Raw genomic sequence first — 57,671 nt, forward strand, 5'->3', positions numbered from 1 at the left:
ACAGCGTGGCCCGCCTGGAGCGCCCCGCCGACGTCGTCGCGGCCACCGCCCCGTACGTCGTGAACATCCACGTCAAGGACTTCGCCTTCACCCGCCGCGACGGCTGGGTCGGCTTCACCTACGCGGGCTGCCCGCTCGGCACAGGGCTGCTCGACTACCCGGCCATGGTCGCCGCGGTCCGCCCGGACGAGCGCGGCCTGAACCAGATCGTGGAGCACTGGCTCCCGTGGCAGGACGAGGGCTTCGACGCCACCGCCCGGCTCGAACACCAGTGGACGCACCACAGCATCACCACCCTCGTGAGCAACACCCTTCTGAACACCCCTCTGAGGAGCGAATGACCATGGCCACCGAGAACAAGACAGTCGCCGTCATCGGGGCCGCCGGCAAGATGGGCCAGCGTGTCTCCAACAACCTGGTCGAGAGCGACTTCCGGGTCCTCTTCAGCGAGGCGTCCCCGAAGGGTCAGGAGCTGATCCGCTCCCTCGGCCGCGACCTCACCGACTCCGACGCCGCCGCCAAGGAGGCCGACGTCGTGATCCTGGCGGTGCCGGACATCGTCCTCGGCACCGTCTCCGAGCAGCTGGTCCCGCTGATGAAGCCGGGCGCCGTCGTCCTCACGCTCGACCCGGCCGCCGCCTACGCGGGCCTGCTCTTCGCCCGCGACGACGTGCACTACGCGTGCGCGCACCCCTGCCACCCCTCCGTCTTCCTGGAGCGCACCACCAAGGAGGAGTGGCAGGACACCTTCGGCGGCATCGCCGCGCCGCAGGAGGTCGTGGCCGCGTACGAGGGCGGCGACGCCGACAAGCAGGCTCTCGCCGACGCCGTCATCCGCGTCATGTACGCCCCGGTCGTCGACGTCCACTGGGTCACCGTCAAGCAGCTCGCCGTCCTGGAGCCGACGCTCGTCGAGACCATCGCCTGCATGGTCGGCGCGCTGCTCACCGAGGCGCTGCACGAGACCGTGCACACCGTCGGCGTCCCCGAGAAGGCCGCCCGCGCGATGCTGCTCGGCCACACCCAGGTCGCCCTCGCCAACACGCTGAAGGGCTCCAACCCGTTCTCCGACGCCTGCCTCATCGCGATGGACTACGGCCGTGAGTCGATCGTCCGCGACGACTGGAAGAAGGTCTTCGACGACGCGGAGCTCGACAAGGTCATCACGCGCATGCTCAAGATCAAGGAGATCAAGCGCTGACCCGTCCCGGTCGCGCCCGGGCGGACGCGGCCGCGTAACCCCTGGTCACCGCCGCGCCCGGCGGTGACCGGGGAGTCGCCGTGCGGGCCGTCTCTCAGTCGCTGTCCGGCGCGGGCGGGGGCCGGCGCACCCAGACGTACAGCACCACCGAGCACACCGCGGCGCAGGCGCACCAGGTCGAGATGAACTCCCAGCGCCACAGTGCCGTGCACCCGGCCGCGGCGACCGCGACCAGGCCGCCGAGCAGTACCAGGTACGCCTCGCCGGACAGGAGCAGCGAGCCGATCGTCGCCAAAAGGTACCCGGCGATCAGCCATCCGGCGTGCGGCAGGCCGATCTCGTAGGCCATGGTGTGTCCACGGACCGAAGCCGTGAGGGTCCTCGTCGCCAGCACGTACGCGAGGGCGGCGGACGTCACGACGCCGCACACGAGCGGGAGCGCCAGACGCCGGCGGGCCCGGGCCGGCGCCACGCACAGCACGCCCGCCGGGACCCAGAGCGGGAGCAGCGGCAGTGCGATCACCGCCCAGGCGACGACGGCGGGCCCGCGGCCGCCGGAGTCGTTCCAGATCACCGCCTCGATGATCTGATGGGCCCCGAGCAGCAGCGGAAGCGCCGCCAGGGGCAGGGCGCGCGGCCGGGTGCGGGCCGCCCGCGTCACGCAGGCGGCCCCCACAGCGGCGATCGCAGTTCCTGCTACGAGGTCGGCCGTCGCGCTCCAGCACATGCGGTCACGCTACGTTCCGCGGGCCCGCCCGGCGCGTCGACGCCCGCCGCGTCCGGTCAGGGCCTGGCCTCGTAACGGGAGGCCGGGTCGGGTTCGATGTTCTGGTTGTGCCGGAAGACGTTCTCCGGGTCCAGGGCCGCCTTGATGCGGGCGAGGCGCGCGTAGTTGCCGCGGTAGCTCGCCCGGACGCGCTCCTGTCCCTCGTCCATCATCATGTTCACGTAGGCGCCGCCCGCCGAGAACGGGTGCAGGGCCTCGAAGTAGTCGACCGTCCAGCGCTTGATCAGCTCGGCGTTGGCGGGGTCCGGGTCCACGCCCGCGTAGACGCTCGCCCACTGGCAGTCCCGGTAGTTGAAGGCGGTGTCGGTCGCGCGGTGGTCGTGGACGGCGCCGTCGATCGGGTACAGGTGCATCGTCGACTGCGCCGTCGGCGCCTCGGGTCCGAACTTGGCGTGCAGCGCCACGGCCTCGTCCGGGATGTCCCGCACGAAGTCGGCCCGCCAGTACCACTGGTCGCCGGGCGGATAGGACCCGTCGAACATCGACTGCAGGACCGGGTGCGGCATCGGCGCCACGGCGTGCAGCAGCGGCTCCGGCAGCCCGTCGAGGAGCGGGGCCATCGCCCGCCCGGCCACCTCGGGGTCGTCGTTCGTGTGGCACCACACGACGGCGCACACCTTGCGCAGGTGCAGCTCCTCGGGGAACGGCGGCGCCGGCGGGACGGTCGCGTACATGAAGAAGCCGTTGACGTCGCGGGGCGCCGCGGGAATGAACTCCCGGTAGGCGGTGAGGACTTCGGCGCCCTGTTCGGCCGGCCAGAAGGTGGGCCCCGCCACGACCGTGTCCACCTCGTGCAGACGGAACGTGAACGCGGTGACGACGCCGAAGTTGCCGCCGCCGCCCCGCAGTCCCCAGTACAGGTCCGGGTTCTCGTCGGCGTCCGCGCGCACGCGCGTGCCGTCGGCCAGGACGACCTCCGCGGCCAGGATGTTGTCGACCGTCAGTCCGCAGCGCCGGGTGAGGTGGCCGAGCCCGCCGCCGAGCGCGAGGCCGCCGACGCCGGTGGTGGAGACGATGCCGCTGGGGGTGGCCAGGCCGTGTTCGTGGGTGGCGGCGTCGACCAGGCCCCAGGTGGCGCCGCCGCCGACGCGTACGGTGCGGGCGGCGGCGTCGACCTCGACGGAGTTCATCGGCGCCAGGTCCGCGACGACACCGCCGTCGCACGTGCCGAGTCCCGCCCCGTGGTGACCGCCGCCGCGCACCGCGAGCGGCAGTCCGTGGCGGCGCGCGAAGCCGATGACGTGCGCGACGTCGTCGGCGTCGGCGCAGCGCGCCACGAGCGCGGGGCGCCGGTCGATCATGGCGTTGTAGACGGCGCGTGCCTCGTCGTACGCCGGATCCTGCGGTCCGGTCAACTCGCCGCGAAATGACGTGAGTTCGCTGCGTGCCGCCTGTGCGGGCGTGCTGGTCATGAGGTCCCCCGGAAGCCATCGGTGTGGTCCGCCCGTTCTACGGCCACCCGGCGCACGCGGCATGGGTGCCGACCACCTACCTCTGGCCGGTCGGCTACCTACGTTTCGCCCAGGGCCTGTCTGACAAGTCCCGTCGTCGCCCGGATCGCGGGGCAGACGGGAGTTGTCGGACACGCCCTAGCCGAGCAGCCCGAGCTCCGCGGCCCGCGCGGCGGCCAGGCGCCGGGTGGGCGCGTCGAGCTTCTCCAGGACGGCGCGGACGTGGTTGTCGACCGTGCGGACGGAGACGACGAGCCGGCTCGCGATCTCGGCGTTGGTCAGCCCCTGCACCAGGAGCCGCAGGACCTGGAGTTGACGGCTCGTCAGCCCTGCCGGGTTGCGTCGCGTCGCCGCGTGGGGGCCGCGGGGGACGTGCCGCACCCCGAGGGCGCGCAGCTCGCCGCGGACCAGGCGGGCCAGCGGCAGCGCGCCCATCGCGTCCAGGGTCAGCAGCGCGCTCAGTTTGTCCGCCGGATCCGGGCTCTCGGCGAGGGCCGCCGCGTGTTCGTACGGGCAGCCCGCCTCCTGCCACAGCCGGGCCGCCTTGTCCCACTGGCCCGCCGCCTGCAACGCGTACGGATGACCCGAACCGTCCAGTGGTACGGCCCTGCCCGCCTTGCCGAGCCAGTAGCCCAGCTCGGGCAGGTGCGGAGGGGCGGAAAGCCGTCTGGCCTGCGCGTGCACCGGCTCGGCTGCCGCGAGGACGCCCGCCGGGTCGCCGCGCAACCAGGCCGCCTCCGCGCGCGCCGCCGCCACCGGTGCCAGGCGCTGGAGTTCCCGGGTGTCGAGGGCGATCCGCCAGGCGCGGTCGAGGAGTTCGCCGCCGCCCCCGGTGCCGCGCCGGATCCGGACCCGGGCGAGGACGGTGAGCGCCGGGCAGCGGGCGGGCGGGAAGACGTCCGTGCCGAGCAGCGCGAACCGCTCGGCCGCCGCCCAGTCACCCGCGGCGAACCGGTGCAGCGCCCGCTCCACCTGGAGGTAGGTGAGGAAACCGAGGTGTTCGGCGCGGTCGGCGAGGTCCATGGCGGGCGTGAGGAACCGGTCGGCGTCGGCGAGACGCAGATCGTCGAGGAGGAACCAGACGATGTTGGCGTACGCGCGGCAGGCGTGCTCCACCTCACCTGCGGCAAGGGCCACCCGCAGGCTCTCCTCCAACTGCCGCTGCCCCGCCGGGTCCCCGGAGCGCCAGCGGGCGCTGCCGACGTTGTTGAGGGCGTGCGCGAGGATCGCCGTGTCGTCCACCGAGCGGGCAAGCGCCATCGCCCGCTCGCCGTAGTCGACGGCCTGCGCGTACTCGTCGGACAGCATGCGCAACTGCGCCGTGTTGCTCAGGGCGAGGGCCAACAGGCCCTCGTCACCGGCCTGTTCGAGCACGGTGAGCGCCTCGCGCGCGGCCGCCTGCGCCGCGTCCGCGTCCCCGGCCCACCAGTGGATGCGCGACAGCCAGCGCAGATCCGCCCCGAGGGCCCGCAGATCGCCCAGCTCCCGACGGAGTGCCACGGCGTCGCCCTGGGCGGCGACGGCGGCCCCCGCGTCCCCGATGGTGTAGCTCTCGACCGCGAACCGCTCCAGCAGATCGGCCCGTTCGGCGGGCCCGAACCGGTCGCGGTGGCGCAGCACGAGCCGCAGATGCGCGGCGGCCTCCCGGTGCGAACCCGCGCGGGTGGCGTCCCGCGCGGCCCCCGGCCCGTACCGGGTCACGGCCTGGGCGTCCCCGGCCGCCGCCGCGTGGTGCACGATCCGCGACCGGTCGGCGTCCGGGGCGGCCGTCAGCGCGGACAGCACGGCGCGGTCGAGCGTGATGCGCCGTGCCGTGGGCAGCGAGTCGACCACCGCGCGGCGGATGATCTCGTGCCGGAACGCCACCCGGTCCACGGCCACGACCAGCAGTCCGCCCTGCTCCGCCGCCGTGAGCGCGTCGTCCGCGTCCCCCAGCAGGGCGTCGACGAGGGGGCGCTCCACCGCCGAGGGCACCACGGCCAGCTGTTCGAGGGCGTCCCTCGTCGTGTCGGTGAGCCCGCGCAGCCGGGCCAGTACGGCGTCGACCACGGTCGGCGGCACCTCGCCGGTGTCACCCGCCGTGATCACCTCGGCGACGAAGAACGGATTGCCCGACGTCACGGTGTAGACCTGCGCCGGATCGAGATCGGCCGCCGCACTGAGGGCGCGCACCGCCTCGGGCGACAGCGGGGCGAGCGGCAGCCGGTGCACCCGGGGCGCCCCCGACACCACGCCGAGCAGCTGCCGCAGCGGATGGCCGCGGCCCAGCTGGTCGTCCCGGTAGGTGAGGACGAGGACGGCCGGCCAGCCGTGGACCCGGCGCACCAGATACCGCAGCGCGTCCAGGGAGGCCTCGTCGGCCCAGTGCACGTCCTCCACGACCAGCACCGCGGGGTGCGGGGCGCCGGCCAGCTCGGCGTGCAGCGCCTCGTGGACCCGGTGCCGGTCGCCCGCGTCGCGCAGCGCCCGCGCCAGCTCGGCGCCCACGCTCCCGACGAGGTCCCGCAGTGGTCCGAGGGGCCGGCCGGTGGCCAGGTCGTCGCACTGTCCGACGAGGAGTCGTGCCCCGGGAGGCAGTATCCCCGGCAGGGCTCTGACCAGGGATGATTTACCGATCCCGGCCTCACCCAGGACGAGCGCGACGGAGCCGGCGCCGCCCGTGGCGTCCCGCACGGCGGCTGCCAGCCGCTCCAGTTCGAGATCCCGTTCGAGGATCCCCCCGTCCACGTCCGGATTCTCCCACCGCGGTGGCCTGGAGGGGAGAGGGGCCGGGCTCCGGGTCGGGCGTTCGTATCCACCCGGGTCGAGTGTTTGTATGTGGCATGTATATAATTTCCATATGCATCTATCCTCGGGGTCCGTCGGAACCGTCGAGGCTCTACGGATCGAAGGCGCCGCCCGCGGCCTCCTGCGGGGGATCGGACAGCTGACCCAGGCCCTCTTCAAGGCCGGAGACTTCGGGCTCACGCGCAGCCAGGTCGCCCTCCTCGACGCACTCGAACCGGGACCGCGCCGGGTGACCGGACTCGCCGCCGCGACCGGTATGGCGCAGCCGCGGGTCACCGTGATCCTGCAGAAGCTCGAAGAGGCCGGACTCGTCCAGCGGGAGCGCTGCGCGGCCGACCGGCGCGCGGTGCAGACGTCCCTGACGCCTGCCGGACGCGACCTGCTCGAACGCGGCCGTCAGCGGATGGCCGAAGCCCTGCTCGCCGCACTCGACGGCGGCATCGACGACTCGGAACGCGCGGTCAAAGCCGCCCGGAACGCCATCACCGCACTCGTGACCGCCATGGAATCGGAGACCAGTTGACCACCCCGGACACCCTGCCGGACACCGCCACCACGCACGCGGTCGCCGCCCCGGACCTCGCCCCCCACCGGGTCGCGGGCCCGCGCAGACGGTGGGACTGGGTCCTCGCGGCCGACCCGGGACTCGGCCAGCTCCAAGCGGGCTGGCGGACGCTGGTCGCCATGGTCACCTCGCTCGCCGTCGGCTACGGGATGGCCGAGGCGCTGAAGATCCCGCCCATGATCGGCATGATGGTCGCCGGGATGATGGGCCTGATGAGCGCCTTCGCGGTCGCCGAGAACACCTGGGACCGGCTGGCCCGCGCCATCCTGTGGATGCCGTTCCCGTACACCGCTGTCCTGTGGCTCTGCGCGAGCCTGAACGGGCAGCGCACCGCTCAGATGGTCCTGATGATCAGCGCGCTCGCGCTGACGTTCTTCCTTGCCAGGTTCGGGCCGATGGCTCTGATCACCGGCATGATGATGTTCAACGGCCTGATGGTCGGCATGCTCGCGGGCATCCCCGCCGCGCTCGTCGGCAAGGCCTTCGCGGTCGCCCTCGTCTCCGCCGCCGCCGTCCTCGCGACCCGGCTGCTGCTCTGCTGGCCGATGCCCCGCGAGGACCTGCTGCGCACCCAGCGGGCCTTCGTCGTGGAGGCCCGGCGGGTCGCCGACGCCGCCGTGGACGCGTTCGACGCGGACGCCGACCCCGAGCGGGCGGTGCGCCGCATGGAGCGCGCCCTGCGCCGCCTGAACATCACCACCGTCACCATCGACGGCCGCCTCGCCCAGCCCGAGGTCGCCGCCGACCCGGCCGCCGCCGAACTCCTGCACCGGCACCTGTTCGACGCCGAACTCGCCCTGCGCGGCATCGGCCAGGCCACCACGGAACTGACCCGCAGGCCCGTCCCCGGACCGCTGCGCGAAGCCCTCGCGGTCGGCCTCGTGCTGGCCCGAGACACCCCCCTCGACCGGGCGGAGGGGATCCGCCCGGTCGCGGCCCGCGTCCAGGAACGGGCCGAGACGATCCTGCGCGACGCCACCGCACCGGCCGACGACGTCGAGGCCGCCGTGCTCGCCCGCCGCATCGGACACCTCCTGGACTCGCTCGCCGGGTCCCTGCACAACTGGCTCGCCCTCGGCCGCACCACCGCGGCCAGCCCGTCGGACGTTCCCTTCCAGCCCACCGTCGCCCTGGAGAACAACCGGCTGCCCGGATCGGCCGGCCCCGCCCGGCGCGTCCTCGCCGCGGGCTCGGAGTCCGGCTGGCGCCGCGTCATCCCCTTCGTCCGCGTCCCCGTGCACGCCGCCGTGGCCGCCGCCATCGTCTGCCCGATCGCCGACGCCATCGACCCGCGCCGCTTCTACTGGGGCCTGGTCGGCGTCATGATCACGCTGTTCGGCACCAACACCACCCACGAACGCCTGCGCAAGTTCGGCCACCGCATGGTCGGCACCGCCATCGGCGCCGTGCTCGGCATCGTCATCCTGCACCTCATCGGCCGCGACCACGTCTACGCGACGCTCGCCGTCATCGTCGCGGGCCTCACCCTCGGCGCCTGGGGCATGCAGCGCGCCTACGCCTGCTGGGTGGTCGGCCTCGTCGTCGCCCTCGTCCAGCTCTACGCCCTGACCACCCCCGACAGCGGCATGAACCACCTGCTGGGGGAGCGGCTCCTCGACAACGGCATCGGCGTCCTCGTCGCCACCGCCTGCGCCGCGCTGATCTTCCCGCTCTCCCGCCGCACCGTCGTCAAGGAGGCCGAGCGCGGCTACGTAGACGCCCTCGCCCAGGTCGTCATGCAGGTCGAACAGCGCTGGTCCCGGCCGGACGAACCGGTACGGCTGCGCGGCGCGGCCCGCGCCGTGGACGCCGCGCTGAGCCAGGTGCAGAGCGTCGTACGCCCCCTGGTGCGGATGCCCGTCGGCGTGCGCGGACCCGCCGCCGAGCACCGGGCCGCGCTCCTCGCCACCGCGACCGGACACGCCAGGGCACTGGCCGTGGCCGCCGACATCGACGTGGACCTCGCCCCGCGCCTGGCCGACCGCGCCCGGCTCATCACCACGACCCTCACCGCGTCCCTCAAGGAACTCGACCGGTTCTTCGCGAGCGGCGAGCCGGAGGGCACCGGCGCCTGGCGGCGGATCAGCCCACTCGTACGGGAACTGGAGGCCGAGCTCGCCCCGGCCCCGCCCGGCCCCCGGGCCCGGCGCCTGGGCACCGCGCTGCGCGAACTCGACGCCCTCGACGAAACCCTCGCCGCCTACGCGGAACAGGCCGGTCTCCCGGTCGCCGCCGAAGGCCGCACCGCACCGGCACCCACCTCGCCCATGCAGCGGCGCACCCGCTCCCTGATGGCCGCCTGGAACGAGCCCTCCCACCGCGAACCGGCGCCCACCGGGACGGCCCGCGTCGAAGGCGGCGTGTACTGTGCCGCACACCCCGAGGGCTGCCCCGCGTGGGTCACGGTGATCAGCGCCCGCGGCAAACGCCTCGCCAAGTCACCGGTGACAGAGGGCGGTTACCACGTGGACGCGCTGCCCCCGGGCACGCACACCCTGGTCATCTCCGCCGCTCAGCACGCACCGCGCGCCGAACTCGTCACCGTGGAGAGCCCGACGGGGACCGTCCGGCACGACGTCGAACTGCGCTGCTAGCGGGCGCCCGGCCCAGAGGTCTGCCGAGCCGGCGCGGGCGGCCCCTGGGCGGACGGGCCCACCGTGAAGGACGGGCTGGAGCCGTGCTCGCCGCCGTCGCGGGCGACGATCTCGATGGCGTAGTCCGCGCCCTGTGCCACATCGGGCAGGACGGCCGCCTTCTCGCCGGAGGGGGCGGCGCTGACCTTCGCGGCGAGCTGGGCGACGCGGACCGAATCACCGTGCACCAGCCACATGTCCACCTCCCGCCCGGTGCTGTTGTGCCAGGTCACCAGGACACTGCCGCCCGACCGGTGCACGGAGCCCGCGGTCGGTGCGGTCACCTCGACGGCCGGGCCGGACGCCGCCGGGGCGAAGCCGAACAGCAGCGGGACGACGGCGAAAACAAGGAATCCGGTACGGCGCATGCGACGACCTCGTTCCGACAGGGGGACACGGCGGTTGAGCCGACACGGTCACCCTCCCACCCGCACAAGATCACGTAAGGCCTCGGCGGCCGACGCCACCCCAAGAGGTACGCCTCTGTCCCCGAAGCGGACCTCTCGACTGGACAGCGCGCCCGGCGCCGCCCATCCTCGGCCCGCCCCGTAACGAATTGACGGGGGCGCCGGGTCTCATCCGAGGCCCGGCACCACGAACGCGAGCCAGACCACGGCGGGAGCGACGACCACGACCCCGGCCCCGTAGACCATCAACTGCCGGAAGAACCGGTCCCGGTCGATGTCCTCCGCGTTCGCGAGGACCAGCGCCCCGTTGGTGGAGAACGGGCTGACGTCGACCACGGTCGCCGAGACGGCGAGCGCCGCGACCATGCCCACCGCGCCGACCTCACCGGCCGCGAGGAACGGTACGGCCAGCGGGATCAGCGCGCCGATGATGCCGACGGACGACGCGAACGCCGAGACGATCGCCCCGATGTAGCAGAGCAGCAGGGCCGCGAGCAGGGGCACCCCGATGTCACCGACGGCCTCCCCGGCCCACTTGATGGTGCCCATCTCGTCCAGTACGCCGACGTACGTGAGCACACCGCAGATCAGGAACACCGTCGACCAGGAGATGTCGGCGACCGCCGTCTTGCTCGTCGCGGGCCACACGACACTGAGGACGACCGCGATCGTGATCGCGGTGAGGCCGACGTCGAGGTCGAACACGAGCGCGCCGACGACCAGGGCCACGAGCCCCGTGAGGGTGGCGATGCGCGGTCCGTCCAGGCGCGGAACGTCGGGCGCGGGAACCGGTGAGGTCCCCTCCTGCGGCCGCTCCGACGCCGGTTCCCGCGGCTCGCCCGGCTCTCCCGCGGAGCCGCCGCCGACCGCCACCGCGGCAGGCTCCGGTACGCGGACGGGGACGCCGCCGCGTCGCATCAGCACGGCGTAGACGATGCCCGCGATGACCGTGTTCACGACGAGGCTCGCGAGGAAGAGAGCGCCCTCGTTGCCCGGCAGGTGCTCACGGTCGACGATGCTGTTCACCGTCGAGCCGTAGACGCTGGTCGGCGAGAACCCGCCGGCCTGGGCGCCGTGGACCACCATGATCCCCATCAGCAGGGGGCTGATCCCGTACTGCGCGGCGAACCCGAGCGCCAGCGGCGCCACGATCGCCACCGCGCCCGGGGAGACCGCGCCGATCGCGGTGAGCGCGGCGGTGACGGCGAACATCACCCAGGGGATCAGTGCCACCCGGCCGCCCACGAGCCGGACCGAGGCATGCACCAGCCACTCGGTCGTGCCGTTGGCGCGGGCGATGGCGAACAGATAAGTGACTCCGGCGAGGACTACGAACAGATCCCCGGGGAAGCCCGCGAAGACGGCGTCGGCGTCGAGATCGGCGGCGAGTCCGCCGACCGCGAAGGCCGCCGCGAAGGCGAGGGCCCCCATGTTGACGGAGCGGGTGGTGGCGATCACGAAGATGACCGCCAGGACGAGGATGGAGAGCAACTCTGGGGACACGGCGACTCCAAGTGGATGAGTGGCTCAGCCAATTTCCCGGCCCTGCATGGGCCTGTCAATGAGGTGCGCGGGAAAAGATCGCGCGATCGCGATCGGACACCCGCGTCACGACCCCTTCGGAGCCGCCCGCCGCGCACCTCTTTCGCGCGCCCGTGATTGCCCGCCGCGGGAACGGATAAGGAGCCGACATGCGTGACCTGCCGCAGGCTGGTTACGTGACGGGGACGGGGGTTGTACCGGGACGGGGGAGAAGGAGACGAGGTGACGCGGGATGACCGACGGCAACGACGAGACGCTCATGGGCGACGAGGTCTACCAGCCGAGCGAACCGGAGGCGCGTGACGACGAGGGTGTCCTGGAGGCCGAGGACACCCTGAGCGACCGCGGAGTCGACCCGCACGATGAAGGATGGTCGCCCCCCGAACGGCCCCTCGGCGTCGAGCACACCGGCACCACCGCGGCGGAGCAGCGGGACGGCGAGAGCCTCGACGAGCGGCTGGCCGAGGAGCGGGCGGACCCCGTCGTGGACGAGTACGAGGCGCTGGAGTCGGGCGAGGAGGACGGCGACGGGGTCGGCGACCTGCGCGACGGTGAGGGCGAACCGCTCGACGACGAGGTCGGCGACGACCGCTCGGGCCGGCTCCTGGCACCGGACGAAGGCGCCCACGAGGACGCCGAGAAGGACATGCTGGCCGAGGACGTCGGCATCGACGGAGGCGCGGCGTCCGCCGAGGAGGCCGCCGTGCACGTGGTCGACGAGGACGACGACCTCCGCTGACGGGCGCCGGCGCCCGTCGGCGGCCGGTGTCAGTGGCCGTAGGCGGTGGCCGTCAGCATCAGCGCGACCGAGGTGAAGGCCGTCAGGAGGGCGAGCACCGGCGGGCCGAGCGTCACGTCGTCGGTCGTGCAGCGGCGGGCGGTGACGCCGATGCAGACCACGCTGAGTGCTCCCAGGGCCATCGCGACGAAGATGAGCAAGACGTCGACCTCCTCATATCGGGTTTCGCCCCCAGCCGGTCCACATCCTCGCGTGGCGCGCGGTGCGGCGCACGCGGACGCCGGTCGGACGCGTGACACCGTCAGCAACCCTGCCGAGACCCCACGAGAACGGACACGGAACATGCGGATCGATCTGAAGGGCCGTACGGCGCTCGTCACCGGCTCCACCCAGGGCATCGGAGCGGCCATCGCCACGGGCCTGGCCCGGGCCGGGGCCCGCGTCGGAGTCAACGGACGTTCGGCCGAACGCGTGGAGGAGAGCATCGCGCGGCTGGCCGCGGAGACCCCCGGGGCCGACCTGGTGCCGGTCGTCGCGGACGTCGCCACCGAGGAGGGCGCGCGGAGCGTGGCCGAGACGCTTCCCGAGACTGACATCCTGGTCAACAACCTCGGAATCTTCGGCTCCGCCGAACCGCTGGAGATCAGCGACGACGAGTGGCGGCGCTACTTCGAGGTCAACGTCCTCGCGGGCGTCCGGCTCACCCGGATGTTCCTGCCGGGCATGATGGAACGGGGCTGGGGCCGGGTGCAGTTCATCGCCAGCGACTCCGCCGTCGTGGTCCCCGCGGAGATGATCCACTACGGCATGTCCAAGACGGCCCTGCTCTCCGTGAGCCGCGGCTTCGCCAAGCGGGCCGCGGGCACGGGCGTCACCGTCAACTCGGTGCTCGCCGGCCCCACCCACACGGGCGGTGTCGAGGACTTCGTGTACGAACTCGTGGACCGGGACCTGCCGTGGGACGAGGCGCAGCGCGCCTTCATGCGCGAGCACCGGCCGCAGTCGCTGCTCCAGCGCCTGATCGAGCCGGAGGAGATCGCGAACATGGTCGTCTATCTCGGCTCCGACCAGGCTTCGGCGACCACGGGAGGTGCACTGCGGGTCGACGGCGGGTACGTGGACTCCATCCTGCCGTGAGAGCCGGGCTCTGAGGGCGGGTGACCGGACCGGGAACGGACAGGGGTGGACGACTGATGGATGGGCAGACATGGTTCGTCCTGGCGACGGTGGCGGCCGTCGTCATGCTGGTGGCCGCCGTGTACCTCCTCGTGCGGGTCTTCCAGGCGCGCAAACTGCTCGCCGACGCGGGCATCCCGCTGCGGAGCAAGGCGCTGTTCTGGGTCGCCGTGGTCTACACGATCTCGCCGGTCGACCTGCTCCCCGACCCGATCTACCTGGACGACATCGGGATCCTCCTCGTCGCGCTGAAGTCGCTGCACTCCGCGGCGCGAGCCGTCACACCGGCGCGGAAGGGGCCGGGGTCCGAGCACGGATCGACCTTGTCGGCACCCTCGGCGAAGGCGAGCCCGGACCGGCGGGGCGGCCCCGGGCGGCTCTGAGCGCCGCCCACGCGAGCCGGGCCCCGGATCACGCGATGTACCGCAGCGCGAACCACAGCTCCATGCGCACGTCCGGGTCGTCGAGATCGGCGTCCAGGAGAGCCGCGCACTTGGTGATGCGCTGGCGCACGGTGTTGCGGTGCACACCGAGCGCCGCGGCCGTACGGTCCCAACTGCCGTGCAGAGAGAGCCAGATGCGCAACGTCTCCAGCAGCGGCGCGCTGTCGAGCAGCGGGGTGAGCGCGAGGTCCGGGGCGGCGGCCCGGTGGTGGACGAGCGGGGTGCGGGTGGCGCGGGCGCGGGACAGCGCGCGGGACGCCTGGGCATCGGCCACCTGGAGGTCCCGGGGCCCGGCCGGTGCGCTGACACCGGCCGCCCACCCCGGCCGGCCGGTGATCTCCCGGTCCGCGGGCAGCAGCGCCCGCACCCGATCACCGTCGACGTCGAGCAGGGAGGTGGGCAGAGCGGGGGGAGCCGGAGCGCCGCCCGCGGCTCCCGTCCACCGCAGATGCGCGACCCGCCACTCGCCGCCGCCCAGCAGGTCCGTCACCTCCTCCGGCCGCGCCCCCAGCAGGAGCCGTACCAGCGCCGCCGACCGGTCGGTGTCCTGCGACGCCGTCGTGCCCGGATGCCCGCTGGTCAGCAGGGACAGCAGTACGACGGCGGCACCGGCGACGGTGTGCTCCCCGCTGCCCCGGGACGGACCGGCCAGGCCCAGCGCGTGACCGCCCGCACCGCTCAGCGCGTACGCGGACAGCCGCGTGTCGCCGACGGTGTCGGACGCGGACGCCGGGCGCGCTCCGGCCGACGGCCCGCGCACGACCCCGGTCAGGGCGGTCAGCGCCCGCGCCACGTCCCGGGCCGGTTCCCGCCCGGCGCTGCGGATCACCGCACCGTCCGCGTCGACAAGGACGGCGAACCCGTCGGCGAACCGGGCGAGTTGACCCAGCACCGCCGGTACCGGATCGGGGCGTGCGGCAGCCGCCGCGAGGCCCTGCTGCGCCTGCGTCACCCGGCGCAGTTCCGCATGCCGCACCTGCTCCATCAGCGACCACACGGCCCGTGCGATCCCGCTGAACGTCGTGCGCGGCGGCACTTCGAGAAGCGGTAGCCCGCGCCGCTCACAGGCCTCCACCAGCGCGCGCGGCACCGCGTCGTGCACCGGCGCGAGCCCGAAGCCGAGCGCCGCGCCGCCCGCCGCCACGATCCGCGCCACATAGTCGTCGAAGTACGGGCCCGTGCCCGCGGCCTCGGTGGTGTGCGCGCCCGCGCTCAGCAGCAGCTCCCCGCCCAGCAGATACGGATACGGGTCCGGCATCTCGGACGTGTGCACCCAGTGGACCGCCACGTCGTCCACCGGACCGCCCGCGAGCAGCCGCAGCCCCAGATCCTCCCGGGCAAGGAGCGTGGCCAGCGGGACCGGGGGACTCGGAGGGGTCCGTGGGACGGCGGCCGCGTCGGGCATGGTGGACGTTTCCTCTGCTTCAGGGCCTGCAGGTGGAGGAAACGTACACTTCAGCGCCGTTCCCCGGCCATCTAGGGTCTGCTCCACACCCCCCGCCGGACCCCCTGCCGAACCCCCCGCCGTCGTGCGTGAAGGAGGGCTGCCCCATGGCCGTCGACTACACAGTGATCGTCGTCTACCTCGCCGGGATGCTGGCCATGGGCTGGTGGGGCATGCGCCGCGCCCGGTCCAAGTCCGAGTTCCTCGTCGCAGGCCGCCGCCTCGGCCCCGGCATGTACGCGGGCACCATGGCCGCGATCGTCCTCGGTGGCGCCTCCACCATCGGCGGCGTCGGCCTCGGCTACCGCTACGGCCTGTCCGGCGCCTGGATGGTTCTCACCATCGGCCTGGGCCTGCTCGCCCTCTCGGTGTTCTTCTCGGCCCGGATCTCCCGCCTGAACGTCTACACCGTCTCCGAGATGCTCGACCTGCGCTACGGCGGCCGCGCCGGAATGATCTCCGGCATCGTCATGTGGGCGTACACGCTGATGCTGGCCGTCACCTCCACCATCGCCTACGCCACCATCTTCGACGTCATCTTCGACATGAACCGCACCCTGGCGATCATCCTCGGCGGCTCCATCGTCGTCGCGTACTCGACGCTCGGCGGCATGTGGTCCATCACCCTCACCGACATGGTCCAGTTCGTCGTGAAGACCATCGGCGTGCTGCTCCTGCTGCTACCCATCGCCGTCGTCAAGGCCGGCGGGTTCGGCGAGATGAGGGCGAAGCTGCCCACCTCGTACTTCGACCCGCTGGGCATCGGCGGCGAGACCATCTTCACGTACGTCCTGATCTACACGTTCGGCATGCTCATCGGTCAGGACATCTGGCAGCGCGTGTTCACCGCGCGCAGCGACAAGGTCGCCCGCCACGGCGGCACCGTCGCGGGAACCTACTGTCTCGTCTACGCCGTCGCGGGCGCGGTCATCGGGACGGCGGCCAAGGTGATGTACCCGAAGCTGCCGTCCGCCGACTCGGCGTTCGCGACCATCGTCAAGGACGAACTGCCCGTCGGTGTAAGGGGGTTGGTGCTCGCGGCGGCGCTCGCCGCGGTGATGTCGACGTCGTCCGGGGCGCTCATCGCGTGCGCCACCGTCGCCAACAACGACATCTGGTCGCGGCTGCGCGGCGCCGTTCGAGGCGCGAAGGAAGAGGGCGACGAGGTCTCCGGACACAGAGCGTTCATCCTCGTCATGGGCCTCGCCGTCATCGGCATCGCGATCGCCCTCAACGACGTGGTCGAGGCGCTGACCGTGGCCTACAACCTCCTCGTCGGCGGGCTCCTCGTGCCGATCCTCGGCGGGCTGCTGTGGAAGCGCGGCACCGCGGCCGGCGCGCTGGCCGCCGTCGCGGTCGGCGGCACGGCCGTCATCGGCCTGATGGCCGGCTACGGCGTCCTCGCCAATGAGCCCGTCTACTACGGGCTGCTGTCCTCCCTCGTCGCCTACGTCGCCGTCTCCCTGGCGACCAGGCCCACCGACCCCGCGGTGCTCGCCCACTGGCGGGAGCGGCTCGCCGGGCGCGCGGAGACACCGGCCCCGGCGGCGTCAACCGCGGCCCGGCCGTGAGCGACGCCCGACCCACGAAGCGAACCGGCACAGGAAAGAAGGCACTTGCGCATGACCACCAGCACGGACATCCCGGCCGCCCCGCAGGCCCCCGCGGCCGGACGGATCGGCGGCGACCTGGTGATCGAGACCCTCTCCGGCCTCGGCGCCACCACGGTGTTCGGCGTGCCGGGCCAGCACGCGCTGGGCCTGTTCGACGCGCTGCGCCGCTCCGCCCTGCGCTATGTGGGGCTGCGCGTGGAGAACAACGCCGGGTTCGCGGCGGACGCGTACGGCCGGCTGACACGTACGGCCGCCCCGCTGTTCCTGTCGACCGGGCCCGGCGCGCTGATGTCGCTGGCCGCACTCCAGGAAGCTGCGGCGGCCAGCGCGCCGGTGCTCGCGATCTCCAGCCAGGTCCCGTCCGCCGGTGTGGGCGGTGGCCGGCACGGCTATCTCCACGAACTCCGCGATCAGGAAGCCGTGTTCAGGGGCGTCGTGAAGTCCGTGCACCCCGTGCGGACCGCCTCCCAGATCCCGTCGGCGCTCGCGGCGGCCTGGGAGTCGGCGCTCACCGCGCCGCACGGCCCGGTGTACGTGGAGATCCCGCAGGACGTACTGCTCGCGCCCGCGTCGCTGCCCGCCGTGACGGCGATCGACGCGAGGCCGCGTGCGCTGTCACCGCGCCCCGAACTGACGTACACCGCAGCCGAGTTGCTCACGCGTGCCGAGCGGCCGGTGATCGTCGCGGGCGGCGGTGTCGTCCGGGCGGACGCGGCGGACGAACTGCTCGCGCTGGCGGAGAAGGTGAACGCGCCGGTGGTGTGCACGTTCGGCGGCAAGGGCGCCTTCCCCTGGGAGCACCCGCTCTCGCTGCAATCATGGCTGGAGGACCGGCACACGACCGTGTTCCTGGAGAACGCCGACGTGCTGCTGGTGGTCGGCTCCGGGCTCGGCGAACTCTCCTCGAACTACCACACCTTCGCGCCACGCGGCCGGGTCGTCCAAGTCGAGGCGGACGCGGGCAAGCTGGAGTCCAACCATCCCGCCCTCGGCATCCACGCCGACGCCCGGCTCGCCCTGGAGGCGCTCGCCGTGGCGGTCGACAAGCGGGTCGACGACACGGCGGCCGTTCGTGTCGCCGGGGTCCTGGCCGCCGTACGGGAACGGATCGGCGGACAGGAACTCGCCCTGGAACGACAGGTGTTGAAGGCCGTGCGCGATGCGCTGCCGGTCGATGCCCCGTCGTTCTGGGACATGACCATCCTGGCGTACTGGGCCTGGTCGGCCTGGCCCGGGCCGATGCACTCGGCGCAGGGCGCGGGCGGCCTCGGCTACGGCTTCCCGGCCGCGCTCGGCGCCGCTGCCGCCGCCCCGGACACCCCGGTGCTCGCGGTCTCCGGCGACGGCGGCGCCCTGTACTCGATCGCCGAACTCGCCACGGCGAGGCAGGAGTCGCTGAACGTGACCTGGCTGATCGTCGACGACGGGGGCTACGGCATCCTGCGCGAGTACATGGCCGACACCTTCGGCGCGACCGAGGGCACCGAACTGACCCGGCCGGACTTCGTCGCCCTGGCCGAGTCGTTCGGAGTACCCGCGGTCTCCACGTCGCCGGAGGCGCTGCGGGACGACCTCGCCGCGGCCCTGCGGACACCCGGGCCGAACGTGGTCGTCCTCCCGGCGCTGCTGCGGATGTTCGCGCCGACCCATCTGGACTGAGACCGTTCAGGACCGGGGTACGGGCACACCCTCGATCAGCGCGGTCAGTTCGGTGAGTTCGGCCGGGGTCAGGTCCGTCAGCGGCGGGCGGACCGGGCCCGCGCCGTGGCCGGTGGCGGTCATACCCGCCTTGACGATGCTGACCGCGTACCCGCCCCGCCGGTTGCGGATCTCGGTGTACGGCAGCACGAAGTCCGCAAGATGCTTGATGACGGTGTCGTGCCGGCGCTCGCGCACCGCCTGGTAGAAGTCGAGGGCGAACTCGGGCAGGAAGTTGAAGATCGCCGACGAGTACGTGGTGACGCCGAGTTCGAGGTAGGGCAGGGCGAACGTCTCGGCGGTGGGCAGACCGCCGATGTAGGTCAGGCGTTCGCCGAGGCGCGTGTAGATACGGGTCATGGCGTCGATGTCGCCGATGCCGTCCTTGTACCCGATCAGGTTCGGGCAGGAGTCGGCGAGCCGGGCGAGGGTGTCGGCGCTGTAGGCGGCGTTGGCGCGGCCGTACACGATGACCCCGAGGTTCGTGGCGCGGCAGACCGCCTCCACGTGCTGGGCGAGCCCTTCCTGATTGGCCTCGGTGAGGTAGGGCGGGAAGAGCAGGAGGCCGTGGGCGCCGGCGCGTTCGGCGGCCCGGGCGTACTCGATCGCGGTCCGGGTGCCGTACCCGGCCGGTGCCAGGATCGGGGTGCCCTCGGGCGCCGCCCGCACCGCCGCGCGCACCACCTGCTCGGTCTCGGTGGCGGTCAGCGAGAAGAACTCGCCGGTGCCGCCCGCGGCGAAGAGCCCGCCGACCTCGTACGTGGACAGCCGCTCGATGTTGGCGCGGTAGGCGTCCTCGGCGAAGGACAGGTCGTCGGCGTCGAAGTGCGTGACGGGGAAGGAGAGCAGGCCCGAGCCGATGCGCCGGCCGAGCTCTGACGGGGTGAGGGACGTCATGGTGGAGTACTCCGGGAAAGGAAGAGGGACGGGACGCGGTACCGGGTCAGGCGCGCTTGCCGACCTCGTGGGTGGCCTGGGTCCAGGCGCGGGCCTGGTCGGTGAGGGTGACGCCGAGACCGGGCCGCGCCGGCACGTTCATCCGGCCGTCGCTGATCGTCAGCCGCTCCTCGAACAGCGGCTCCAGCCAGTCGAAGTGCTCCACCCACGGCTCGATCGGGTACGCGGCGGCCAGGTGGAGGTGGATCTCCATGGCGAAGTGCGGGGCGAGCTGGAGGTGGTGGTGCTCGGCCAGCGCGGCGAGCTTGAGGAACTGGGTGATACCGCCGATCCGCGGGGCGTCGGGCTGGATGACGTCGGCGGCATTGTGCCGGATGAGCTCGTAGTGCTCGGCGACGGACGCCAGCATCTCGCCGGTGGCGATGGGCGTGTCCAGGGAGGCGGCGAGCGCCGCGTGCCCTTGCGCGTCGTAGGCGTCGAGCGGCTCCTCGATCCAGACGAGACCGAACTCCTCCATGGCGCGGCCCATGCGCTGAGCCGTCGGCCGGTCCCACTGCTGGTTCGCGTCGACCATCAACGGCACGTCGTCACCGATGTGTTCGCGCACCGCGGTGAGGCGGCGCAGGTCCTGCTTGCCGTCCGGGTGGCCCACCTTGATCTTGATGCCGCCGATGCCGTGGGCCAGTGACGCCGTCGCGTTGTCCAGGACCTGCTCGGTGGGGGTGTGCAGGAAGCCGCCGGAGGTGTTGTAACAGCGCACCGAGTCGCGGTGTGCGCCCAGGAGTTTGGCGAGCGGCAGACCGGCCCGCTTGGCCTTGAGGTCCCACAGGGCGATGTCGAGCGCGGCGATCGCCTGCGTGGCGACACCGCTGCGGCCCACGGACGCGCCGGCCCACACCAGCTTGGTCCACAGCCGGCCGATGTCGCTGGGGTCCTCGCCGATCAGGTTGTCGGCTATCTCCTTGGCGTGGGCGAACTGGGCCGGGCCGCCGGCGCGCTTGGAGTAACTGAAGCCGATCCCGGTCCGCCCCTGCGCGGTCTCGATCTCCACGAACAGGAAGGCGACCTCGGTCATCGGCTTCTGGCGGCCGGTGAGCACCTTGGCGTCACTGATCGGCGTGGCCAGCGGCAGGGCGACCGAGGAGAGTTTGATCCAGGCGATCGAGTCGAGAGTGGCCTCGCCCCGAAGGTCGGCGACGGGGGTGGCTGCGTGCTTCATGGTCACCACTTCGTGTTCGTGGGAGGTGCGGACGGCGGGGTGGGGAGCCCGCCGAACGGCGTTGGAGCCTGCCGTTGATGATGTTGACGCTAAGGTCGGCGATTGATCCACGTCAAACATAGTTTTTGGATGCGTTGATACCCGGAGGGCATCGTTGTTCACGCTCGCTCAGCTCACGAGTTTTGTGGCCGTCGCCGAAGAACTGCACTTCACCCGGGCCGCCGAGCGGCTGCGGATGACGCAGCCGCCCCTGAGCCGCCAGATCCAGCTCCTGGAGCACGAGTTGGGCGTGCAACTCCTCGATCGGACCAACCGCACGGTCCGGCTCACCCCGGCCGGGCGGGCCTTCCTCAACGAGGCGCGCACCATCCTGCGCCAGACCGAGGCCGCCACGCTGGCCGCGAAGCAGGTCTCGGCGGGTGAGGCCGGGGCCATCGCCGTCGGCTTCACCGCCGCCAGCGCCTACTCCGCGCTCGGCACCCTCCTGGACGTCGCCCGTTCCGTCATGCCCGCCACGGAGATCGTGCTGCGCGAGAAGGTGACCCGCGACCAGTTGGAGGCGATCGCCGACGGGTCCCTCGACCTCGGCATGATCCGCCCCTCCAGCACCGGCCCCGACCTCGTCACCCGGCCCGCCATACAGGAGGGCCTGCTCGCGGCCGTGCCGCTGGACCATCCGCTGGCCGCGGGGGAGGAGCCGTTGCGGATGAGCGACTTCGGCGGGCAGGACGTGCTCATGTACTCGCCGGTGGAGGCCCGCTACTTCCACGAACTGCTGGTCAGCATCTTCCGCACGGCACAGGTCACGCCCCGCTTCACCCAGTACCTCAGCCAGGTGCACAGCCTGCTCGCCATGGTCAACGCGGGCTGGGGCATCGCCTTCGTGCCCGCGGCGGCCGCGCAGATGCGGTTCTCCGGCATCACGTTCAGAACGCTCGAACTGCCCGACCCCACCCCGGTCGAGCTGCATCTGGCGTGGCGGAAGACCAACGACAATCCCGCGCTGCACGCCCTGCTCCAGCACCTGTGAGCCGCCGTCGCGGCCGGATCCCTATCTTCCGTTTCGTCCTCTGACCATGCAGGGAAGGTATCGCAGCCTACAAAAATCGATCTAGACGGGAATGGGCGCTGAACCTACGGTCAACTCCAGCCACTCGTCCTGTGGCACGGACCACACGCGGCAGAGCCGCCGCCCCTCCAGGTCTAGGAGAACGACCCGCAATGACAGCGCTCAACCGGCAGGACGCCCCGGTGACTTCAGCTGCCCCCGCGAAAGCCGGCCGCCTCAGGTACGCCATTCTGGCCATGCTCTTCGTGGTCACGACCATCAACTACGCCGACCGGTCCACCCTGTCGATCGCCGGCGACACCATGCAGAAGGACCTGGGCATCAGCTCCGGCGAACTGGGGGTGCTCTTCTCCGCGTTCTCGTGGTCGTACCTCGTCGCGCAGATCCCCGGCGGCTGGCTGCTCGACCGGTTCGGGTCGAAGAAGGTCTACGGCGTCGCCATCTTCCTGTGGTCGGTCTTCACCATGGCGCAGGGCGCCATCGGCTTCTTCGCTGGCGCCGCGGTCGTGCTGCTGTTCATCCTGCGGTTCGTCGTGGGCTTCGCCGAGGCCCCCTCGTTCCCGGGCAACTCCCGTATCGTCGCGGCCTGGTTCCCGACGAAGGAGCGCGGCTTCGCGTCGGCGCTGTTCAACTCCGCCCAGTACTTCGCGACCGTCGCCTTCGCCCCGCTGATGGGCTGGCTCGTCACGGCCCTCGGCTGGGAACACGTCTTCACCGTGATCGGTGGCGTCGGCGTCGTCCTGGCGCTGATCTGGACCCGGGTCATCCACCCGCCGCGCAGCCACCCGAAGATGACCGACGCCGAACTGGACTACATAGGCGCCGGCGGCGCGCTCATCGACATGGACAGCCCCGCGGCCGCCGCCTCCGAGCGCGACGGCGGTCTGCGCCACATCAAGACGCTGCTGAGCAACCGGAACATGCTCGGCATCTTCGTCGGCCAGTACTTCATCAACACGATCACGTGGTTCTTCCTGACCTGGTTCCCGGTCTACCTGGTCCAGGAGCGCGGCATGAGCATCCTCGAAGCGGGATTCGTGGCGTCGCTGCCCGCGCTGTGCGGCTTCACCGGCGGGGTGCTCGGCGGCTACCTCTCCGACCTGCTGGCCCGGCGCGGCGTCAGCCTCACCGTCGCCCGGAAGATCCCCATCATCACCGGCCTGCTGCTCTCCACCACCATCATGATCTGCAACTTCGTGACGGCGTCCTGGCTCGTCGTCCTCATCATGTCGACGGCCTTCTTCGGCAAGGGGCTCGGCGCCCTCGGCTGGGCCGTGGTCGGCGATGTCGCGCCGAAGCAGATCGCGGGCCTCGCGGGCGGCGTCTTCAACGCCTTCGGAGCCGTCGCGGGCATCGTCACGCCCCTCGTCGTCGGCTACCTCATCGACGCCACCGGCTCCTTCGACCTCGCCCTCGCCTTCGTCAGCGTCTGCGCGGCCCTGGCCGTCGTCAGCTACGCCTTCATCGTCAAGGACATCAGGCGCCTCGACCTCGACGAGCTGGAGAACACCGACGCCCCGCGCGCCGGCCAGGCGGTTTGAGCGTGGCGAGGGGCGGGCCGGTGTTTCACGGCCCGCCCCTCGCTGTGCCGGTCCAAAGACGGGCTCTCAGACCCCCACCGGCCGTACGTCCTCGGCACCGGCCGCCTCGGTCCGCCGCTCACCGAGCAACTCGGTCGGCACCTTGCGGGTCTCGCGCGCCGTGATCCCGGCGATCACCGGCGGTACGCACAGCGCCGCCGTGAACAGCGCCACCGCGAACCAGTCGGCGCCGTCCGGGCCTGCGATCTGCGCCGCGAACGTCACCGCGAACCCGGCCACGGCGAAACCGATCTGCGTGCCGATCGCCATGCCGGACAGGCGCACCCGCGTCGGGAACATCTCGCCGTAGAACGCCGGCCACACCGCGTTCGCCGCGCTGTAGACGACGCCGAAGGCGAGAATGCCGAACACGAACGTGAGCGGGTACGAGCCCGTGGAGATCGCCCAGAGATAGCCGAACATCAGCAGCGCGCTGCCCGCGGCGCCGGTCAGAAAGACGGGTCGGCGCCCGATGCGGTCGGCGAGGCGGGCCCAGAGCGGGATCGCGCCGAGCGCTACGACGTTGGCGAGGGCCCCGACCCAGAGCATCGCCGACCGGTCCATGCCGACCGCGTCGCTCGTCGCGTAGGAGAGCGCCCACACGGTGAAGATGGTGCTGACCGAGGCGACGAGCGCGCCCCCGATCACCCGCAGCACGTCCGCCCAGTGATCGCGCAGCAGCACCACGAGCGGCAGCCGCGCCACCCCCTCGGAGGCCGCGGACTGACGGGAGAACTCCGGGGTCTCGTGCAGGGTGCGGCGGATGACGTAGCCGACGACGGCGACCACGACGCTCAGCCAGAACGGGATCCGCCAGCCCCACGACAGGAGTTGGTCCTCCGGCAGTGCCGCGATCGGCAGGAAGACCAGCGTGGCCAGGAGCTGCCCGGCCTGGGTGCCGCTGAGCGTGAAACTTGTGAAGTAGGCGCGGCGGTGCGCGGGCGCGTGCTCCAGCGTCATCGATCCGGCGCTGGCCTGTTCCCCGGCGGCCGAGATGCCCTGCAACACCCGGCACAGCACGAGCAGTACGGGGGCCAGGGAGCCGACCTGGTCGCGCGAGGGCAGACAGCCGATGAGGAACGTCGAGAGCCCCATCAGGACCAGCGTGAACACCATGATCCTGCGGCGGCCGAGCCGGTCGCCGACGTGGCCGAGGAAGAACGCGCCGACCGGGCGGGCGGCGTAGGCGACACCGAACGTGGCGAGCGAGAGCAGTGTCGCGTTCGCCGGGTCCGACTCGTCGAAGAACACCTTCGGGAAGACCAGCGCGGCGGCACTGCCGTAGATGAAGAAGTCGTAGTACTCCAGGGCGCTGCCGATCCAGGCGGCGAGCGCGGCCTTGCGCGGCTGGCCCTGCGGGGCGCGGGGCGGTGCGGCGGGGACGGACACACGGGCTCCTTCGGGGGACGGGAAGGGGAGAGGTGCCGGGGCCCGGTGGGGTGAGCGGGTCGGCGGAACCGGAGGCGCGTCCGGCTAATTAACCCACTGGATAGTTAGTAGCGGGTGGCTACGGATGTTGCGCCGGTGTTTCCCGCCTGTCAAGAGGTCGCGCCGAGGTGATGTGTGCCGAGGTGGCGCCCGGGCCTAGGCTGCCGGGCGCTCCGCCGTCAGATAGGCGATGACCATGTCGCCGAGCATGGTGCGGTAGTGCTCGCGCCGGTCGTCCGCCGTCAGATCGCGGCCGAACAGGGCCCCGAACGTGTGCCGGTTGGAGACCCGGAAGAAGCAGAACGAACTGATCATCGCGTGCAGGTCCACGGCGTCCACCTCGGCCGTGAAGAGGCCCTGCTCCCGGCCCGCCTCCAGGATCCGCCGGATCACGTCGATGGCGGGCGAGTTCAGGGAGCTGAGCGTCTCGGAGGCGGCGATGTGCTCGGCGTCGTGGATGTTCTCGATGCTCACGAGCCGTATGAAGTCCGGATGGGCCTCGTGGTGGTCGAAGGTCAGCTCGGCGAGCCGGCGGATCGCCGCCACCGGGTCGAGGTGCCCGACGTCCAGATCGCCCTCGGCCTGCCGGATCACCGCGTACGAACGCTCCAGGACGGCCGTGAACAGCTGCTCCTTGCCGCCGAAGTAGTAATAGATCATCCGCTTCGTGGTGCGGGTGCGGGCGGCGATCTCGTCCACGCGCGCTCCCGTGTACCCGGCGCGGGCGAACTCCTCGGTGGCGACCTTGAGGATCTCGGCCTTCGTGCGGGCCGCGTCACGGATGCGGCCCTCGCGTCGCGCCGGTTCTTCGACAGTGGTCATCAGGATCCTTCGGGCGGGCGGACGGCGGGCCTGTGGAGTGATTGTAGAAGCAGGACCGGCAGCCGTTCCGGGTACGGGCCTTCCCTCGGGGGCGCTCCGCTTGATATGAGTAACGAACCAGTTCGTACATTAGCGTCGGGTGGTGCCACCCGGCCAGGAGGTCGCACGTGCCCCAGGACTCGTATCTCGTCGGTCTGATCGGAGCCGGGATCGGCCCCTCGCTCACCCCCGCCCTGCACGAGCGCGAGGCCGACCGGCAGGGCCTGCGCTATCTCTACCGTCTGCTCGACATCGACACCCTCGGCCTGCGGCCCGACCGCGTGGGAGAGCTGCTGCGCGCCGCCCGCGACCTCGGCTTCGACGGGCTGAACATCACGCACCCCTGCAAGCAGCTCGTCATCGAGCACCTCGACGCCCTCTCCCCGGGGGCCGAGGCGCTCGGCGCCGTCAACACCGTGGTGATCGCGGACGGCCGCGCCACCGGCCACAACACCGACGTCACCGGTTTCGCCGCCTCCTTCGCGCGCGGCCTGCCCGACGCCCGTATGGACCGCGTGGTGCAGCTCGGCGCCGGGGGAGCGGGCGCCGCCGTCGCGCACGCCGTGCTCACCCTCGGCGCGAGCCGCGTCACCCTCGTCGACGCGGCGCCCGAGCGGGCCGTCGCGCTGGCCGCCTCCCTCGCCGAGCACTTCGGCGCCGGTCGGGCCGCCGCCGCGGCGCCAGACGCGCTCCCCGCACTGCTCGCCGACGCCGACGGCATCGTGCACGCCACCCCGACCGGCATGGCCGCGCACCCCGGACTGCCCTTCCCCGCCGCCCTGTTGCACCCCGCACTGTGGGTCGCCGAGGTCGTCTACCGGCCGCTGGAGACGGAGCTCGTGCGCACCGCCCGCGCGCTCGGCTGCGCCGTGCTCGACGGCGGCGGCATGGCGGTCTTCCAGGCGGTCGACGCGTTCCGGCTCTTCACGGGGCGCGAGCCGGACGCCGGACGCATGCTCGACCATTTCGCCGCACTCACACTGCCGGGCGGCGCGCTGCGGCCCTCGGGCGCGACGTCGGGCACCGGCTGACCCGTGCCCCCTTGTCGAGTGCTTGGTGGGCGCCGGCTGACCGTGCCCCCATGTCGAGCCCGTGGCGGGCGCCGGCTGGTCGCACCTCCCTGTCGAGCCCGTGGCGGGCGCCGGCCGACCGTGCCCCCATGTCGAGTGCTTGGTGGGCGCCGGCCGACCGTGCCTCCCTGTCGAGCCTGTGGCGGGCAGCGGTTGACCACGCCTCCCTGTCGAGCCCGTGGCGGGCAGCGGTTGACCACGCCTCCGTCGAGCCGTGGCGGGTAGCGGCTGACCGTGCCCCTCCCGTCGTGCCCGTGGCGGCCGCCGGCCGGCCGCGCCCCTCCCGTCGAGCCCACCCCCTGTCCCCCAATCCGCAGGAGTCCGCCGTGCGTACCTCCATCGCCACCGTCTCGCTCAGCGGGTCGCTCACCGAGAAGCTCACCGCCGCCGCCCGGGCCGGGTTCGACGGCGTCGAGATCTTCGAGAACGACCTGCTCGCCAGCCCTCTCACCCCCGAGGAGATCCGGGGCCTCTGCGCCGACCTGGGCCTGCGCATCGACCTGTACCAGCCGCTGCGCGACCTAGAGGCCGTGCCCGAGGACGTCTTCGCCCGCAACCTGCGCCGCGCCGAGCACAAGTTCCGGGTGGCGCAACGCCTGGGCGCCGACACCGTCCTCGTCTGCTCCAGCGTCTCCCCGGACGCGGTGGACGACGACGCCCTCGCCGCCCGGCAACTACGGCAACTCGCCGAACGAGCCGCCGACTTCGGCATCCGCATCGCCTACGAGGCGCTGGCATGGGGCCGCTACGTCAACACGTACGACCATGCCTGGCGCATCGTCGAGGCCGCCGACCATCCCGCGCTCGGCACCTGCCTCGACAGCTTCCACATCCTCTCCCGCAGCCGCGCCCCCAAGGACCTCGAAGGCATCGCCGACATCCCCGGCGACAAGGTCTTCTACCTCCAGCTCGCCGACGCGCCCCTGCTCGCCATGGACGTCCTGCAGTGGAGCCGCCACTACCGCTGCTTCCCCGGTCAGGGCGACCTCGACGTGGCGGGACTGCTGCGGCAGGTGCTGCGCACCGGCTACGCGGGGCCGCTCTCCCTGGAAGTGTTCAACGACGTGTTCCGTCAGGCCGAGGCCGGGCCCACCGCCGTCGACGCCCTGCGTTCCCTCCTCGTCCTCCAGGAGACCGTCGGCGAGGGCGAGTTGCCACCCGCCGCGGCGCCCACGGGGATCGCGTTCGCCGAACTCGTCACGCCCGACGTCGAACCCGCCGCCGCCCTGCTGACCGCGCTCGGCTTCACCCGCACCGGACGCCACCGCGGCAAACCCGTCGACCTGTGGGAGCAGGGCGCCGCCCGCGTCCTGCTCAACACCGGGCCCGGCGCCCGCCGCGACGGCACCGTCCTGGCCGCCGTGGGCCTGGAGCCCCCCGACCCCGCGGCCGCCGCCCGCCGCGCCGAGGCGCTGCTCGCTCCCGTGCTGCCGCGCCGCCGCTCCACCGGGGACGTCCTGCTCGACGCCGTCGCCGCCCCCGACGGCACCGAACTCTTCTTCTGCGCCACCGACCGGCCCCCACTGCCCAGCTGGACCACCGACTTCGCGCCCACCGCTGAACAGGCCGAGGAAAACGCCCGCATCCTGGGCTTCGACCACCTCGCACTCAGCCAGCCCTGGCACCAGTTCGACGAGGCCGCCCTGTTCCACCGCGGTGTCCTCGGCCTCGACGCCCTGCAGAGCGTCGACGTCGCCGACCCCTACGGCCTGCTCCGCAGCCGCGCCTTCACCAGCTCCGAAGGCGCCGTCCGTATCGCCCTCGCCGTCGGCCCCGCCCCGGGCGACGAGCACGCCCGCGCCCAGCACATCGCCCTCGCCACCGACGACATCGTCGCGGCCGCCCGCCGCTTCCGCGCCGCCGGCGGACACGTGCTGCCCATGCCGGCCAACTACTACGACGACCTGGCGGCCCGCTTCGAGTTCGCGCCGGGCGAGCTGGAGACGTACCAGGAACTCGACATCCTCTACGACCACGACAGCCACGGCGCCTTCCGGCACTGCTACACGCACACCCTGGGCCGCGTCTTCTTCGAACTGACCCAGCGCGTCAGCGGCTACCGCGGGTACGGAGCACAGAACGCACCCGTGCGGCTCACGGCGCAGCACGGGCTCGGGGCGGCGCCACGGACTGCGATCGGGTAACGACATCGCGTCAATCTCATGAGGCACCAAGAAAACACGCATACGCTCATGAACCGACGGAACCGACGGAACCGACTGACGAGACGTCCGGGCGGAGGGCGAATGAGCGGGGCGACGGGCCGTGACGGGTGGGTGCTGCCCGCCCTGCCCTACGGCGTGATGGCGCTCGTGGTCGTCTTCGAACTGGCCACGCCGACGGGGTTCGGCCTGATGCCCCTGATGTCGCTCGGCCCGGCGTTCGCGGGCCTGGTCGGCACCAAACGACGCACCGCCCGGATCGGCGCCCTCGCCGTGCTCCTGTGCCTCCTGCTGGCGGCGTCGGACGGCGCCCTTGGCACGCGCCGCGTCTACATCGCGGTGATGAGCGTCATCGGCGTCACCGCGGCGGGCCTGCTCGCCGTGGCGTCACGGGAGCGCCGCGACGCCGAACTGGCCAGCGTCCGCTCCATCGCGGAGGTCGCCCAGCGCGTGCTGCTGCGGCCCGTGCCGCGCGTCGCCGGCGAACTGCGCGTGGCGGTCTCCTACACCTCGGCCGTCGCCCAGGCACGGATCGGCGGCGACCTGTACGAGGTCGTGGTCGCCGACGGCAGCACGCGCGCCCTCATCGGGGACGTACAGGGCAAGGGCCTGGAGGCCGTGGAGACCGCGGCGCTCGTCCTCGGCGCCTTCCGCGAAGCCGCTCACGACGAACCCGAACTGGCGGGCCTCGGCCGCAGGCTGGCCCGCTCCGTCGACCGGGAACTCGAGGGCGAGAAGTTCGTCAGCGCGCTGCTCGTCGAGGTGCCCGCGGGCGGCCGTGAAGTGACGTTCCTCAACTTCGGGCACCCGGCGCCGCTGATCGTGCGCGCCGACGGCAGCACCCTGTTCCCCGAGCCGCCCGAGTACGCGCTGCCGCTCGGCCTGAGCACGGTCGGCGGGGAGCAGCCGGACCCGTACACCGTCTCCTTCGCGCCCGGCGACCAGATCCTGCTGTACACGGACGGGGTCAGCGAGGCACGGGACGGGGCCGGCGACTTCTACCCGCTGGCGGAGCGCGTCGCCCTGCTCAAGGACCCCGACGCCGAGGCGGCCATCGAGCGGCTGCGCACCGACCTCGTGGACCACGCGACGGGGCCGCTGCACGACGACGCGGCGATGCTGCTGCTCCGCCACCGCGAAGCCTGACCCGGCCCGCCGCCCCTACTTCTCCATGGCCTGCTCGGCCAGGTGCTGGAGCCGGTCGTGGTACTCCCGCCAGTACGCCGGATCGTGCGAGGGCAGGCTGTCGTTGTCCTCGCGCCACCCCGCTGCCCCGTCCAGACCCTCGCGCAGGATGTCGGCGTGCCCGGCGTGCCGCTGGGTCTCACCGAGCACCCGGACCAAGGCGTGGTGGAACGTCACCTCATTGCGGCCCTCCTGCCACCACGGCACCGTGCCGACCGTGTCCGGAGCGACCTCGCGGACCGAGGTGTCGGCGTGGGTCCAGGCCCGCCGGTAGCGCTCCACGATCAGCTCGCGCGTCTCGTCGGCGGTGGCGTACGAGTCCTCCTCCGGATCGCCCAACGGCACGTCGTGCGGCCTGCCGAACGTGACGCACAGATAGCCCAGCTCCACCGCTGTCACATGCTTGACCAGGCCCAGCAGGTTCGTGCCGGTCGGCGTCAGCGGGCGGCGGACGTCGTACTCCGACAGCCCCTCCAGCTTCCACAGCAGGGCGTCGCGGGCCTGCTGCAGATAGAAGAGCAGGTCTTTTTTCTGTTCACTCTCGCTCTGTTCACTCTCGCTCATGCGGGGAGTCTGCACTGCGCGCCCGCCCCGTCCAAGATATTTCGCCAGCGGGTGCACCGCGCCCCCCGATGGGTTTCGATGGCCAAGTGCGACACGAGCAGCGTTCCCCGGCCGATCCCCTCACCGCTCTCCTCGACCGGGTGCGTGTGCGGCTGCGCGACCTCGACGACGGTGAGCCCGCCTCGTACATCCCCGAGCTGAGCCGCGTCGACCCCGATCTGTTCGGGCTGTCCCTGTGCGCCCTGGACGGGCAGGTCTACGGCAGCGGTGACACCAGGGTGCCGTTCACGGTGCAGTCCGTCTCCAAGCCGTTCGTGTTCGCGCTTGCCCTCGCCGACCGGGGTCTGCCCGAGGTCCTCGCGCGGGTCGGCGCCGAGCCCAGCGGCGAGGCCTTCAACTCCATCCGCCTGGAACCCGGCACCGGACGGCCGCCCAACCCGATGGTCAACGCCGGTGCCATCGTGACCAGTTCACTCGTCGCCGGAGACACCCCCGAGGCCCGCTCCACCCGCATCCTCGACGGCCTCGCCGCCTTCGCCGGCCGCCCCCTCGACATCGACGAAGCGGTCTACGCCTCCGAGCGCGCGACCGGCGACCGCAACCGCGCCCTCGCCTACCTCATGCACAACGCGGGCTGGCTCACCGGTGACGTGGAGGAACAGCTCGGCGTCTACTTCCGGCAGTGCTCCGTCCTTGTCACCTGCGACGACCTCGCCGTCATGCACGCGACCCTGGCCGGCGGCGGCGTCAACCCCGTCACGGGCCGGCGCGTCGTCGCCCCGCGCCACGCCCAGCACGTCCTCGCCGTCATGGCGACCTGCGGCATGTACGACGCGTCGGGGCAGTGGATGCTCAAGGTCGGCATGCCCGCCAAGAGCGGTGTGTCCGGCGCGATCGGCGTCGCCCTGCCGGGACAGTTCGGCATCGGCGTCTTCAGCCCGCCCCTGGAGGAGAAGGGCAACAGCGTGCGCGGCATCGCCGCCTGCCACCTCCTGTCCGACCAGTTCGGGCTGCACCTGATGCGGGCCGTCGACCCGCAGCGCCGCCCGCTGCCCCCGCGCTCCCTGCACGGCACCCCGCTGCGTTCCCTGCGGCACCGCCCGCGAGCCCAGCGCGCCGCCCTGGAGGCGCACCCGGACCGGATCCGCGTCCATGTGCTCCAGGGCGACCTGGACTTCGCGACCGCCGAGCAGACCCTGCGCGTCGCCCACGAACTCGCCCCGGACACCGGCTGGTTCGTACTGGACCTGACGCGTGTCGGCCGCGTCGAACCCGTCGCCGCCGATCTGCTGCGCGCCCTCGGCACGGATCTGCGCGGGCGCGGCGCGCGCATGGTGCTCGCCGACCCGGACGCGCGACAGGCGCTGAGCCGCCCCGCCGACGAGTTCCCCGACCTCGGCCGCGCCCTGGAGACCTGCGAGGACGACCTGCTCACCTCGGTCGGACTCGACCCCGACGCCCCCGTCCCCCTGTCCGTCTGCGACCTGTTCGGCCGCGCCGACGAGCGGCTGCGCCCCGCCCTCGCCGAGGCCTTCGACACGCTGCACCTGGCCGCGGGGGAGAGCGTCGAGCCCCCGGCCGCCGCCCGGCTGGGCGACCGCATCGTCCTCTGGTACGTCGAGTCGGGCCGCCTCGCCGTCTGCGCCGACGCCGCCGGAGCGGTCTCCCCGCTGCGGACCTGGTCGGCGGGGCCCGGCGCGGCCCTCACCCCCGCCGACTTCCCCGCCCGGCTCGCCCGGCAGGTCCTCGCCGAACGCGACACGGCGTGCCGCACCCTCACCGCCGCGGCCCTGGCCCGCATGCGGACCCGGGTACCGGAGGCGGTGGCGTTCCTGGAGCGGGCGCCACTGGAGGGCGCGGAGACGGTCCACCGGCCCTGAGGGTCCGGCCACGCACTTCTCAGCGGCCGTTCGCCGAGAAGTGCTGATAGTCCGGGTTCGACCAGCGTGCGCCCCACGGCCAGCCGACATGCCGCATCGCCGTGGTCACCGCGTCGCCGGCGCGCAGCATGCCCGGATCGCGGCGGCGCCGGTCGAGGAACTTGGCCCCCGCCGCCGGATGCACCCGGCCGTGCACATCCACGTACGGGTTCTCCAGGGTGTTGATGTCGACGGCGTCACCGTAGGAGTGCTGCGAGAGCACACCCGGATCGCCCGTCACCCCACGGCAGTTGAACGCGGAGGTGTTGTCGTCGGCCATCGCGGCAGGGTCGCTGCCCTTGTACGCCGCCATGGTCCGCATCCGGCGGACGGGGAACCGCGCCGCGAACGCCTTGCCGAACACGTACACCACGTCACGCACCACCCGCTCGTGCACGACGATCTCGCCGCGCCGCACCCGGCCGTCGAACCCCCAGTGGTCGAGCCGGACCAACCGGAGACGGCCCGGCCCCACAGGGCAGCCGGGATGCCACGTACGACCGAGCTGAGCGGCCGTGACACCACTGACCTGGTAGGTGAAGCGGGGCGCGGGGCCCTGTGCGGCGTGGGCCGGGGCGGGGCCCGCCGGCAGGACGGACACCGAAGCCAGCACCGTGGTGAGCGCGGCCGTGGACAGGAAAAAGCGGAAGCGATGAGGCACCGGGTCAACGTAGAGGCCGCTCTCCGCGAGGCGGCTGTGCAACGCCGGGGACTGCTGCGGACGAGACCGCGCGGGCCCCGCATCCCCGGCGGGCGCGGCCGATTGTCAGTGGCGGCTGCGAGGGTGGAGGGCATGGACGAGGAGGAGTTCATGCGGGGAAGGGTGTACGGCGCGGACCACGAGGACGCGGGACCGCGGCTCGGGCGTACCTACGCACAGTTGCTGGGCGGGCCGCTGGACGGGCTGCTCCTGGACGTCACCGACCGGCCGGCCGAGGAGGCGCGCGGCGTCGTCGCACTCCTGACCGAACTGGGCGCGTTCGGTTCGGGAGGCCGGGCGCTCTACGGGCCCGTGGACGCCGACGGGCGCCGTCTCGCGTGGCAGGGCGATGCGCCGTGAGGGCCGGTGCGTCGTGTCGTCGACGGGAAAAGGGGTCGCGCCGCGGCCCCGGACCGCGACATGATCGACACCCATGACGATGCCGAATCCGGACGCGGTCCGCGCCGCCGCGTACAACAACGCCCGCTGGTGCGCCGCGATGAGCCGCTCGCACGGAGTGGAGGGCGAGTTCGGGCCGCAGGCGTGGACAGCACCGAGGCGCACACCGCTCTACTATCCCGACGCCGTGACCCTGACGCCGCACGCGGACGCCTCGGCGCTGATCGCCCGGATCGACACGACGGCGCCCGGCGCCACCGTGAAGGACAGCTTCGCCGACCTCGACCTCACCCGGCACGGCTTCACCGTACTGTTCGACGCCCAATGGATCCACCGCCCCGCAGGCCCGCCCACTCGGGAACCCGAATCGGCCTGGGACGCCATGCGGGACCCCGCCGCACTGCGGACCTGGGCGCTCGCCTGCTGCGCCGGAGACGAGGACGACGCACACCTCTTCCGGCCCGGACTGCTCGCGGAGCCCGAGGTGTTGCTGGTGGCCGGGCGTGACGCCCGGGGCAGCGTCGTGGCCGGCGCCGTGGCCAGCCCGGGTGACGGCGTGATCGGGATATCCAACGTCTTCGCGAAATCCGGTGACCTCACGGCGGCCTGGCCCGTCGTCCTGGACGCGGCCCACGCCCTGTTCCCGGACGTCCCCCTGGTCGGGTACGAACACGGCGACGCACTGACAGCCGCCTGCGCCCAGGGCTTCACCCCGATCGGCCCGCTCCGCGTCTGGCTGCGCCGGTGAGGGGCGAGGAGATCGCGTCGATGCGCGGGACGTCCTTCCGGCGTGCGACCGCCGAGCAGACGGATGACGTACTGGGTGTCCTCGACGAGGCCGCGGGATGGCTGCGCGCCCGGGGCATCGACCAGTGGCCGGACCGGTTCGAGGCGGAGTGGGTCGCCGACGCCGTCACGCGGGGCGAGACCTGGCTGGTCACGGTGGAGGGCAGGATTGCGGGGACCGTCACGCTGGACCGGTCGGATGCCCTGTGGGCCGACACGGCGGGCGCCGCCGCGTACGTGCACCGGATGGCGGTGCGCCGCCGGGTCCCGGGCCTGGGCGCCGTGATCCTCGACTGGGCCGCACGGACCGCGCGGGCCGACGGAGCGACGGCGCTGCGGCTGGACTGCGTGCGGTCCAACGGGAGACTGCGCACCTATTACGAGGAGAGGGGTTTCGTGCACCGCGGGGACGTGACGGTGGGCGGCGCCCCCGGACAGCGCGAGGGAGACGGCCCCGTCACGTGGGTGAGCCGGTACGAGCGCATCCTCGTGCCCTGACCCCCGCGGACCCGCTTCCGATCCGGCTCCGCCCCGCTGTGGACCCGGCGGCGGGCGTCGTCATAATGGCCGCGTGACCTCCCCCCAGTACCCCAACTCCTCCTCCATGAGCCGCGTTCCGGTCGTGATCGTCGGTGCCGGTCCGGCCGGGCTCACCGTGGGCAATGTCCTCCGGGCCGCGGGGATCGGCTGTGTGGTCCTGGAATGCGAGACCCGTGCGTTCATCGAACGGCGTCCGCGTGCCGGCGTCATCGAGGAGTGGGCCGTGCGCGGCCTCGAACAGCGGGGTCTCGCGGCCAACCTGCTCGCGCGCGCCGGACGGCACACCGCGTGCGAGTTCCGCTTCGAGGGGGAGCAACACCGGTTCGACTACGCCGAGCTGACGGGTCGTCACCACTACGTGTACCCGCAACCGCTCCTGGTGGCCGACCTGGTGCACGAGTATGCCGACGTGCGCGGCGGGGACATCCGGTTCGCCGTCCGCGACGTACAGCTGCACGACGTGGAGACGGATCACCCGTCGGTCACCTACACCTGCCCCGACTCCGGGCAACGGCAGGTGCTGAACTGCGACTTCATAGCGGGGTGCGACGGAGCACGCGGGGCCGGGCGGGCCGCGCTGCCCGCCGACCGCGTCCGTGTCGCCCGGCACGACTACGGCATCGGCTGGCTGGCGCTGCTCGCCGAGGCGCCGCCGTCCGCGGACTGCGTCCTGTTCGGCATTCACCCCGACGGGTTCGCCGGACACATGCCCCGCAGCCCGGACGTCACCCGCTACTACCTCCAGTGCCCGCCCGGCGACGACCCGGACAGTTGGTCGCACGACCGGGTGTGGGAGCAGCTGCACCGGCGTCTCGCGGCGACCGGCGCCGCGCCGCTGACGGAAGGCCCGATCATCGAGAAGCGGGTCCTGGACATGCATGACTACGTCGTCGAACCGATGCGGCACGGGCGGCTGTTCCTGGCCGGAGACGCCGCCCACCTGGTCGCCCCGATCGCCGCCAAGGGCATGAACCTCGCCCTGCACGACGCCTTCCTCCTCGGCGACGCCCTCACCGCCCGCCTCCATGAACTCCCGGACGGCGAAACGAAGTTGGCTGAGTATTCGCAAGCCTCCTTGCGCCGGGTGTGGGACTACCAGGAGTTCTCGCAGTGGCTCTCCGAGGTCTACCACGGGCCCGCTACCGGCGACCCGTTCCGCACGGGCACCACCCTCGCCAGGCTGCGCCGCCTGTTCACCTCGCCGAACGCCGCGGCCGCCTTCGCCGAGCAGTACCTGGGCACCGCCGAACGCTACTGACACGACGCCCGGCGGGCCGGAGGCTAGCGTGGCGCCATGTATGAGACGCGGATGTCCCAGCACGTGAACTCCTCGCCCGGCGCCGTCTGCCGCGCACTCCTCGACGCCGACGCGGTCGCCCGGTGGCGGGTGCCGGCCGGGATGCGGGGCCGGGTCCACGAGTTCGAGGCGCGCGAGGGCGGCAGGTTCCGTGTCTCGCTCACCTACGACTCGCCCACGGCCACCGGTAAATCCGGCGCGCACACCGACACGTACCAAGGCCGATTCGTCCGGCTGGTCCCCGACGAGCGGGTCGTCGAGGAGTTCGCGTTCGAGACCGACGACCCCGCCCTGCGCGGCACGATGACGATCACCACCACGCTCGCCCCGGCCGACGGCGGCACCGATGTCCTCCTCGTGCACGAGGGCGTCCCGGACGTGGTGTCCGCCGCCGACAACGAGACGGGCACCCGCATGGCCCTGGAGAACCTGGCCCGGCTCGTCGAGGACACCGAGGCCGGCGCGAAGCCCTCGACGCCGTGACCGCGAAACACTTTCGTAGGTCCGGCCGCCCCTGACCGGCGGCCGGACCTACGGCGCAGCGGCCGAACCAACGGCATGGCGACCGGACCCACGGCTCGGATCAGGCGTCCGGTACCGCTACCGGCTCCGTCGTCACCCGCGCGTGCAGCCGGCGTTCGTGGTCGACCTCGCGGACGGCCCCGGTGAGCGTGACGTGCGCGGTCAGCAGCGGGCGGGTGCTCGACGCGCCGAGGCGCAGCTCCAGGTCGCCGGGTTCGACGATCCGCCGGCCCGCACGCCCGGTGAACGAGGCCAGCTCGGCCGGGACCCGCGCCCGGACCCGGACCGCCTCGCCCGGCGCCAGTTCGGCGAGGCGCACATAGCCGATGAGCCGCTGGACGGGCTGCACCACCGAGGCGACCGGATCGTGCAGATAGAGCTGCACGATCTCGGTACCGGGCCGCGACCCGGTGTTGCGGACCGTGCAGGCGACCTCGAACTCGCCGTCGGTGGACGCCACTTGCTCGGCCACCTCGAGGTCGCTCCACGAGAACGTCGTATAGGCCAGACCGTGCCCGAAACCGAACTCCGGGCCCGGATCGAGGTTCGACACCTCGGAGGCGTGCCCGAGGCGCGCCGCGAGATAGGTCGCGGGCTGCGCTCCGGCCTGCCGCGGCACGCCGACCGGCAGCCGCCCCGACGGACGCACGCGACCGCTGAGTACGCCGGCCAGCGCACGCGTGCCCTCCTCGCCGGGGAAGAAGGTCTGCACGATGGCCGCCGTCTCGCTCGTCGCCCGGCCCAGGGCGTAGGGGCGGCCGGCGAGCAGCGTCAGGACGACGGGCGTCCCCGTGTCCAGGAGTGCGTCGAGCAGCTCCTGCTGGGCGCCGGGCAGATCGAGGGACGCGGCGTCGCAGCCTTCGCCGCTGGTGCCACGGCCGAACAGGCCGGCCCGGTCGCCGAGCGCGGCGATGACCACATCGGCGTCGCGGGCCAGCTCGACGGCCGCGGCGAAACCGTCGCCGCGCTCCGCGTCCACCTCGTCGAGCCCGCGCGCCGTGACGATCTCGCTGCCGGGGAACTCCGCCGCCAACGCCTCGCGCAGCGTGGGCAGTTCGATGCCGAGCGGGGTGTCGGGCGTGCGGCTGCCGACGTGGACGGGGAAGGAGTAGCAGCCGAGGACGGCCGTCGGTACGTCCGCGAGCGGGCCGATGACGGCGACGCGGGTGGGCGGGTTCGGTGCGAGGGGGAGCGTGCCGTCGTTGGCCAGGAGCACCACGGACTCCTCGGCGACGCGGCGGGCCAGGTCGCGGTTGCCCGCGGGGTCCAGGTCGACCGTGCCCCGCGCCCGCTCGGGGTCGATGCCCGCGAGGGCGGCGGGCGCCGGGTCCCAGTCCGGGTCCAGCAGGCCCAGCTCGGCCTTCTGCGCGAGGACCCGGCGGGCGGCGCGGTCCACCAGATGCTCCGGCACGATCCCGTCGGCGATCGCCTTGCGCAGCGGCTCACCGAAAGTTTTCACCGTGGGCAGCTCCACGTCCACGCCGGCCGCGAGCGCGGCACCGGCCGCTTCGCCGGGCGAACCGGCCACCCCGTGCAGCGTCTGGAGGAACGCGATGCCGAAGTAGTCGGCGACCACGGTTCCCGCGAAGCCCCACGTGTCGCGGAGCAGTCCGGTCAGGAGCTGTTCGTCGGCGGCGGACGGGATGCCGTCGGTGTCCGTGTAGGCGTGCATCACGGACCGTACGCCGCTCTCCCGCACCGCCATCTCGAACGGGGCGAGCACCACGTCCGCGAACTCGCGCGGCCCCATGGAGACCGGGGCGAGGTTGCGTCCGGCCCGGGACGCGGAGTATCCGGCGAAGTGTTTGAGCGTGGCGACGACCCCGGCGGACTCCAGACCCTGGATGTAGGCGGTGGCGACCGTGCCGACGAGGTAGGGGTCCTCGCCGATCGTCTCCTCGACCCGGCCCCAGCGTGCGTCGCGTACGACGTCGAGGACCGGGGCGAGTCCCTGGTGGACGCCGACCGCGCGCAGGTCGTGGCCGATCGCCGCGGCCATCTCGCGGACCAGGGCGGGGTCGAACGTGGCGCCCCAGGACAGGGGCACCGGATACGCGGTGGCGCCCCAGGCGGCGAACCCGGCCAGGCACTCCTCGTGCGCGAGGGCGGGGATGCCGAACCGGTTCGCCGCGGCGATGCGGCGTTGCGTGCGGGCCAGGGAGAGGGCGCCGAGGGCCGGGTCCACGGGCGCGGTCCCGAACGGCCGGGTCAGCTGGCCGAGCCCGTGCGGGAGCAGCTCGTCGAGGTCGACGGCCTCCTCCATGTCGTGCTGGTACGGGGCGACGTCACCGCCCTCGGCGGAGGCCCCCACCCAGACACCGAAGAGCTGGGCGATCTTCTCCTCGAGGGACATCTCGGCGAGCAGCGCTTCGGCCCGGTCCGCGGGCGTGGCGGTCGGGTCGCGCCACAACGGGGTGGTGCTCATGTGGTCGGTCACTTTCCTCCGACTCCCATCAGCCCCTGGACCAGGGCGCGACGGGCGAACAGGTAGACGATCAGGATGGGGAGCATGGACAGCACGACCGCGGAGAGCAGGCCCGGGATGTCGACGCCGTGTTCGGTCTGGAAGTCGTAGAGACCCATGGTGATGACCTTGGAGTCCGCGGACTGCGTGAGGACCAGCGGGAAGAGGAAGCCGTTCCACGCCTGGAGCGCGGAGTACACGGTGATGGTCGACAGACCGCTGCGGGACAGCGGCAGTACGAGGCGGAAGAAGATCCGCCACGGTGACGCGCCGTCCATCGTCATCGCCTCGTACAGCTCGGGCGTGATGTCGCGCATGGCCCCGGTCAGGATGAGGGTGCACACGGGCATGGCGAAGGCGGCCGTCGGCAGGATGACACCGATGAGGTGGTCGTATAGGCCCGCCTCGCTGATCACGTAGAACATCGGCACGATGACGGCCTGCGCGGGGATCGCGAGGCCCAGCAGGAACAGCCGGAAGACCCCGCCGGTGAGCCGGCCGCTGCCGCGCACGATGGCGTAGGAGAGCGGCGGCACGAGCAGCAGGACGATGCCGACCACGCAGACCGTGACGAGGAGGGTGTTGAGGAAGTACTGCCCGAAACCGCTGTTGAAGTTGTTGATGTAGTTGTCGAGCGTGAAGTGGCGCGGCAGGGACAGCGGTCCGTTGCCGCCGTAGTCGGAGCGCGACTGGAACGTGGCCACCAGCATCACGTACAGCGGCAGTCCGACCAGGAACAGCCAGACCAGCGAGCCGAGTCCGGCTAGGTAGTTGGGCCGCTCCCGGCGGCGGGCGGCGCTCCCCGTCCTGGTGTTGCTCACAGGCCCTCCATCTGGCTGCGCATCTTGTCGTAGCCGGACAGCCGCACCATGACGAGCGAGACGATCGTGGCGACCAGGACCAGGAGGAGACCGACCGCGGAGGCCGAACCGTAGTCGAAGCTCTTGAACGCCTTTTGGTACATGTAGTACGCGCTGATGGTGGTGTCCGTGCCGGGTCCGCCCTGGGTGAGGATGAGGACCGTGTCGAACGTGGTGAGGCCGCCCACCACCATCAGGATTCCCGAGGTGATGATGCTGTTGCGCAGCTGCGGCAGGGTGATGTGGAAGAACTGGCGCACCGTGCCCGCGCCGTCGATCTGCGCCGCCTGGTAGAGGACCGGCGGTATGGCGCGGGCGGCGCCCTGGTAGATCAGCGTGTGCAGCGGGGTGAACTGCCAGGTGCTGACGAAGACGAGGACGCCGATCGCGGTGGACTGGTGCCCGAAGAGGTTGCCGTCGCCGAACAGCCACGTGGCCTGGGCCGGTACGCCGAAGTTCGGGTCGAGGACGGCGCGCCACAGGACGGACACGGCGGCCGCCGAAAGCAGCAGGGGCACGAAGTAGATCGCGGACAGAACGGCCCGGTTGCGCTGGTGCCCGGCGGCCCAGACGCCGAGAAGCAGACTGAGCGGCGTCTGAACGGCGACACCGAGCACGGTCAGCAGGACGCTCAGCCACAGGCTCTCGAGCATCACGGGATCGGCGAAGATCTTGCGCCAGTTGTCGAGGCCGACGAACTCCGGGTCCGTCAGTCCGTTCCAGCTGGCGAACGACAGGACGGCGACCAGGAGCAGCGGTACGAGGGCGAAGAGGCCGAAGAAGAGCGCGGCGGGGACCGCCCAGCCGACGCCGGGACGGCCCACTCCGCTCGCGGAGGCGCGAATGTGCGTGTCGGTCATGACGTCGGCAGGGCCTGCATCGCCTTGACGAAGCCGTCCTCGTCCAGCTGGCCGTTGAAGAACTGCTGGACGGCCTGGTACATGGAGGTCGCCGCGGACTGCGGGTAGGCCTGGTCCCACGACAGCTGGAAGGCGGGGGCCTTCTTCACCAGGTCGTACTGGAACTTCGCGTAGTCGGGGCTCGCGGCCTCGTCGAGGTGGTCGGCCGTGTTCGTCGTGGTGGGCAGGTTGCCGATGCCCAGATGCGCCTTCACGAACGTGTCCGAGTACTGCATCTTCAGGAACTCCGCGACGGCGTCCGGGTTCTTCGTCTTCTTGAGGACGGAGTAGAAGTTGTTGGTGTTGCCGACGAGGTCGCCCGGGTCGCCCTTGCCGCCCGTGACCGTCGGGAACGCGGTGTACCCGAAGTCCTTCTTCGCGAAGTCCGGGTGTGCCTCCTGCTGGGTCGAGTACTCCCACGAGCCCATCAGCTCGAACCCGGCCTTGCCGGTGGCCAGCAGGGTCGGCGAGCCCTGGTCGGTGAACTTCACGGAGTCGTAGTTGGAGCCGAACGCCCCGGCGTCGACCAGCTCCCGGATCATGCCGAGCGCCTTCTTGCTGTCGGCGCTCTCCCAGACCGCCTTGTCACCCTTGACCGCCTTCTGGAACAGGTCGGGGCCGGCGATCCGGTCGTAGAGGTACTCGAACCACATGAGGGTCGGCCACCGGTCGCCGCCGCCGAGCGCGATCGGCGTGACGCCCTCGGACTTGAGCGCCTTGACCGCGGCCAGCAGCTCGTTCCACGTCGTGGGCGGCTCGACACCCGCCTTGTCGAGGACCTTCTTGTTGTGGAAGAGCAGCACCGGCTGGGTGCCGCGCATCGGGACGCCGTACGGCTTTCCGTCGACCAGGGCGCTGTTGAACACGGACGGCAGGAAGTTCGACTTCAGCCCCGGGTCCTTGGCGATGAAGTCGTCCAGGGGAAGCAGCAGACCCGCGTCGACGAACGGTTTGATGCTGCCGCCGCCCCAGTTGTAGAAGACGTCCGGGGCCTGCTTGCTGCTGATGATGGTCTGCAGCTTGGCCTGGTAATCGGCGCCCGGGATGGTGTCCAGGACCGCCTTGACCTTCGACTTCTTGTTGAAGTCGGCGATCAGCTGCTTCTCCACCTTGTTCGCCGAGTCCCCGTACACCAGGACGTGGATCTTCCCGTCGTCACCGCCGGCCGAGTCGGAGCCGCCGCAGCCGGCGAGGGTGATCAGCAGGGTCAGTGCCGCCCCGCCGGCGGCGACAGATCTGGGCAACCGTGCGCGTGCAGTCATGGTCTCGCCTCTCGAAACTCTTTCGGTCCAGGTACCGAAAGTTCATAGGCCGGGACGCTAGGTGGAGCCCAGGTAGGGGTCAACCCCGAGTCGCCGAGTTACCAAAGCGTTACGAGGCGGGGGTACTTGGTGGTGCCTTATGCTCCTCAACATGCGAGATGACGAGGAGCTGGGCCGCATCACCCTGGCGCAGGTGGCCCAGGAGGCGGGGGTCTCCATTTCGACAGTTTCGAAAGTGCTCAACGGGCGCCAGGACGTCGCGGGGCAGACCCGTGTCCGGGTGGAGCGCCTTCTCGAGGAGCACGCCTACCGGCGCACGACCCGGGCCGCCCGCGAGGCACCGCTCATCGAGCTGGTCTTCCACGAACTGGAGAGCGTCTGGGCGCTCGAGCTGATCCGGGGCGTGGAGAAGGTCGCCAAGGCCCATCAGGCCAGCGTGGTGCTGACCGAGAGCGGCACGCGCCAGGCGCCGGGCCCCGAGTGGATCGAGGGCGTGCTGCAGCGCCGGCCGCGCGGCGTGGTCCTGGTCTTCTCGGCGCTGCCCACCGAGGTCAAGCAGCGGCTGCGCTCGCGCTCCATCCCGTTCGTCATCATCGACCCGGCCGGGGACCCCGACCCCGACGTGCCCTCGGTCGGCTCGGCCAACTGGAACGGCGGCCTGGTCGCCACCCGCCACCTGATCGAACTCGGGCACCGGCGGATCGGCATCATCACGGGCCCGGGCGACATGCTCTGCTCGCTGGCCCGCCTCGACGGCTACCGCTCGGCGATGAGCATGGCCGGACTCCCGGCCGACCCCGATCTCGTACGGTACGGCGACTTCCACGTCGAGGGCGGCCGCGAGCGCGCGGAGGACCTGCTCGACCTGCCCGAACCGCCGACCGCGATCTTCGCCGGCAGCGACCTCCAGGCGCTCGGCACCCTGGAGGCCGCGCGCCTGCGCGGACTGCGCGTCCCCGAGGACCTGTCCGTGGTCGGCTACGACGACGTGCCCCTGGCCCAGTGGTCGAGCCCCGCCCTCACGACGGTGCACCAGCCGCTGCGGCAGATGGCCGAGGAAGCGGTGCAGATGCTCATGCGGCTACGGGTGCGGGAACCGGTGACGACGCGGCTCGAACTGGCGACGAGCCTGGTCGTCCGGCAGAGCACGGCCACACCGGCGGCCTAGACGGCGTACGCGGGACGTACGCGGGACGCCCGGGTGTTCGTGCGGGAGGCGGGCGGGCGAGCAGCCAGGAACGGCCAAATGAATTACGTGTACATGCCTTGACTGGTGGTCTCGACCACACGCACCGTTGCGGGGGCCTCATCCGCCCTGTCCGTCAACCGGTGGTGTCCCGTGGGGGGTTCGTGAACAGCAGATGGTCCGGTATGGGCGCGGCGGTATCCGTCCTCGCCGTGCTCGCGGCGGGAGCGGCGCCGGCGTCCTCGGCGCCACGGCCGGGCACGCATCGCGGTGCCCTGCCGCTCGGCGCCGCCGACCTGTCCGAGACCCGCACCACGCGCACGCTCCAGGCCGGCGTCACGCTCACCCGGATCGTGCGCGGCGCCGAGGCGCCCGCCCTCGCGTGGACGGTCGAGGTGTCCATCCCCGGCGGCGCCACGTCCCCGGACCCGGACGCGCCCCCGACGGCGCTGAAGGACCGGGCCAGCGCCGACGAACTCGCCGCCGGCCTGCGCGCGGACGGCTTCGACGCCCGCGCCGAGGACGTCGTCACCCCCGCGGTGGCGGACTTCGCCGGCGGATCGCTCGGCCGGCGGGTCCGGGTCGGCCGCTTCGACTCGCAGGCCGCCGCGAACGCCGAACGCGGCCGGCTGAGCGCCGCCGGACACACCGGGTCGGCCGTGTACACCGGCTGGGACGGGAACCCCACGGACCGCGGGCCGTTCCACGTCGACGTGCTCACCATCGACCCGCACCGGTTCCGCGGCACCCTGAAGGCGTCGTACGGACCGGACCTGGAGAACCGCGAGACGACCAGCGCCCTCGCGGCCGCGGCGGGCGCGACGGCCGGGGTCAACGCCGGTTTCTTCGTCCTCGACCCGAAGGCCGGCGCCCCCGGGGACCCGGCCGGCGTCGGGGTCTACGACGGCCGGCTGCTGAGCGAGACGGTCGACGGCCGCCCCGGCCTGGTCGTCCGGGACTCCGCGCGAAGCACCCGGATCGACCGGTTCACCTGGCAGGGCCGCGTCACCGGCGGAGGCCGGACCCTGGCCCTGGACGGGATCGACCGCGTTCCCGGCCTGATCCGGAACTGCGGCGGCACCGCCGACGACAGCCCCACTTCCCGGCCGCTGCACGACGCGACGTGCACCGACCCCGACGAACTCGTCGCCTTCACACCGGAGTTCGGCGACCGGACCCCGCAGGGCGACGGACTCGAGGCCGTGCTCGACCGCCACGGGCGCGTGCTCGATCTGCGCTCACCACGCGGCGGGACGCTGCCCGAGGGCGGCAGCTCCGTCCAGGCCACCGGCAAGGACGTGGCCCGTCTCGCGGCGGTCGCGAAGACCGGCCGACCGCTACGGGTACAGAGCGGGCTGAAGGACGCAAAGGGACACGCGGTGGCCACGCGCGGCACCAGCATCCTCAACGGCGGCCCCGAACTCGTCCGCGACGGACGGCTGCACGTGACCCCCGCCGCCGACGGAATGGTGCAGCCCGCGAACCCGAGCTTCTACTACGGCTGGGTGCACAAGCGCAATCCGCGCACTCTGGCCGGCGTGGACGCCGCCGGCCGGACCGTGCTCGTCACCGCCGACGGCCGCAGCACCGGCGCGCTCGGGCTGAGCATCCCGGAGAGCGCGGCCGTCGCGAAGGCACTCGGTCTGCGCGACGCGATCAACCTCGACGGCGGCGGCTCCACGACCATGGTCGCCGACGCGCAGGTGATCAACGATCCGTCGGACGCGACCGGAGAACGCCCGGTCGGCGACGCCCTGTTGATCGTCCCGGGCCGCCACTGACCGACGCCCGGCACCTGAGGACCCGCGCCTTTCAGCCGACCCACTGAGACGTACCGGCCTATCGACCGCACCGACGGGAGCCGCCATGACCGCCGCCTCGATCCGCCGAGCCAGATGTCTGCTGCTCGTCCTGGCCGCGCTGCTGTTCACCCTGGCCCCGCACGCGCCGGCCGTGGCGGCCGGCTCCCGGAGCGGTGCCGAGGTCGTCGACGTCACGCAGGTCGCCGACCGCCAGGTGGATCTGTCCGTACGCTCTTCGGCGCTCGGCGGCAGCACGGTCAAGGTCCGTCTGCTCACCCCCGACGGCTGGAACCCGAAGGACCGCCACCGCCACTGGCCGACCCTGTGGCTGCTGCACGGCTGCTGCGGCGACTACACGTCGTGGACGGACATGACCGACGTCGCCGGCATCGACAGCCTGCGCGACGTCCTCGTGGTCATGCCGGAGGCCGGCTGGAACGGCTGGTACAGCGACTGGTGGAACTACGGCAAGGGCTCCGCTCCCGCCTGGGAGACCTTCCACACCCAGGAGCTGCGCCGGGTCCTGGAACGCGACTGGGGAGCGGGCAGCCGCCGCGTGGTCGCGGGCCTGTCCATGGGCGGGCAGGGAGCGCTGATGTACGCCGCCCGCCACCCGGGCATGTTCAAGGCGGCAGCCGCGTACTCCGGGTCCGTGCACCCCCTCCTGAACGACGAATCCACCGACCGGATCATGGGCTTCTTCGGGGGCCAGGGCGACGATCCGCGCAAGGTCTGGGGCGACCCCGTCGCACAGCGCGACATCTGGGCCGCCCACGACCCCTACCACCTGGCCGGGCGCCTCACCTCGCTCCCCGTCTACCTCTCGTGCGGCGACGGAACCACCGGCCCGCTGGACGCACCGGGCGCCACCAGCGACCTCGAGGCGGACTTCAACCGCCAGAACCAGGCCCTGGCGAACGAACTGGACCGCCTCGGCGCCCGCCGGTTGACCACCCACTTCTACGGCCCGGGAACCCACGGCTGGGCCTACTGGCAACGCGAGCTGCACGCCTCGCTGCCGATGCTGCTGAAGGGGCTGCGGGCCGGACACCGGTGACCGCCCGAGTAGTACGTTGGGGCCGCAGAGCACGGGTGCGAGGTATGGCGCAGGTCACAGGAACTCCGCCGGGACGGCGGAGAGGTAGTGACTGTGAGGGACTCAGAAAACGATCTGCGCGAGCGCGTACGGGCCGGTGAACGCGGTGCGTTCGCCGAGCTGTACGAGCACTGCGCCGGCGCCGTCTACCAGCACGCCCTGTGGCTCACGGGCGACTGGTCGACGGCCGAAGACATCATGTCGGAGACATTCCTGACCGCGTGGCGGGCACGGGAACGAGTGGACACCGAGGGAGGCTCCCTCCGCCCCTGGCTGCTGGGCATCGCCACGCATAAGGCGGAGAACGCCCGGCGCGGGCTGCGCCGCCGCGTGGCGTTCCTGGCCCGCCAGCGTCGGACCCCCGTCGTCGCGGACTTCGCCCCCGAGGTCGCCGGACGCGTCGACGACGCGCGGCGCCTGGCCGCCGTGCAGGGCTCGCTGGACCGGCTGCGGCGCCACGAGAGGGAAGTACTGACGCTGTGCGTGTGGTCGGGCCTCGACTACCAGCAGACCGCCGAGGCTCTCGGCATCCCCGTCGGAACCGTGCGCTCACGCCTGTCGCGGGCCCGCGCGAAGCTCGCCCGGTTCGCCGACGAGGCGCAAAAAAAGACGGAACCCCGCGCCGGCCGCGGAGAGATGACTGGTGAAGCCGCACTCGCGGCCCTGCCCGTGAGGGAGGAAACGGCATGAACGACCGGCACGACAAGCGCGCGGACACGGACGCCGGGACGGCGGAACGTGACACCGACCTCGTGGAGATCGCTCGGCTGTTGCCGGCCCCGGCCCCCTGGGACCTCCCGCACGAGCAGCACCTTCATCACAAGGAACAACTGATGCAGCGCATTGACCACGACCAGGTCGCCTCCCAGCCCCGCCCCGCCCGCCGCCTGCTGCGCCCCGCCTTCCTGGTGCCGGTGTCGGCGCTCGCCCTCGGCGGCATCCTCACCGCGGGCATCGTCGTCACCACCGGGGACGACGCGCCCGCCACCACGGCGACCCGGCAGCACACCACCTCCGGCACCTCGTCCGCGGCGGTGCTCCTGGACCGGATCTCCCTCGCCGCGGGCAGGGGCGACGCCCTCGAGGTGCGGGACGACCAGTTCGTCTACACCCGGTCCAAGTCCATGGGCGCCGACCTGACCAGCGGAAAAGCGGTCGCCGATCCCCTCAGGGAGACCGAGTCGTGGGTCGCGCAGGAGCCGGGTCCGCTGCTCAAGATGGGCATCACCAAGACCGACGGCGAGAAGGCGAGCAACATCAACGCCCAGCTCGGCGACACCGAGGGCACGCCCGCCGGTCTCAGCCGCCCCACCTACAACTGGCTGGCGTCACTGCCCACCGACCCCGACAAGCTGCTCACGTACCTGTACGAGAAGACGCCGAAGTTCGAGGACTCGAAGCAGGAGCGTGACCAGGCGGTCTTCGAGCAGATCGGCTCCCTGGTCGGCGGTCTGATGCCGCCCGAGACGGCCGCCGCGCTCTACCAGGCAGCGGCCAGGATCCCCGGCGTCAGCAAGGCCCCCGACGCCCATGACGCCATCGGCCGCAAGGGCGTCGGGATCTCCCGCGACGACAAGACCTTCGGCACCCGCACGGAGTGGGTCTTCGACAAGAAGGACCTGAACTTCCTGGGCTCCCGCAGCTACCTGGTCAGGGACACGCAGTACGGCAAGGCCGGAACCCTCATGTCCAGCGACGCCGTACTCGCCACCGCGGTGGTCGACAAGGCGGGCCGGGCGCCCGCCACCGCACAGCAGAGCTGACACGCCGGGAGCCGCCCGAACCGCGCGAGCACCACGGGCGGCTCCCGAAGCGGCGGTCAGCGGCCGCGCCGCACCTGCGCCGCCCTGCGCGCCTCGGCGAGCTTGCGGGCCTCGTCGGACTTGCGGGACTTGCCGCCGCGGGCGGTGTCCTTGGTGGTGCCGAGACCACGGAAGGGCTTGTTGGTGTTCGCGGGCTTGTCGGCGGAGGGTGCGCTGTCGAGCGGCTTGCCCGAGGGAGCCTTGGCCCCGGTGATGCGGCTCAGCTCCGCCTCGCCCGAGCGGATCCTGGTGACCTTCGGCTCGATGCCGGCGTCGGACGTGACCTGGCTCAGCTCCCGGCGCTGCCCCGACAGAACCAGCGTGACGACCCGGCCGGACTCCCCGGCACGGGCGGTACGCCCCGCGCGGTGCAGATAGTCCTTGGCATCGGTGGGGGGATCGACGTTGACCACGAGATCCAGGTCGTCGATGTGCAGGCCGCGGGCCGCGACATTGGTCGCCACCAGCACGGTGATCTGCCCGCCCTTGAACTGCGCCAGGGTACGGGTGCGCTGCGGCTGCGACTTGCCGCTGTGCAGGGCCGCCGCGTGCACCCCGCTGGCGCGCAGATGCCGGGTGAGCTGGTCGACGCCGTGCTTGGTGTCCAGGAACAGCAGGACGCGGCCGTCACGGGCGGCGATCTCGGTGGTGACGGCGTAGCGGTCGGGGCCGTGGACGACCAGCACATGGTGGTCCATCGTCGTGACCGAACTCGTCGACGGGTCGGCGCTGTGCTCGACGGGCGAGTGGAGGTAGTCACCCACCAGTTGCTCGACGTCCCGGTCGAGGGTGGCGGAGAACAGCATCCGCTGACCGTCCGCGTGCACCTGGTCGAGCGCCTCGGTGACCTGCGGCAGGAACCCCATGTCGCACATCTGGTCCGCCTCGTCGAGCACGGTGATCCGTACGCGGCCCAGGCGGCAGGCCTTGCGCTCGATCAGGTCGTGCAGCCGGCCGGGAGTGGCGACGACGACCTCGGCCCCGTCGCGCAGCGCGGCGATCTGCCGGCCGATCGAGATCCCGCCGACGACCGTGGCCATCCGCAGCCGTAGCGCCTGCGCGTACGGCGTGAGCGCCTCGGTCACCTGCTGCGCCAGCTCCCGCGTAGGTACGAGGATCAGCGCGAGGGGCTGCTTCGACTCCGCGCGCCGGCCCGCCGTCCGTACGAGGACCGGCAGACCGAAGGCGAGGGTCTTGCCCGATCCGGTGCGCCCGCGCCCCAGGACGTCACGTCCGGCGAGGGCGTCGGGCAGCGTGGCGGCCTGGATAGGGAAGGGCTCGCTCACCCCGTGCTCGGAGAGGGTGCGCAGCACTTCCCCGGGCAGGCCCAGGTCGGCGAAGGAGACGTTCATGGGGAGCCTTCCGTAGGGGAACGTACCGAGGAAGGCCCGGTCGACCGCACAAACGGCTGAGAGTAACACAGAGCGACAACGCGACCCTGTGGCTCAGACAGGCTCTCAGCCGCGCCGGAACGCGTCCAGGATGCGTTCGGCGGCCAGCGTGGCGGTGAGTTCACCGTCGCGGACCTGCTGTTCGAGGCCGGGTGCGAGCGCGCGGACCGACGGGTCGGCGCGCAGGCTGCCGAGCAGTTCGTCGCGGACCATGGTCCACGCCCAGTCGACCTGCTGGTCCCGGCGGCGTCCGGCGAGCCGGCCCGAGGAGTCGAGCAGTGTCCGGTGCTGTTCGAGCCGCTCCCAGACCGCGTCGAGTCCGGTCGACTCGCGGGCGCTGCAACTGAGCACGGGCGGCGTCCAGAAGGCGTCCTTGCCGTGCATGAGGCGCAGCGCGCCCGCGAGTTCACGCGCGGCGGCCTTGGCGTCGCGTTCGTGCGGGCCGTCCGCCTTGTTGACGCTGACCACGTCGGCCAGCTCCAGGACGCCCTTCTTGATGCCCTGCAACTGGTCGCCGGTCCGCGCCAGGGTCAGCAGCAGGAAGGAGTCGACCATGTTGGCGACAGCGGTCTCGGACTGGCCGACGCCGACGGTCTCCACAAGGACGACGTCGTAGCCCGCGGCCTCCATCACGACGATCGACTCGCGCGTGGCCTTGGCGACGCCGCCGAGCGTCCCTGCGGTGGGGGAGGGGCGGACGAAGGCGGCCGGGTCGACGGCGAGGCGCTCCATGCGCGTCTTGTCGCCGAGGATCGACCCGCCGGTCCTGCTGGACGACGGGTCCACGGCGAGGACCGCCACCCGGTGCCCGAGCCCGGTGAGCATCGTGCCGAAGGCGTCGATGAACGTCGACTTGCCGACACCCGGCACACCGCTGACACCGATGCGCCGCGCCCGGCCGCTGTGCGGCAGCAGCTCGGTCAGCAACTCCTGTGCCAGCGCGCGGTGCTGGGGCCGGGTGGACTCGACGAGAGTGATCGCGCGGGCGACGACCGCCCGCTTCCCGTCGAGCACACCCTTGACATACGTGTCGAGGTCGATGGCCATCGGGTCACCGGCTCACAGGGCTGCGACCGGACTGTGACCGAGGTCGGCCGCGAGGCGTTCCACCAGGTCGTGCGCGGCGTCCGGGATCACCGTGCCGGGCGGGAACACCGCGGCGGCGCCCATCTCCCGGAGCGTGGCCACGTCCTGCGGCGGGATCACCCCGCCCACCACGATCATGATGTCCTCGCGCCCCTCCTCGGCGAGCGCCTCGTGCAGCGCCGGTACGAGGGTGAGGTGCCCGGCGGCCAGCGACGACACCCCGACGATGTGCACGTCCGCCTCGACGGCCTGGCGCGCCACCTCGCCCGGGGTCTGGAACAGCGGGCCGACGTCCACGTCGAAGCCCAGGTCGGCGAAGGCGGTCGCGATCACCTTCTGCCCGCGGTCGTGCCCGTCCTGGCCCATCTTGGCGACCAGGATGCGCGGCCGGCGCCCCTCGGCCTCGGCGAACACCTCGACTCGGGTCCGGGTGCGGTCCACGGTCGGCGACTCACCTGCTTCGTTGCGGTACACACCCGAGATCGTACGGATCTGGCCCGCGTGGCGCCCGTACACCTTCTCCAGAGCGTCGGAGATCTCCCCGACGGTCGCCTTCGCGCGGGCCGCGTCCACGGCGAGTTCGAGGAGGTTGCCCTCGCCGCCCGCGGCCCGGGTGAGGGCGGCGAGCGCGTCCTGGCAGACGGTCTCGTCCCGCTCCTCGCGCAGCCGCCGCAGCTTGGCGATCTGCTGGGCCCGCACGGAGGAGTTGTCGACCGCCCGGACGTCGATCTGCTCGTCGGAGTCGACCCGGTACTTGTTGACGCCGATGACCGGCTGCCGTCCGGAGTCGATCCGGGCCTGCGTGCGGGCCGCCGCCTCCTCGATCCGCAGCTTGGGGATGCCCGCGTCGATGGCCTTGGCCATGCCGCCCGCCTCCTCGACCTCCTGGATGTGCCGCCAGGCACGGCGGGCGAGGTCGTACGTCAGTTTCTCCACGTACGCGCTGCCGCCCCACGGGTCGATCACGCGGGTCGTCCCGGACTCCTGCTGGAGCAGGAGCTGGGTGTTGCGGGCGATGCGCGCGGAGAAGTCGGTGGGCAGCGCGAGCGCCTCGTCGAGGGCGTTGGTGTGCAGTGACTGGGTGTGGCCCTGGGTGGCCGCCATCGCCTCCACACACGTACGTGTGACGTTGTTGAACACGTCCTGCGCGGTCAGCGACCAGCCCGAGGTCTGTGAATGGGTGCGCAGGGAGAGGGACTTGGCGTTCTTCGGATCGAACTGCCCGACCAGCTTCGCCCACAGCAGCCGGGCCGCGCGCAGCTTGGCGATCTCCATGAAGAAGTTCATGCCGATCGCCCAGAAGAACGAGAGCCGGGGCGCGAACGCGTCCACGTCCAGGCCCGCCTCCCGGCCCGCCCGGATGTACTCGACCCCGTCGGCCAGCGTGTAGGCCAGCTCCAGGTCGGCCGTCGCGCCCGCCTCCTGGATGTGATAACCGGAGATGGAGATCGAGTTGTAGCGCGGCATCCGCTGCGAGGTGTACGCGAAGATGTCGGAGATGATCCGCATCGACGGCTTCGGCGGATAGATGTAGGTGTTGCGGACCATGAACTCTTTGAGGATGTCGTTCTGGATGGTCCCGGCCAGCTTCTCCGGCGGTACGCCCTGCTCCTCCGCGGCCACGATGTACAGCGCGAGGACCGGCAGCACCGCGCCGTTCATCGTCATCGACACGGACATCTTGTCCAGCGGGATGCCGTCGAAGAGCTGGCGCATGTCGTAGATCGAGTCGATGGCGACGCCCGCCATGCCGACGTCACCCGTGACGCGCGGATGGTCGCTGTCGTAGCCCCGGTGCGTGGGCAGGTCGAAGGCGACCGACAGGCCCTTCTGGCCCGCCGCGAGGTTGCGCCGGTAGAAGGCGTTCGACTCCTCGGCCGTCGAGAAACCCGCGTACTGACGGATCGTCCAGGGCTGGTTGACGTACATCGTCGGGTACGGGCCGCGCAGATACGGAGCCGAGCCGGGGAAGGTCTCCAGGAAGTCGAGGCCCTCCAGGTCCTGCCCGGTGTACAGGGGCTTGACCGCGATGCCCTCGGGCGTCTCCCACAGCAGGTCGTCGCCGTCGGCGGCCCGCTTCACCGCACCGCGCCACTCGTCGGCGCCCGTGTCCGGCGCCGGTGTCCCCAGCTCGACGGCGGAGAAGTCGGGGATGCGGGGGGCGGTCATCGGGACACTCCCATGCGGTCGAGCGTGGCGGAGAGCACGGCCACGGCGTCACAGCCGGCGAATACGTAGGTGTCGACTTCGGCGTAGGCGGCCGGGCGGCCCGCGAGGAACACGTGCCGGGCGCCCGCGTCGCGCAGCTCCCGCGCGGTGGCCTCGGCCCGCTCCTCGTACACCGTGTCGCTGGAGCACAGGCACACGTCCTGCGCCCCGCTCTCCTCGAACGTGCCGTCGGTGACGGGTTCGACGCCGCCCGCCTGGAACAGGTTGGCCGCGAAGGTGAGCCGGGCGGTGTGCGCGGCGGCGGGTCCGAGCGCGGCCAGATACACACGCGGCCGGGCGCCGGTCGCCGCGAGGTGCGCGTCCGAGCGGGCCCGCAGCACCTCGAAGGCGTCGTCCCGGCGCACCCGGGGCAGCCCGCCGGACGGCGGCTCAGGCGCCGGCTCGCGGACGACGGGCTTCTCGGCCAGGTGCGGGAACTCGCTGATGCCGGTGACCGGTTCGCGCCGCGTGGCGAGCTTCCTGCTCCGCGCGGACCAGGTGTCGGCCAGCCGGTCGCGGACCAGGCCGGAACGCAGGGCGGCGGCCTGCCCGCCCGCCCGCTCGATCTCCTGGAAGAACTCCCAGCCCGCCTGCGCGAGTTCGTCGGTCAGCCGCTCCACGTACCAGGAGCCCCCCGCCGGGTCGATCACCCGGGCCAGGTGCGACTCCTCGATCAGGATGGTGGAGGTGTTGCGGGCGATGCGCCGGGCGAACGCGTCCGGCAGCCCGAGCGCGTGGTCGAAGGGCAGCACCGTCACGGAGTCCGCGCCGCCGACGCCCGCGGCCAGGGTCGCGATCGTGGTCCGCAGCATGTTCACCCACGGGTCGCGCCGCGTCATCATCACCGACGAGGTCACCGCGTGCTGGAGCTGGGCGCCCGACCCAGGGGCCCCGCAGGCCTCGGCCACCCGGGCCCACAGTCGGCGCGCGGCACGGAACTTGGCGACGGTGAGGAACTGGTCGGCGCTCGCGGCGTAACGGAACTCGAGCTGCGCCAGGGCCTGTTCGACGGTGAGTCCCGCGCCGGTCAGCTCGCGCAGGTACGCCACTCCGGTCGCCAGCGAGCACCCAAGTTCCTGCGCGGCCGAACCGCCGGCCTCGTGGTAGGGCAGCGCGTCCACGGTCAGCGTGCGCAGCCCCGGGTACCGCTCCGCGCACAGCCGCGCCAGTTCGGCCAGGGGCGCGCTGTCGTACGTGTCCCCGGTGCGTGCCTCATGGCCGAGCGGGTCCGCGCCCAGGTTGCCCCGGGCCGCGTCGGGGGCGACGCCCTTCTCCTCGTAGAGCCGCAGCAGTGCGCGCGCGGCGGTGTCGGTCTCGGCGCCCGCGTCGAGCACGATGGCGGCCAGGTCGAGGTAGACGCCGTCGAGGGCGGAGGGGAGCGCGGAGACGGGGAGTCCGGTCCCGTCGCCGACGGCCAGCCACAGGGAGGTGACGCCGTTCTCCAGGTCGGTCAGGACCTGGCCGGAGGCGGCGGCCGTGTGCCGCTGGCGTACGTCCCAGCCGCCGACCGTGTTCCCCGCGGCGCGGCCGCCGCGCACGAAGGGGGCGAAGCCGGGCAGACCGGCGGGAGGCGCGTCATCGCGGGCTGTGTACAGGGGGCGGGCGCGCAACCCGTCCTCCAGCGCGGTGGACAGGGCGTCTTCCGCCTCGTCGGCCGAGACTTCCTTGCCCGACTTGCGCAGGACACCCGCGACCAGGTGCTGCCATTGCTCATGCGTCGCCACAGGGAACTCGGCTGCCAGGGAAAGCCCGTCGTCAGGCAGGACCGTCATGCCCGGATGCTAGGGCAGATTCACGGGCTAGCAGCAGGTGACGCGGATGTGACCTTGTTTACCTTGCCTGGCGGGCGCCGACCCTCTATCGGGAGCCTCTGCCGGAGCTTGCGCGCAATATGTGAATCGCGCACAGCAAAATATTGACCACTGGTCCACGTCGGTGGGGTGGGACAACAGGGCTACGGAGCCGCGACAGCTCGCGGGCTTTCGTGTCGCACCCGTTGACAAGGCGGACTGCTGAGGCGAATCTGTCTCCGAAGTTGCGCAAAAAATTAACAGATCAACTCAATACTTGGATGACGGGCCGGTGGGTCGCGCCGCGCCGGACCTCCGAGGAGATCCCCTCAAGGAGCGTCATGACTGGAATGACAGGGGCACGTCATAGATGGCGTTGGCTCGCCGGTGTGGTGACGGCAGGGCTGCTGACCGCCGGGATGGTGCCGGCGGCGGCTCAGTCCGCGGCAGCACAGAACGTGGCACTCGGCAGGCCCGCCACCGCCGGCGGCACGCACGACGGCTACCCCGCGGGCAACGTCACCGACGGCAACCAGGCCACGTACTGGGAAGGCCCGGCCGGTTCGTTCCCGCAGTGGGTGCAGATCGACCTGGGACGTACGGTCGACATCGACGAGGTGGTGCTGAAACTCCCCGCCTCCTGGGAGGCCCGTACCGAGACCGTCGCCGTTCAAGGCAGCGCCGACGGACGGGACTTCACGACCCTGTCGGCAGCGGCGAAGCGGGCCTTCGCGCCGGGCTCCGGCAACAGCGTGGCCGTCGGCGTCACGGCCGAGACCCGCTATGTGCGCGTGCAGATCAGCGAGAACACCGGCTGGAACGCGGCCCAGCTGTCCGAGGTGGAAGTCGTGGGAGAGGCCGAGGACGGGGGCCCGGAGGACCCGCCGCCCGCCGGGACCAATCTCGCCCTGCGCAAGCCGATCGAGGCGACGTCGACGACGCAGAACTACGTCGCGCCCAACGCCGACGACGGCAGCACGGACACCTATTGGGAGGCGAACGGCCAGTCGTCCGCGCTGACCGTGAAGCTCGGCTCCGACGCGGATCTGACCGGCGTCGTCCTCAAGCTCAACCCCAGTGCCGCGTGGAGCACCCGTACGCAGACCCTCCAGGTGCTCGGCCGCAAGGCGGACGCCACCGCCTTCACCTCGCTGAAGGACCGCGCCGAGTACACCTTCAACCCGGCGTCGAACCAGAACACCGTCACGATCCCGGTCACCGGCCGCTACGCGGACGTCCGGCTGCAGTTCTCCGGCAACAGCGGCGCGGGCGGCGGACAGGTCGCCGAGTTCGAGGTCGTCGGAGCGGCGGCGCCCGCACCCGACCTCACCGTGACCGGTCTGACGTGGTCGCCCGCGTCACCGTCCGAGGCCGACCCGGTCACCGTCGAGGCGACGGTCCGCAACAGCGGAACCGCCGCGGCCCCCGCCAGCACCGTGGACGTCAGCGTCGAGGGCGCGGTCGCCGGCAGCGCTTCCGTCGGCGCCCTGGCCGCCGGCGCGTCGGTGAAGGTACCCGTCAAGGTCGGCGCCCGCCCGATGGGCAGCTACAGCGTCTCCGCGGTCGTCGACCCGACGGACGCCGTGGCCGAGCTGGACAACTCCAACAACAGCCGCAACGCCGACACGAAGCTGGTCGTCACGCAGGCGCCCGGACCGGATCTGGCGGTCACCGGCATCTCCACCACGCCCGCCAACCCGGCCGTCGGCGCGAAGGTCACCTTCGCCGTCACCGTGCACAACCGCGGCACGAGCGCGGCGCCCGCGGGCACCGTCACCCGGCTCACCGTCGGCAGCACCACCCTGACCGGCACCACCGACGGCATCGCCGCCGGTGCCTCGGCGACCGTGCCGATCAGCGGCAGCTGGACCGCCGCCAACGGGGGAGCGGCGCTCACCGCCACCGCCGACGCCACGAACAAGGTCGCCGAGACCAACGAGGACAACAACACCTTCGCCCGGACCCTGGTCGTCGGACGCGGCGCGGCCGTGCCCTACACCGAGTACGAGGCGGAGGACGGCCGGACCAACGGCACCCTGCTCACCGCGGACGCCAAGCGCACCTTCGGGCACACGAACTTCGCCACCGAGTCCTCCGGCCGCAAGTCCGTGCGCCTCAACTCCACCGGGCAGTACGTCGAGGTCACCTCCACCACACCCTCGAACTCGATCGTCGTCCGCAACTCCATCCCCGACGCCGCCGCGGGCGGCGGACAGGAAGCGACGCTCAGCCTCTACGCCGACGGCACGTTCGTCCGCAAGCTCAACCTGTCGTCCAAGCACAGCTGGCTCTACGGCACCACCGACGACCCGGAGGGCCTGACCAACCGGCCCGGCGGCGACGCCCGCCGCCTGTTCGACGAGTCCCACGCCCTGCTCACCGAGACCTACCCCGAGGGCACCAAGTTCCGGCTCCAGCGGGACAGCGGGGACAACGCCTCCTTCTACATCGTCGACCTGATCGACCTGGAGCAGGTCGCGGCGCCCGCGGCCAAGCCCGCCGACTGCGTCTCCATCACCGAGTACGGGGCGGTGCCCAACGACGGCATCGACGACGCGGACGCCATCCAGCGCGCCGTGACGGCCGACCAGACCGGCAAGATCCCGTGCGTCTGGGTCCCGGCCGGGCAGTGGCGCCAGGAGAAGAAGATCCTCACCGACGACCCGCAGAACCGCGGCCAGTACAACCAGGTCGGGATCCGCGACGTCACCCTCAGGGGCGCCGGCATGTGGCACTCCCAGCTGTACTCCCTCATCGCGCCCCAGGACGCGGGCGGCATCAACCACCCGCACGAGGGCAACTTCGGCTTCGACATCGACGACAACACCAAGATCTCCGACATCGCGATCTTCGGCTCGGGCACGATCCGGGGCGGCGACGGCAACGCGGAGGGCGGCGTCGCGCTCAACGGCCGCTTCGGCAAGAACACCAAGATCACCAATGTCTGGATCGAGCACGCCAACGTCGGCGCCTGGGTCGGCCGCGACTACTCCAACATCCCCGAACTGTGGGGCCCCGGCGACGGCCTCGAGTTCAACGGCGTACGCGTGCGCAACACCTACGCCGACGGCGTCAACTTCGCCAACGGCACCCGTAACTCGACCGTCTTCAACTCCTCGTTCCGCAACACGGGCGACGACG

Annotated in this window: 47 protein-coding genes (2 of these 47 cut by a window edge); 26 read left to right on the top strand and 21 right to left on the bottom strand. The window is 72.1% G+C overall.

The window, feature by feature from the left end; translation table 11 throughout:
* Together ABD366_RS12660 and ABD366_RS12665 are read left to right on the top strand one after the other, a co-directional pair.
* Positions 1–341: the end of a sugar phosphate isomerase/epimerase family protein gene (locus ABD366_RS12660; protein WP_324775914.1), read on the top strand. It extends 487 nt beyond the left edge of the window; 341 of the gene's 828 nt are visible here — the last part of the coding sequence; its start codon lies beyond the left edge, outside the window; the stop codon is at positions 339–341.
* A gap of 2 nt (positions 342–343) precedes the next feature.
* Complete coding sequence (locus tag ABD366_RS12665; RefSeq protein ID WP_324775912.1) at positions 344–1,201, top strand: phosphogluconate dehydrogenase C-terminal domain-containing protein; 858 nt, start codon at positions 344–346, stop codon at positions 1,199–1,201.
* A 94-nt stretch (positions 1,202–1,295) separates the two neighbouring features.
* Here the strand turns inward: ABD366_RS12665 and ABD366_RS12670 are convergent, their stop codons facing one another.
* From ABD366_RS12670 to ABD366_RS12680, 3 genes are all read right to left on the bottom strand, one after another.
* Positions 1,296–1,928, bottom strand: coding sequence for a DUF6629 family protein (locus tag ABD366_RS12670; protein WP_324775910.1), 633 nt, complete (start codon positions 1,926–1,928; stop codon positions 1,296–1,298).
* Between the two features lie 56 nt (positions 1,929–1,984).
* On the bottom strand, positions 1,985–3,400 hold the full coding sequence (locus tag ABD366_RS12675) for an FAD-binding oxidoreductase (RefSeq protein ID WP_324775908.1): 1,416 nt from the start codon (positions 3,398–3,400) through the stop codon (positions 1,985–1,987).
* Positions 3,401–3,577: 177 nt separating this feature from the next.
* The gene (locus tag ABD366_RS12680) at positions 3,578–6,166 is read right to left on the bottom strand and encodes an ATP-binding protein (RefSeq protein ID WP_344441691.1); all 2,589 of its coding nucleotides are present in this window, start codon (positions 6,164–6,166) and stop codon (positions 3,578–3,580) included.
* 112 nt (positions 6,167–6,278) lie between these two features.
* Between ABD366_RS12680 and ABD366_RS12685 the strand changes: the two genes are divergently transcribed.
* Positions 6,279–6,749, top strand: a complete 471-nt coding sequence (locus ABD366_RS12685; protein WP_324769820.1) for a MarR family winged helix-turn-helix transcriptional regulator — start codon at positions 6,279–6,281, stop codon at positions 6,747–6,749.
* A complete protein-coding gene (locus ABD366_RS12690; protein ID WP_324769819.1) occupies positions 6,746–9,385 on the top strand; it encodes an FUSC family protein in 2,640 nt (879 codons plus the stop codon). Before ABD366_RS12685 ends, ABD366_RS12690 begins: the two co-directional genes overlap by 4 nt.
* On the opposite strand, the gene ABD366_RS12695 is transcribed toward ABD366_RS12690, so the two are convergent.
* Together ABD366_RS12695 and ABD366_RS12700 are read right to left on the bottom strand one after the other, a co-directional pair.
* A complete protein-coding gene (locus ABD366_RS12695; RefSeq protein ID WP_324769817.1) occupies positions 9,382–9,792 on the bottom strand; it encodes a Ser-Thr-rich GPI-anchored membrane family protein in 411 nt (136 codons plus the stop codon). The genes ABD366_RS12690 and ABD366_RS12695 overlap by 4 nt on opposite strands.
* Positions 9,793–9,999: 207 nt before the next feature.
* Positions 10,000–11,334 carry an SLC13 family permease gene (locus ABD366_RS12700; protein WP_324769816.1) on the bottom strand — a complete coding sequence of 445 codons (1,335 nt, stop codon included), beginning with the start codon at positions 11,332–11,334 and terminating at the stop codon, positions 10,000–10,002.
* A 271-nt stretch (positions 11,335–11,605) separates the two neighbouring features.
* Between ABD366_RS12700 and ABD366_RS12705 the strand changes: the two genes are divergently transcribed.
* Positions 11,606–12,112, top strand: coding sequence for a DUF5709 domain-containing protein (locus ABD366_RS12705; RefSeq protein WP_324769815.1), 507 nt, complete (start codon positions 11,606–11,608; stop codon positions 12,110–12,112).
* A 29-nt stretch (positions 12,113–12,141) separates the two neighbouring features.
* On the opposite strand, the gene ABD366_RS12710 is transcribed toward ABD366_RS12705, so the two are convergent.
* On the bottom strand, positions 12,142–12,312 hold the full coding sequence (locus ABD366_RS12710; protein ID WP_324769813.1) for a hypothetical protein: 171 nt from the start codon (positions 12,310–12,312) through the stop codon (positions 12,142–12,144).
* 142 nt (positions 12,313–12,454) lie between these two features.
* Here ABD366_RS12710 and ABD366_RS12715 point away from each other — a divergent pair, with 142 nt between their 5' ends.
* Positions 12,455–13,249 carry an SDR family NAD(P)-dependent oxidoreductase gene (locus ABD366_RS12715; RefSeq protein WP_324769812.1) on the top strand — a complete coding sequence of 265 codons (795 nt, stop codon included), beginning with the start codon at positions 12,455–12,457 and terminating at the stop codon, positions 13,247–13,249.
* 56 nt (positions 13,250–13,305) lie between these two features.
* Positions 13,306–13,671: a YkvA family protein gene (locus tag ABD366_RS12720; RefSeq protein WP_324769811.1), complete on the top strand. Its 366-nt coding sequence runs from the start codon at positions 13,306–13,308 to the stop codon at positions 13,669–13,671.
* A 28-nt stretch (positions 13,672–13,699) separates the two neighbouring features.
* On the opposite strand, the gene ABD366_RS12725 is transcribed toward ABD366_RS12720, so the two are convergent.
* The gene (locus ABD366_RS12725) at positions 13,700–15,136 is read right to left on the bottom strand and encodes a PucR family transcriptional regulator (protein WP_344441697.1); all 1,437 of its coding nucleotides are present in this window, start codon (positions 15,134–15,136) and stop codon (positions 13,700–13,702) included.
* 146 nt (positions 15,137–15,282) lie between these two features.
* On the opposite strand from ABD366_RS12725, the gene ABD366_RS12730 reads away from it, so the two are divergent.
* Both ABD366_RS12730 and ABD366_RS12735 read left to right on the top strand, forming a co-directional pair.
* Positions 15,283–16,746 (top strand): sodium:solute symporter family protein, encoded by a 1,464-nt coding sequence (locus ABD366_RS12730; protein ID WP_324770600.1) that lies wholly within the window; start codon positions 15,283–15,285, stop codon positions 16,744–16,746.
* Positions 16,747–16,797: 51 nt separating this feature from the next.
* Positions 16,798–18,447, top strand: coding sequence for a thiamine pyrophosphate-binding protein (locus ABD366_RS12735; protein WP_344441699.1), 1,650 nt, complete (start codon positions 16,798–16,800; stop codon positions 18,445–18,447).
* A 6-nt stretch (positions 18,448–18,453) separates the two neighbouring features.
* Here the strand turns inward: ABD366_RS12735 and kdgD are convergent, their stop codons facing one another.
* Complete coding sequence (kdgD, locus tag ABD366_RS12740; protein ID WP_324769892.1) at positions 18,454–19,383, bottom strand: 5-dehydro-4-deoxyglucarate dehydratase; 930 nt, start codon at positions 19,381–19,383, stop codon at positions 18,454–18,456.
* A 46-nt stretch (positions 19,384–19,429) separates the two neighbouring features.
* The gene (locus ABD366_RS12745) at positions 19,430–20,602 is read right to left on the bottom strand and encodes an L-talarate/galactarate dehydratase (protein WP_324769893.1); all 1,173 of its coding nucleotides are present in this window, start codon (positions 20,600–20,602) and stop codon (positions 19,430–19,432) included.
* Between the two features lie 154 nt (positions 20,603–20,756).
* Between ABD366_RS12745 and ABD366_RS12750 the strand changes: the two genes are divergently transcribed.
* Together ABD366_RS12750 and ABD366_RS12755 are read left to right on the top strand one after the other, a co-directional pair.
* Complete coding sequence (locus ABD366_RS12750; protein ID WP_324769894.1) at positions 20,757–21,632, top strand: LysR substrate-binding domain-containing protein; 876 nt, start codon at positions 20,757–20,759, stop codon at positions 21,630–21,632.
* A gap of 191 nt (positions 21,633–21,823) precedes the next feature.
* The gene (locus ABD366_RS12755; protein ID WP_324769895.1) at positions 21,824–23,212 is read left to right on the top strand and encodes an MFS transporter; all 1,389 of its coding nucleotides are present in this window, start codon (positions 21,824–21,826) and stop codon (positions 23,210–23,212) included.
* Between the two features lie 66 nt (positions 23,213–23,278).
* On the opposite strand, the gene ABD366_RS12760 is transcribed toward ABD366_RS12755, so the two are convergent.
* Positions 23,279–24,640, bottom strand: a complete 1,362-nt coding sequence (locus ABD366_RS12760; protein ID WP_324769897.1) for an MFS transporter — start codon at positions 24,638–24,640, stop codon at positions 23,279–23,281.
* A gap of 195 nt (positions 24,641–24,835) precedes the next feature.
* Entirely contained in the window at positions 24,836–25,501 is a 666-nt protein-coding gene (locus ABD366_RS12765; RefSeq protein WP_324769898.1) for a TetR/AcrR family transcriptional regulator, read from the bottom strand.
* 167 nt (positions 25,502–25,668) lie between these two features.
* Here ABD366_RS12765 and ABD366_RS12770 point away from each other — a divergent pair, with 167 nt between their 5' ends.
* From ABD366_RS12770 to ABD366_RS12780, 3 genes are all read left to right on the top strand, one after another.
* On the top strand, positions 25,669–26,571 hold the full coding sequence (locus ABD366_RS12770; protein WP_344441703.1) for a shikimate dehydrogenase: 903 nt from the start codon (positions 25,669–25,671) through the stop codon (positions 26,569–26,571).
* A gap of 365 nt (positions 26,572–26,936) precedes the next feature.
* Positions 26,937–28,754, top strand: coding sequence for a sugar phosphate isomerase/epimerase and 4-hydroxyphenylpyruvate domain-containing protein (locus ABD366_RS12775; RefSeq protein WP_324774170.1), 1,818 nt, complete (start codon positions 26,937–26,939; stop codon positions 28,752–28,754).
* 102 nt (positions 28,755–28,856) lie between these two features.
* Entirely contained in the window at positions 28,857–29,918 is a 1,062-nt protein-coding gene (locus ABD366_RS12780) for a PP2C family protein-serine/threonine phosphatase (protein ID WP_324774172.1), read from the top strand.
* A gap of 15 nt (positions 29,919–29,933) precedes the next feature.
* Here ABD366_RS12780 and ABD366_RS12785 read toward each other — a convergent pair whose 3' ends face one another.
* Complete coding sequence (locus tag ABD366_RS12785) at positions 29,934–30,521, bottom strand: DinB family protein (protein ID WP_324774174.1); 588 nt, start codon at positions 30,519–30,521, stop codon at positions 29,934–29,936.
* Positions 30,522–30,607: 86 nt separating this feature from the next.
* On the opposite strand from ABD366_RS12785, the gene glsA reads away from it, so the two are divergent.
* On the top strand, positions 30,608–32,401 hold the full coding sequence (gene glsA, locus ABD366_RS12790) for a glutaminase A (protein WP_324774176.1): 1,794 nt from the start codon (positions 30,608–30,610) through the stop codon (positions 32,399–32,401).
* Between the two features lie 19 nt (positions 32,402–32,420).
* On the opposite strand, the gene ABD366_RS12795 is transcribed toward glsA, so the two are convergent.
* Positions 32,421–33,101 carry a M15 family metallopeptidase gene (locus ABD366_RS12795; RefSeq protein ID WP_324774178.1) on the bottom strand — a complete coding sequence of 227 codons (681 nt, stop codon included), beginning with the start codon at positions 33,099–33,101 and terminating at the stop codon, positions 32,421–32,423.
* Between the two features lie 132 nt (positions 33,102–33,233).
* Between ABD366_RS12795 and ABD366_RS12800 the strand changes: the two genes are divergently transcribed.
* From ABD366_RS12800 to ABD366_RS12820, 5 genes are all read left to right on the top strand, one after another.
* Positions 33,234–33,500 (top strand): hypothetical protein, encoded by a 267-nt coding sequence (locus ABD366_RS12800; RefSeq protein WP_324774180.1) that lies wholly within the window; start codon positions 33,234–33,236, stop codon positions 33,498–33,500.
* Between the two features lie 73 nt (positions 33,501–33,573).
* Positions 33,574–34,287 carry a hypothetical protein gene (locus ABD366_RS12805; protein WP_324774182.1) on the top strand — a complete coding sequence of 238 codons (714 nt, stop codon included), beginning with the start codon at positions 33,574–33,576 and terminating at the stop codon, positions 34,285–34,287.
* 20 nt (positions 34,288–34,307) lie between these two features.
* Positions 34,308–34,823: a GNAT family N-acetyltransferase gene (locus ABD366_RS12810; protein ID WP_324774184.1), complete on the top strand. Its 516-nt coding sequence runs from the start codon at positions 34,308–34,310 to the stop codon at positions 34,821–34,823.
* A gap of 106 nt (positions 34,824–34,929) precedes the next feature.
* On the top strand, positions 34,930–36,123 hold the full coding sequence (locus tag ABD366_RS12815) for a 4-hydroxybenzoate 3-monooxygenase (RefSeq protein WP_324774233.1): 1,194 nt from the start codon (positions 34,930–34,932) through the stop codon (positions 36,121–36,123).
* A gap of 36 nt (positions 36,124–36,159) precedes the next feature.
* Positions 36,160–36,645 (top strand): SRPBCC family protein, encoded by a 486-nt coding sequence (locus tag ABD366_RS12820; RefSeq protein WP_324774186.1) that lies wholly within the window; start codon positions 36,160–36,162, stop codon positions 36,643–36,645.
* 100 nt (positions 36,646–36,745) lie between these two features.
* Here ABD366_RS12820 and ABD366_RS12825 read toward each other — a convergent pair whose 3' ends face one another.
* Genes ABD366_RS12825 through ABD366_RS12840 form a run of 4 tightly spaced genes read right to left on the bottom strand, consistent with a single transcriptional unit; the run spans position 36,746 to position 42,169 of the window.
* Positions 36,746–39,109: a beta-xylosidase/alpha-l-arabinosidase gene (locus ABD366_RS12825; RefSeq protein ID WP_324774188.1), complete on the bottom strand. Its 2,364-nt coding sequence runs from the start codon at positions 39,107–39,109 to the stop codon at positions 36,746–36,748.
* An 8-nt stretch (positions 39,110–39,117) separates the two neighbouring features.
* Entirely contained in the window at positions 39,118–39,969 is an 852-nt protein-coding gene (locus ABD366_RS12830; RefSeq protein WP_324774190.1) for a carbohydrate ABC transporter permease, read from the bottom strand.
* Positions 39,966–40,868 (bottom strand): carbohydrate ABC transporter permease, encoded by a 903-nt coding sequence (locus ABD366_RS12835; protein WP_324774192.1) that lies wholly within the window; start codon positions 40,866–40,868, stop codon positions 39,966–39,968. Before ABD366_RS12835 ends, ABD366_RS12830 begins: the two co-directional genes overlap by 4 nt.
* Entirely contained in the window at positions 40,865–42,169 is a 1,305-nt protein-coding gene (locus ABD366_RS12840) for an ABC transporter substrate-binding protein (RefSeq protein WP_324774194.1), read from the bottom strand. Before ABD366_RS12840 ends, ABD366_RS12835 begins: the two co-directional genes overlap by 4 nt.
* Positions 42,170–42,308: 139 nt before the next feature.
* Here ABD366_RS12840 and ABD366_RS12845 point away from each other — a divergent pair, with 139 nt between their 5' ends.
* The 5 genes from ABD366_RS12845 (at position 42,309) to ABD366_RS12865 (ending at position 48,016) form a co-directional block, all read left to right on the top strand.
* Entirely contained in the window at positions 42,309–43,337 is a 1,029-nt protein-coding gene (locus tag ABD366_RS12845) for a LacI family DNA-binding transcriptional regulator (RefSeq protein ID WP_324774196.1), read from the top strand.
* A 182-nt stretch (positions 43,338–43,519) separates the two neighbouring features.
* Positions 43,520–45,136: a phosphodiester glycosidase family protein gene (locus tag ABD366_RS12850; protein ID WP_324774198.1), complete on the top strand. Its 1,617-nt coding sequence runs from the start codon at positions 43,520–43,522 to the stop codon at positions 45,134–45,136.
* A gap of 85 nt (positions 45,137–45,221) precedes the next feature.
* Positions 45,222–46,214: an alpha/beta hydrolase gene (locus tag ABD366_RS12855; RefSeq protein WP_324774200.1), complete on the top strand. Its 993-nt coding sequence runs from the start codon at positions 45,222–45,224 to the stop codon at positions 46,212–46,214.
* A gap of 114 nt (positions 46,215–46,328) precedes the next feature.
* A complete protein-coding gene (locus ABD366_RS12860; protein ID WP_324774235.1) occupies positions 46,329–46,943 on the top strand; it encodes an RNA polymerase sigma factor in 615 nt (204 codons plus the stop codon).
* The gene (locus ABD366_RS12865; RefSeq protein WP_324774202.1) at positions 46,940–48,016 is read left to right on the top strand and encodes a CU044_5270 family protein; all 1,077 of its coding nucleotides are present in this window, start codon (positions 46,940–46,942) and stop codon (positions 48,014–48,016) included. The genes ABD366_RS12860 and ABD366_RS12865 overlap by 4 nt, the downstream gene beginning before the upstream one ends.
* A gap of 56 nt (positions 48,017–48,072) precedes the next feature.
* Here ABD366_RS12865 and ABD366_RS12870 read toward each other — a convergent pair whose 3' ends face one another.
* The 4 genes from ABD366_RS12870 to ABD366_RS12885 form a co-directional block, all read right to left on the bottom strand.
* Positions 48,073–49,407, bottom strand: coding sequence for a DEAD/DEAH box helicase (locus ABD366_RS12870; RefSeq protein WP_324774204.1), 1,335 nt, complete (start codon positions 49,405–49,407; stop codon positions 48,073–48,075).
* Positions 49,408–49,512: 105 nt separating this feature from the next.
* Complete coding sequence (meaB, locus tag ABD366_RS12875) at positions 49,513–50,493, bottom strand: methylmalonyl Co-A mutase-associated GTPase MeaB (protein WP_324774206.1); 981 nt, start codon at positions 50,491–50,493, stop codon at positions 49,513–49,515.
* Between the two features lie 12 nt (positions 50,494–50,505).
* Positions 50,506–52,701, bottom strand: a complete 2,196-nt coding sequence (scpA, locus tag ABD366_RS12880; RefSeq protein ID WP_324774208.1) for a methylmalonyl-CoA mutase — start codon at positions 52,699–52,701, stop codon at positions 50,506–50,508.
* The gene (locus ABD366_RS12885; protein WP_324774210.1) at positions 52,698–54,512 is read right to left on the bottom strand and encodes a methylmalonyl-CoA mutase subunit beta; all 1,815 of its coding nucleotides are present in this window, start codon (positions 54,510–54,512) and stop codon (positions 52,698–52,700) included. The genes scpA and ABD366_RS12885 overlap by 4 nt, the downstream gene beginning before the upstream one ends.
* 437 nt (positions 54,513–54,949) lie before the next feature.
* Here ABD366_RS12885 and ABD366_RS12890 point away from each other — a divergent pair, with 437 nt between their 5' ends.
* Positions 54,950–57,671 carry the 5' portion of a CARDB domain-containing protein gene (locus ABD366_RS12890; RefSeq protein WP_411293850.1) on the top strand. The gene runs 581 nt beyond the window's last position, so 2,722 of the gene's 3,303 nt are visible here — the first part of the coding sequence; its start codon is at positions 54,950–54,952; the stop codon falls past the right edge of the window.

Source organism: Streptomyces kunmingensis (genome assembly GCF_039533535.1).
Classification (GTDB): domain Bacteria; phylum Actinomycetota; class Actinomycetes; order Streptomycetales; family Streptomycetaceae; genus Streptomyces; species Streptomyces kunmingensis.

Excerpts from the sequence above, each read along its gene's own strand:
- ABD366_RS12665 (WP_324775912.1), top strand. The coding sequence starts at position 344 with ATGGCCACCGAGAACAAGACAGTCGCCGTCATCGGGGCCGCCGGCAAG.
- ABD366_RS12670 (WP_324775910.1), bottom strand. The coding sequence starts at position 1,928 with ATGTGCTGGAGCGCGACGGCCGACCTCGTAGCAGGAACTGCGATCGCC.
- ABD366_RS12675 (WP_324775908.1), bottom strand. The coding sequence starts at position 3,400 with ATGACCAGCACGCCCGCACAGGCGGCACGCAGCGAACTCACGTCATTT.
- ABD366_RS12685 (WP_324769820.1), top strand. The coding sequence starts at position 6,279 with ATGCATCTATCCTCGGGGTCCGTCGGAACCGTCGAGGCTCTACGGATC.
- ABD366_RS12695 (WP_324769817.1), bottom strand. The coding sequence starts at position 9,792 with ATGCGCCGTACCGGATTCCTTGTTTTCGCCGTCGTCCCGCTGCTGTTC.
- ABD366_RS12705 (WP_324769815.1), top strand. The coding sequence starts at position 11,606 with ATGACCGACGGCAACGACGAGACGCTCATGGGCGACGAGGTCTACCAG.
- ABD366_RS12715 (WP_324769812.1), top strand. The coding sequence starts at position 12,455 with ATGCGGATCGATCTGAAGGGCCGTACGGCGCTCGTCACCGGCTCCACC.
- ABD366_RS12720 (WP_324769811.1), top strand. The coding sequence starts at position 13,306 with ATGGATGGGCAGACATGGTTCGTCCTGGCGACGGTGGCGGCCGTCGTC.
- ABD366_RS12725 (WP_344441697.1), bottom strand. The coding sequence starts at position 15,136 with ATGCCCGACGCGGCCGCCGTCCCACGGACCCCTCCGAGTCCCCCGGTC.
- ABD366_RS12730 (WP_324770600.1), top strand. The coding sequence starts at position 15,283 with ATGGCCGTCGACTACACAGTGATCGTCGTCTACCTCGCCGGGATGCTG.
- ABD366_RS12735 (WP_344441699.1), top strand. The coding sequence starts at position 16,798 with ATGACCACCAGCACGGACATCCCGGCCGCCCCGCAGGCCCCCGCGGCC.
- kdgD (WP_324769892.1), bottom strand. The coding sequence starts at position 19,383 with ATGACGTCCCTCACCCCGTCAGAGCTCGGCCGGCGCATCGGCTCGGGC.
- ABD366_RS12745 (WP_324769893.1), bottom strand. The coding sequence starts at position 20,602 with ATGAAGCACGCAGCCACCCCCGTCGCCGACCTTCGGGGCGAGGCCACT.
- ABD366_RS12755 (WP_324769895.1), top strand. The coding sequence starts at position 21,824 with ATGACAGCGCTCAACCGGCAGGACGCCCCGGTGACTTCAGCTGCCCCC.
- ABD366_RS12765 (WP_324769898.1), bottom strand. The coding sequence starts at position 25,501 with ATGACCACTGTCGAAGAACCGGCGCGACGCGAGGGCCGCATCCGTGAC.
- ABD366_RS12780 (WP_324774172.1), top strand. The coding sequence starts at position 28,857 with ATGAGCGGGGCGACGGGCCGTGACGGGTGGGTGCTGCCCGCCCTGCCC.
- ABD366_RS12785 (WP_324774174.1), bottom strand. The coding sequence starts at position 30,521 with ATGAGCGAGAGTGAACAGAGCGAGAGTGAACAGAAAAAAGACCTGCTC.
- ABD366_RS12800 (WP_324774180.1), top strand. The coding sequence starts at position 33,234 with ATGGACGAGGAGGAGTTCATGCGGGGAAGGGTGTACGGCGCGGACCAC.
- ABD366_RS12805 (WP_324774182.1), top strand. The coding sequence starts at position 33,574 with ATGACGATGCCGAATCCGGACGCGGTCCGCGCCGCCGCGTACAACAAC.
- ABD366_RS12810 (WP_324774184.1), top strand. The coding sequence starts at position 34,308 with ATGCGCGGGACGTCCTTCCGGCGTGCGACCGCCGAGCAGACGGATGAC.
- ABD366_RS12815 (WP_324774233.1), top strand. The coding sequence starts at position 34,930 with ATGAGCCGCGTTCCGGTCGTGATCGTCGGTGCCGGTCCGGCCGGGCTC.
- ABD366_RS12820 (WP_324774186.1), top strand. The coding sequence starts at position 36,160 with ATGTATGAGACGCGGATGTCCCAGCACGTGAACTCCTCGCCCGGCGCC.
- ABD366_RS12825 (WP_324774188.1), bottom strand. The coding sequence starts at position 39,109 with ATGAGCACCACCCCGTTGTGGCGCGACCCGACCGCCACGCCCGCGGAC.
- ABD366_RS12835 (WP_324774192.1), bottom strand. The coding sequence starts at position 40,868 with ATGACCGACACGCACATTCGCGCCTCCGCGAGCGGAGTGGGCCGTCCC.
- ABD366_RS12840 (WP_324774194.1), bottom strand. The coding sequence starts at position 42,169 with ATGACTGCACGCGCACGGTTGCCCAGATCTGTCGCCGCCGGCGGGGCG.
- ABD366_RS12845 (WP_324774196.1), top strand. The coding sequence starts at position 42,309 with ATGCTCCTCAACATGCGAGATGACGAGGAGCTGGGCCGCATCACCCTG.
- ABD366_RS12855 (WP_324774200.1), top strand. The coding sequence starts at position 45,222 with ATGACCGCCGCCTCGATCCGCCGAGCCAGATGTCTGCTGCTCGTCCTG.
- ABD366_RS12865 (WP_324774202.1), top strand. The coding sequence starts at position 46,940 with ATGAACGACCGGCACGACAAGCGCGCGGACACGGACGCCGGGACGGCG.
- ABD366_RS12870 (WP_324774204.1), bottom strand. The coding sequence starts at position 49,407 with ATGAACGTCTCCTTCGCCGACCTGGGCCTGCCCGGGGAAGTGCTGCGC.
- meaB (WP_324774206.1), bottom strand. The coding sequence starts at position 50,493 with ATGGCCATCGACCTCGACACGTATGTCAAGGGTGTGCTCGACGGGAAG.
- scpA (WP_324774208.1), bottom strand. The coding sequence starts at position 52,701 with ATGACCGCCCCCCGCATCCCCGACTTCTCCGCCGTCGAGCTGGGGACA.
- ABD366_RS12885 (WP_324774210.1), bottom strand. The coding sequence starts at position 54,512 with ATGACGGTCCTGCCTGACGACGGGCTTTCCCTGGCAGCCGAGTTCCCT.